Below are 57,671 nucleotides of genomic sequence, written 5' to 3'. Positions count from 1 at the left end.
GGCCTTTGGGCCGATCTGATGCTGATTGCCCCGGCAACGGCAAATACCCTTGCAAAGATTGCCTCAGGGCAATGTGACAACTTATTGCTGGCCTGTTATCGTTCGGCGAAATGCCCTGTTTTTTTTGCACCTGCAATGGATCTGGACATGTACAGGCACCCCTCTTCTGAGAAGACTTTTAAAACCCTGGAAAGTTATGGGAACCTGCATATTCCTGTGGGCGTGGGCGAACTGGCCAGCGGTCTGGATGGGGAAGGGAGGATGGCAGAACCTGAAGACATCGTTTCTTTCCTGGAAAGTCACCTCCGCAAAGGCCTGCCTTTTACAGGTAAAACGGTATTGATAACTGCAGGCCCCACTTATGAATCCATAGACCCCGTTCGTTTTATCGGGAACCACTCTTCCGGAAAAATGGGGTTTGCCCTGGCCGAAAAGGCGGCCGAAATGGGGGCTGAGGTTATTTTGATTACAGGACCAACCCATTTACAGGCCCAAAACGCTTCCATCAGCTGTTACAGGGTTCAAACAGCGCTTGAAATGCATGCAAAAACGCAGGAGCACTTTAAAGCTGCGGATGTCATTATCGGAGCCGCGGCTGTTTCAGATTATAGGCCCGTCTCTGTGTATGATGAAAAAATAAAGAAAAAAGGAGCGTCAATGGAGTTGCAACTTACAGAGAACCCGGATATCATCGCCAGTCTTGCCCAACAGAAAACCAAACAATACATTGTCGGGTTTGCGCTGGAGACTGAGAATGAAATGGAACATGCCCTGGATAAATTAAAAAAGAAGCGCCTGGACGCTATTGTGCTGAACTCCCTGAAAGACCCGGAAGCCGGATTTGGGGGAGAGCGCAATAAAGTTACCTTTATAGACAAGAATTCTGACATAATTCCGTTTGACTTAAAACAAAAGTCGGCAGTTGCCAGTGATATCCTCAATGAAATTCATAAGCGGATCAACCCTTAAAATAAGTTTCCTAGCAGTTTTGCTGTTGCTTTTCCAGGGCCTTATCGCCCAGGAACTCAATTGTACGGTAACCGTAAATGCAGACCAGGTCTCTCAGACCAATCAGCAGGTTTTTACCACCTTGGAACGGTCGCTTTCCGATTTTGTCAATAAAACCCGATGGACGCGAAGGCAGGTTAAGGAAAACGAGCGTCTGAATTGCCGTATTTTTATCACGGTTACCGCTTTCGAATCCAGCCGCTTTGAGGCTAATATTCAATTGCAATCTTCCCGGCCGGTTTTCAACACCTCTTACGAAACGCCGGTATTTAATTACAAAGACGACCAGTTCAATTTTCAATACATCGAATTTCAGCCGCTGGTTTTTAATGAGAATGTCTTCAATTCCAACCTGGTGGGAGTGATTTCCTATTATGTATATATCATGCTGGGTCTGGATGCCGACACCTTCCAGTTAGAAGGGGGTACAGACCATTTTAAAAAGGCCCAGGCCATAGTCACTCAGGCGCAGGGCAGCAGCTTTGCCGGCTGGGGACAGACGGCTTCCGATAACCGTACGCGTTTTCAGCTGGTAGACAACCTTTTGTCCAATACCTTCAGGGAATACCGGATTGCCATGTACAATTACCACCGAAAGGGGCTGGACGTGCTGGCAGATAACAACAGTACGGGAAAACAAATTATAGCCGGATCCTTACGCCTCTTTGAGACGCTCATCCAACGCAGGCCAAACGCCTTTTTGATTCAGACTTTTTTCGATGCCAAGGCCGAAGAAATACAGAATATCTTCTCGGATGGCCCCAAGGTGGATATCGTTCAGCTAAAAGAGACCCTGAACAAGGTGGCCCCATTCTACGCCAGTACCTGGAATCAAATTAAATACTGAGCCGCAATTTTTCACAGCAGATTCTTTTATCTTTACGGGATAAATTTGCAATTGCCGTGCTCGTACGATTGTCCATAAAAAATTACGCCCTCATTGAAGATCTTCAGGTCAGCTTTTCCAAAGGTTTTATTACGATAACCGGGGAAACCGGGGCTGGAAAATCCATTTTGCTGGACAGCCTGGCTTTGGTCCTCGGAAAACGGGCAGACCGCACAGCCTTAAGGGATTCGGATAAAAAATGTATCGTTGAGGCAGAATTTGCCGTATCGGCCTATCCCAACGTCAGGCAGTATTGCCAGGATAATGAACTGGATTATGAGGCCAACACCATCCTCAGACGTGAAATACTTCCCAGCGGAAAATCCCGGGCCTTTGTTAATGACAGCCCCGTAACCCTTGATATTCTAAGCGGCCTTGGCAGCCGGCTTATCGATATACATTCACAGCACCAGACTCTGGAACTGACCGAACAGGATTTTCAAATGCGCGTGCTGGACGCTCTGGCTGGAAATAAAATACTATTAAGCAACTATACCCAAAAGCGGGACGCATATCAAAAGGCGGTCAGGGAGCTCAAAAAGCTGGAAGAGGCCAGAGATAATGCTTTCCGGGAACAGGATTACAATGAATTTCTCCTGGGCGAATTGAATGCCGCCAATTTAAAACCGGGAATGCAGGAGGAACTGGAAACAACTTATTCGGAACTTTCCAATGTTGAACAAATTACCGAACTGCTGAGCGCTGCCCATCAGCTCTGTGCCGAGGAGGAATACGGGCTCTTGGCCTTGCAGTTAAAACTAAGGCAACTCACCGCCAAACTGGCTGGTTTCGGTTCCCGCTATTCCGATATCCATGAGCGGGTTCAGGCACTCTTTATTGAAGCCGATGATATTGCCCAGGAAATAGAGCAACTGGAAGAATCCCAGTTTGCTGACCCTCAGGAACTTGAAAGGGTCAATTCCCGCCTTCAAATACTCTATGACCTGCAGAAAAAACACGGGGTCCAAAGTGCTGAGGAGCTACTCGAAATACGAGACCAGCTCCAAAAGAAAGTGAATGACACTGCAGATATGGACACCCAGATAGAAGACTTGCAGACCAGGGTTGAGCAGGAGCGGGAAACGCTTATCAAAATTGCCGGTGAACTGAACGCAAAGCGAAAAGGGGTCTTGCCTGAATTCGTTTTGAAATTACAGGAACAATTGGCACAGCTGGGGATGCCCAATGCCTCCTTTCAATGGCATTTAAAACCCCTGCAGGACTTTGGACCCTTAGGAAGGGATCATCTGGAATTGCTTTTTACAGCAAACAAAGGGGGGCAGTATGGAAGTCTTAAGAAAACAGCATCCGGTGGGGAATTATCCAGAATTATGCTGGTGATCAAAGCCGTCCTGGCGGCCTATGAGGCGCTGCCAACCATGATGTTTGACGAGATAGATACGGGAGTTTCCGGAGACATCTCCAACAGAATGGGAGATATTATGAAACAAATGAGTGAGCATATGCAGATATTTGCCATAACGCATTTGCCACAGGTAGCCTCAAAGGGGAACCATCAATACAAAGTATTTAAGGAAGATAGTGCCTCTCATACACATACCCGGATGAAAGAGCTGAATCGTGAAGAACGGGTAGTGGAGCTCGCTCAGATGCTGGGGGGTAAGGATTCTTCGGAAACCGCCCTGACCCATGCCCGGGAATTGCTTAACTAAAGGCTTGTAAAACCCGGACAATCCTTCTGAAGTAGCCCGAAAAACGGGATGAATCTCGGCAAATTTAAATATCTTTGAATATTGTAACTAAAGTAAATTTAAATGGCACATCAATTGTTGAAAGGAAAGAAAGGAATCATTTTTGGGGCTTTGGACGAAAATTCCATAGCCTGGAAAACTGCTGAAAGGGTTCATGCCGAAGGCGGCACCTTTGTTTTGACCAATGCCCCTATCGCCATGAGGATGGGACAGATCAATAAGCTGGCAGAGCAAACCGGTTCAGAAATCATTCCTGCCGATGCCACAAGTGAATCAGACCTGGAACAATTGGTTGCCAAATCCATGGAAATTCTCGGAGGAAAACTGGATTTTGTACTACACTCCATCGGGATGTCTGTCAACGTTCGCAAGGGAAGGGCCTACACGGATGAGAACTACGACTTCACGGCCAAAGGATGGGATGTGTCCGCTCTGAGCTTCCATAAAGTAATGCAAACCCTTTACAAAGCAGATGCTATGAATGAATGGGGAAGTATCGTTGCCCTGACCTATATGGCGGCCCAACGAACTTTCCCTGATTATAACGATATGGCGGATAACAAAGCCTATCTTGAATCGGTGGCCAGGAGTTTTGGATATTTTTTCGGAAAAGAAAAAAAGGTTCGGGTAAATACCATTTCACAGTCGCCCACCCCTACTACTGCCGGACAGGGAGTAAAAGGATTTGACGGATTTATTTCCTATGCCGAGAAAATGTCTCCCCTTGGAAATGCTACAGCCCAGGATTGTGCAGACTACACGGTCAGCCTTTTTTCGGACCTCACCCGTAAAGTGACTATGCAAAACCTGTTTCACGATGGCGGTTTCTCCAATACGGGGGTCAGTCAGGAAATTATTGACACCTTTTCCAAGTAAATCACATCGCTTAAAAGTAACAGCCATCCTGTTGCGGATGGCTTTTTTGTAAAATAAAGGCATGCTTGAATTTTCATTTGTAGTCCCGGTATACAACAGGCCAGATGAAGTAGCAGAACTTCTGGCAAGCCTCTCCCGGCAAGATTATCCTGAACCCTTTGAAGTGGTTATTGTGGAGGATGGGTCCAGCCAGCCCTCTGAATCGGTTGTTCGTTCCTTTAAAGATCGGCTGAACATAAAATACTGGTTTAAACCCAATACCGGTCCGGGAGATTCCCGGAATTACGGGATGCAAAAGGCCAGCGGTAATTACTTCATTCTGGTCGATTCAGACTGTATCCTGCCGCCGGAATATCTGAGCGCAGTGGCCAGGGGGCTCACTGCGGACTATGTGGATTGTTTCGGAGGACCGGATGCGGCTCATCCCTCTTTTAACCCGCTTCAAAAGGCAATCAGTTTTTGCATGACCTCCGTACTGACTACCGGAGGGATCAGGGGTTCTGAAAAAGCTGCTGAGCATTTCCAGCCACGCAGCTTTAACATGGGCCTCTCAAAAAAGGCCTTTCAGGGAAGCGGTGGATTTGGTAGCATTCACCCTGGAGAAGACCCCGACCTCAGCCTCCGGTTGTTAAAGCTGGGCTTTCGCCTGAAATACCTGCCCGGGGCTGTCGTTTTTCATAAAAGGCGTATTAATTTCAGGTCATTCTACAAACAGGTGCACAAATTCGGGCTTACCAGGCCCATACTAAACCAATGGCATCCGGGTTCCGCCAGAATAACCTACTGGTTTCCCACGATTTTTTACCTGGGCTTAACCGTTTCGCTGCTGCTGCCTTTGATTTTAAGTACCCCCTGGGCGTGGCTCCCGCTGGGGGCCTATATTTTGTATCTGCTTGCAGTGGTCATAGCAGCAGCCGGTTCAACGGCCAGTCTGTATATTGGTTTACTGGCGGGTATTGCTGTGCTCGTTCAATTTGCAGGCTATGGCCTGGGCTTTTTAAAATCCTCACTCTTGCTTACCTTTAGTAAAAAGAAGCCGGCAGAGTTGTTTCCAAACTTATTTTTTAACAGTTAGAGTCTTGATCAAGAACCTAAAATCACGAATAAAACAACCCAGGGCACGGATGTTTCTGGTGTTTTTACTCTGTGCTTTTTTGGCCTGGTTGCTCAACAGACTTTCGGAAACCTACACGCATCAGGTTGTATTCAATCTGGAGTTCCAAAATCCTCCGGATAGTTTAATTTTCCTGAATCCGCCACAAAATACTATTCCCGTTAGTGTCAGGGCTAACGGATTCCAGTTGTTGCGCTATCAGCTGAACCCCAAACACCTTACAATTGACCTGGGGAGCCTGGAAAAAAGGAATAGCAGTTATTTTATTTCCCCAAGGGTATACAATGCACAGATAGAGCCACAAATGGTCGGCAACATCAATATTTTTGAGTTTCCCAATGACACCTTATATATGGATTTACACCCTGTGGTTACCCGCCAAATACCGGTACAACCAGAAACTGAAATTGAGTTGGCTCAGGGATATATGATGGACGGGCCCCTCCTGGTGGAACCGGCGCTTGTAGAAGTGCGGGGCCCTGCAGAAGAGATCGATACGCTATTGGCTATTCCAACAGTACCTCTGAAGCTCAAAGAAGTAACCGAGAATTTTGAGCGCACCCTGTTGCTTCAAAAGGCTGAATCCCTGACGCATACGAATTTTTCGACCGAGCAGGTAAGTGTAACGGGAAGCGTTTTTCGCTTTTCTGAATCGGTAATTGACCTGCCTGTAACGGTTTTAAACTTGCCGGAATCTTTTGAAATCAGGACTTTTCCCGCAACCGTAGGGGTATTATGCAAGGGTAGGATAGGAGACCTTAAAGAATTGAATCCTTCTGATTTTCAGCTGGCTGCAGATTTTACGAATCCTGACCCTGAGACAGGCCGCCTCAGCCTGGTTTTGACCGAACAACCGGAAAGCGTTTACAGTGCTACACTTTTGGAGTCTTCCGTGGAATTTATTGTGAAGCGGAAATGATGCGGGTAGGACTTACAGGGGGAATCGGCAGTGGAAAGAGCAGTATTGCCAGCGAATTTGCAAGGCTGGGTGTTCCGGTGTACAATTCGGACCTGCGGGCAAAAGAACTGATGCAATCGGATGAGGGCCTTCGCGCCAAAATTAAATCGTTGCTGGGCAGCCAAGCTTATACTGAGGATAAATTGGACCGTAGTTATGTTGCCTCCAGAGTATTCAGTAATTCCAGCCTGCTGCGGCGATTGAACTCCCTGGTACATCCCAGGGTCCGGGAAGACTTTGAGCAGTGGGCCACCCGGCAGCAATACCCATACGTGATTCAGGAGGCCGCAGTGCTTTTTGAAAACGGGGGGCACCAGAACTGCGATAAGATGATTTTGGTTGTGGCCCCGGAACAGGCACGCATAGAAAGGGTCATCCAAAGGGATAAAAGTTCCAGAAATGCTGTGGTCGAGCGAATGAAAAACCAGTGGCCGGATGATAAGAAAATACCACTGGCAGACTTTGTGATTGAAAATTCAGACTGGGACCTTACCCTGGAAAACATCGCTCAGATACATGCCGAACTCCTTGAAATAGCTGAAAATAATAGTGCTGGCTAGTGTTAAGGTTTGGTTAAACACCCCCATGGCTAAATGTTAAATTTTTATTTTTACCTGAACGATGAATAAGAGGTTATTTGTACTGCTGGTCATTCTTATGAGTCTTTCGCTGATAGGAATCATTGCAGTACAGTTATTTTGGATTAAAAGTTCGGTTGAGGACAAAGAGGAACAATTCTCCAATGTAGTAACGGAAATCCTCGCAAGGGTTGCCGATAAAATTGAAGAGCGGGAAATAAAAGATTATTCCGAAAAATTCCTCAGTCTCAAGGACAGTGTGGGAAACCTCAAAGAACCGCAGCTTATCAGCGATATCTTTTTCATCGACCGCGATATCAATTCCAATGAAATTCTGGTGTATTCCCATGGGATTTTAGAGGAAGATTACGATATCGCATCCACGTTCTTTGACAATGGCAACAATACGGACACTGCTACCATAAAAAATTACACCAGCCGCAGAACTAAAACTATTTTCCAGGAAGAATACGGGCTGGACGGGAAGGCTTATAAACTCAACCCCATTGAGAAGTGGGAAAAGCTTGGAGGTATCCCTGCTATGGAAAGGGCCATGTTCGATGATGTCTACAGGGTTTATGCAGACAAGGTGCCCATACATGAAAGGCTAAGCCGGGAAGAAATCGAATTACTGCTCGATCGGGAACTGGAAAACCGCAATTACGATATAGATTACGAATATGGCGTTTACAGCAGGGGACTTCCAACAAAAGTAAAATCCCGGAAATTTAAATTCGATAAGGAAAACCATTATAAGGCTCCTTTATTCCAGGACAGCGAAGGCAATACCAACTTTGCATTACTGCTTACCTTTCCCAAGAAGAAACGTTTTTTACTGGGATCCATCCTGAGTATGGCAGTGCTGTCGCTTTTGTTCACCTTTATCATTATGGTGGCCTATGCCAGCGCTATTTATCAGTTAATTCGCCAGAAGCAGATTTCCGAGATAAAATCGGATTTCATCAACAATATGACGCATGAGTTTAAAACTCCCATAGCCACTATAAATCTGGCTGTAGAGGCGATCAAAAACCCAAAAATCATGCAGGATCAGGAAAAAGTTAACCGCTACCTGCAGATGATTCGGGATGAAAATAAAAGAATGCATGCCCAGGTTGAAAATGTATTGCGTATCTCAAAGCTGGAGAAAAACCAGCTGGATATTCATAAGGAACGCACTGAACTCCATACCCTTATAGATTCAGCTATTTCGCATGTGGAGTTAATCGTGCAGGACCGGGGCGGATATATCAAGACCCACCTGCAGGCGGAAAGGGATGAAGTGCTGGCCAATGAAATGCATTTGGGAAATGTGTTGGTCAACATCCTGGACAATGCTGTAAAGTATTCTCCGGAGGCCCCTAAAATAGATGTGTTTACAGAGGTTGCCAAGAATTTTATTATTATAAAAATACAAGACCAGGGTGCCGGAATGTCAAAGGTAGTCCTGAAAAGAATATTTGAAAAATTTTACCGGGAACATACCGGCGATATACATAACGTAAAAGGGCACGGCCTAGGCCTGGCTTATGTTAAAAAAATAGTGGAAGATCATCAGGGAGAAGTTTATGCGGAGAGTGAGAAAGGAAAAGGAAGCACTTTTTATATAAAACTCCCCTTAATTTAATCATCATGGAAACAGCGAACAAGAAAATATTACTGGTTGAAGACGATCCCAATTTTGGAATTGTTTTAAAGGATTACCTCTCAATGAACGATTTTGATGTCACTTTGGCGAAAAATGGGATGGAGGGGTTTGAAAAATTTAAGAAGGATAATTTTGACGTTTGCATCCTGGACGTGATGATGCCTTACAAAGACGGGTTTACCCTGGCAAAGGAAATTCGCGAAAAGAATGAGAACGTCCCTATCGTTTTCCTCACGGCTAAAACCATGAAGGAAGACGTGCTTAAGGGTTACAAAGCCGGAGCCGATGACTACCTGAACAAGCCCTTTGATTCTGAAGTACTGCTGATGAAGCTTAAGGCAATTCTGCAACGCAAGGCTTCGAACAGTCTCGCAGACAGTAATCAGTTTGAATTTTCAATCGGCAACTTCCATTTGAATTCTAAACTTCGTTTCTTGAAATACAAAGACGAGGAACCCAATAAATTATCCCCCAAAGAGAATGAGCTGCTCAGATTGCTGGCCTTGCACGAAAACGACCTGATGCCCAGGGAGCTGGCTCTTACCAAAATATGGAGGGATGACAATTACTTCACTTCCAGAAGTATGGATGTTTATATTGCCAAACTGCGAAAGTATCTCAAGCGGGATGACAGTGTGGAAATCCTGAACATTCATGGTGAAGGTTTCCGCCTCGTGGTTAAAACGGATTCAGAGAATTCCATGTAAATTTCAAAATCAGACCTTGTCAGGGGCATTCATTACAAATCCGGCTGACTATTTCTGAAGGACTTAGCGTAACAGGAAGTTTTAAACCATAATTGGGAACCTCCAGTGTGTCCAGCTGTGATTGCAGCAGGGAGTCCGGCATAAAGTGGTCTTTCCGAGCCCTAAGCCTATCTCTCAGCAGCGCTTCACTGCCCTGAAGCAACACCCAGCAAACCGTACAGGAAATATCCTTAGAAAGCCACTGGCGGTACTTTTCTTTGAGTGCTGAACACGCGATAACCACCCCCTTCTCGGTATAAGACTGTGCCAGTTCATTTAAGCGCAGCAGCCAACCGTACCGGTCCTGATCATTCAGAGGGCTGCCACCGGCCATTTTTGCGATATTGGCTTCCGGGTGGAAATCGTCCCCATCCCTGAAATCCAGATGGAGCTGTTCGGCCAGCACCCGCCCAACGGTACTCTTTCCGCTTCCCGACACCCCTGTGATAAAATAAATCTTCGGTTTTCCCTGCATCTTCTAATGTTCAATTTGTGCATCGATATATGAAATGACTTCCTCTGTTGCTGCCTGGAAATCAAACCACTTAATATCGGCATTCTTCCTGAACCAGGTTCCCTGGCGTTTGGCGAATCTGCGACTATTTTTTTTAATCTCCTTTACAGCTTCCTCCAGGGAAATCTCACCATCAAAAAACCGAAATAATTCCTGATAGCCCACAGTTTGCAGAGCATTCAGATCTTTTAAGGGATAGAGTTCCCGGGCCTCTTCAAGCAATCCCTGCTCCATCATCCGGTCTACCCTCTCTTCTATCCGCTTATAAATAATTTCCCTGCTACCGGTTATTCCCAGTGGGATATTTTTAAAAAAATCAGAGGCTTTCCGTTTGCCGAGAAAGGAGCTATAGGGTTGACCACTCTGCAGGCAGACCTCCAGCGCCCTTAGCACGCGTTGCGGGTTGTTAAGGTCTGCCCTGCCGGCGTAAACAGGATCTTTTTCAACCAGCAATTGCTGCAGCGGGTTGAGCCCTTCGGTTTGCAGGCGTTCGCGCAATGAATCTCTGAGGGCCGGGTCTACTTCCGGGAATTCGTCCAGGCCTTTTGTCACGGCGTCCAGGTAAAGGCCGCTGCCCCCGGCCATAATGACAATGGAATGCTCACTAAAAAGTTCTTCGAGTTTTGAGAGGGCTTCCTTTTGATAATCACCCACAGTATAGGCTTCTTTTACGGTGCGGTGCTGAATAAAATAATGAGGTGCCGCCCGGAGTTCCTCTTTTGCAGGCACTGCAGTCCCTATTGTCATTTCCTTGTAGAACTGTCTGCTGTCTGCCGAAAGGATTACTGTGTTGTAATGCCTGGCCAGGAGTATGGCCCAGGACGTTTTGCCAATGCCCGTGGGGCCGCAAATAGTAATCAGCAAAGGTTTCATCTGAGCTTCTCTCCACAGTTAAAACAGTGGCGTGCGCCGTCTCTGTGTCCTTCTGCTGAACAGGTAGGACAGGACTGGGTATTGAGGTGTACCGCTACTTTTGGGTCCTCGCCCGGCTTCTTTTTGCTATACCTTGAGAATTCTACAGTAACAATCCCTGTTGGTACAGCTATAATCCCGTATCCCAAAATCATGATCACGGTAGCGATAAACTGGCCGATATTGGTCTGTGGGGCGATATCCCCATATCCAACAGTTGTAAGGGTCACAATGGTCCAGTAAATACTCCTTGGGATACTCGTAAAGCCTGCCTCGTCGCTTTCAATAAGGTACATGATGGTACCCATTATCACGGAGAGGATAAGCACTACGTAAATAAATACGGCAATTTTAGCCCTGCTCGCTTTCAGGGCCTGTTTTAGCTGAGAAGCCTCACCGATAAACTGCACCAGCTTAAGGATACGGAAAATCCGTATTAACCGGAACGCCCGCACCGCCAGGAACACCTGAGAACCTGCAATTATATAGGAGAGGTACAATGGGATGGTTGAAAGGAAATCAATAATCCCATAAAAACTCAGGATATATTTCCAGGGCTTACGGATACAGATAATACGCGCGATATATTCAATGCTAAAAAAGATGGTGATCACCCATTCCAGCGTAAGCAGGGTTTGATGGTATTTGGCATCAAACTCCTTAACGCTTTCCAGCATAACCAGGATAACGCTAACAATGATTACGGCAAAAAGGATAAGGTCAAACCACTTACCAGCCGGAGTATCCGCTTCATAAATGACCTCGTGAATCTTATCCTTCCAGTAAGGCATCTTTGTTTTTTCCTTCATGCTAGCGAATCAGAGTTCCAGCACCTTAAGCACCGATTTGTTCCTGAGGTATTCGTGTACGATCCCTGTACAGCCCGGAGTGGATTCTACAGGAGTTAACAGGGATTCTAAGATATGAATATTATTGATTTGATGGTTTAGCCCGAAAAAGCCCATGCCCTTCACCTGTGACTTCTGCAACCAGATAGCCGCCTTTTCCCCGGTATCACGCCCTTTATCAATGAGAAGCAAATCTGCATTTTTAAGTGGGTAAGGCCTCCCGTTGACGATGATTTCCTTAGCCGGAACTTCTATTGATACGGGTTTAGGGCCAAAAACCGGTTTGTTCTGAAGCAATTCTATATGGGCCTGCAAACGGGCATACAGTTCACTGCCCGTTTTTTCATAGCTTACCTGTCGGGTCTCCTTCCGAAGTTGCAGGGAATCCTTTCCGCTTCCAGTGAAATGGCTGTTGATCTGCTGTTTCATATTCGTGCTGCTGCTCAGGTAGATAATTTCACCCCTTTTGTTGAAGAGGTAATATACCCCGGTATCCGTAGGAACGGATTCGACCAGTTCCAGCTGCCGGTTGGAAAGTTCTCCTGCGGATGCTGACCGCATAACCTCGGCAACAATACTTTTACTGGTATCTTTTTGCAGTAAGACCTGAAATAGTTTAAGGGTAGCAAGGGCATCTCCGTTAGCCCGGTGACGGTTGTTTACGGCAATCCCCAGGGAACGGACCAATTTCCCTAAACTATGCGATTCGGCATCCGGGATCAGCCGCTTGGCCAGGTCTACCGTGCACAGGGATTTTCGCTGGAAATCATATCCGAGGCGCCGGAACTCCGTCCGCAGTATCCTGTAATCGAATTGGGCGTTATGCGCTACCAGCGTACTACCTTCTGTAATTTCCACAATTCTTTTGGCCACTTCGTGGAACTTGGGCGCTGTGCGCAGCATTTTTTCATTAATACCGGTCAGCTTTTGCACATACGGCTGTATACTCCGCTCCGGATTGATCAGGCTGATAAAGGTATCGGTAACCTCATGGCCATCAAAACGGTGAATGGCGATCTCGGTAATCCCTTCTTCATTAAACTTACCTCCTGTTGTTTCTATATCTAAAACGGCGTACATGCCCGGAAATTGATTTTAGTTTTAATGCGATTCTCTGGGGCCAAAGATACTACTTCCGATTCGTACCATGTTACTGCCTTCTTCTATGGCCAGCAGGTAGTCCCCGCTCATACCCATCGATAGTATATCGGCCTTTTCCAAAAATGCCGGTAATTGATCAAAGAGGCTTTTGAGGTATCTGAATTCTTTGCGAACCTGGTCTTCGTCCTCCGTAAATGTTGCCATTCCCATAAGGCCGCGGACACGGATGTTGGGCAGTCCAGCCAGGAATTCCTGATTCAGGACCTCCTGTAACTCCTGCTCGTCCAAACCAAATTTACTCGACTCTTCAGCGATGTGGACCTGTAACAGGCAATCGATTACCCGTCCGCTGGCAGCAGCCCGTTTATTTATTTCACGCAGCAGGCGGACACTATCAACCCCGTGAATCAGGCTTACAAATTCAGCTAGGTATTTAACCTTGTTTCGCTGCAGATGTCCGATCATATGCCACTGAATATCTTTGGGCAAAGCCTCCCATTTACGGCATAATTCCTGAACCTTATTCTCCCCGAAAATACGTTGCCCGGCATCATAAGCCTCCATGATTTCCACATTTTCCTTGGTTTTGGAAACCGCAACCAATACGACATTTTCCGGCAGGCTTTCTCTTATGTTTGAAAGGTTCTCTGAGATCTTTTTCATTTTGTTATGGATATTTAAAAAGCGTATATGGCCAGGCCACTTGGGAGTTTGGGCTGGATAAAAGTACTCTTGGGCGGCATGGTCTGTCCTGCATCGGCTATGGCCCGTATCTCCTCTATGGTAACCGGAACCATTCCAAAGCCCACTTTGTACTTCCCCTGGTCAATAAGCATTTTCATTTCTATTTCATTTTGCGGCCCACACCGGTAGTGAATCCGATCGTCATGCCTCAGGTCTTCAATACCGAATATAGGCTTCAGGATGGTTTCGTATAAAATCTGGCTGTCCAGGCAGGCTTTTGCATCGCTGAGTTCATAGGGTTTTTTTCGAAGGCTCAGCGCATAGAATACCCCCTCCAGATACATGGAAAAGGTGTGTTTTTCCTCGGGCCGGAAAGGCAAACTGCCCTTTTCGTGAATGCGATAAAAAGTATCCAGGCGAATCAGCAGCTCTTTGGTACTCAGGCCGTTCATTTCCGTAAGCAGGCGATTAAACCCCCTTATCTGAACCTGCGATTCGGGGATCAGGTAGCTCATAAAGTAATGGTAGGTTGCGTTCTGCTGTTTCCCGTTCGATTTTCTTTTCGCCAATAAATCTGAAGATGCAGAGCGGTGATGACCGTCGGCGATATAAAGAGCATCGATATCTCCAAATACACGGGTAAGCCTGGTAATGTGATCCGGCGAATTGATCACCCAGAGCTCGTGGGTTACCATGTCCGGACTGGTAAAATGGTATTCAGCCAACCCCTGCATCACCTCATTTAGCACCGTATCAATTTCCGGCTGGTCCGGGTAGGTCATCAAAACCGGTTCGGCATTAAAGCCTACCTGCTCCAGATAATCTGCAAAAAGCTCTTCCCTGCGTCTTAGGGTGTCTTCGTGTTTTTTGATCAGCCCCGAGCGGTAGTCATGGGTGCTGGTTGCACAAAAGATTCCGCAGTATTGCCTGTTTTCGAAACTGCGGCGATACAGGTACAGGGATGGGATCTCATCCTGGATAAGGATTTTTTCTTCCAGGAACTCCTCGTATCGGTTCCGGACCAGGGAATAACGCTTAGAACCTTTGTATTGCGTGTCAAACTTGAAACCTGGGTTCAGGATATGCAGGAAAGAGAAGGGGTTGTGCTGCATTACCAGCCTTCTTTCTTCAGAGCTGTAATCCTCATAGGACTTGGAAATCACAAAGGTGGCCTTGTCCCTGGCGGGACGTATAGCTTTAAATGGAAGGATTTCAGCCATTAGCACTGCCTGAATTGGGCCGAAACCACTTCAGCCTTTTTAGAACTGCTGTAGTCATAGAAACCCTCTCCCGATTTAACCCCGAATTTCCCGGCCGTAACCATTTGAACCAGCAGGGGACAGGGGGCGTATTTTGGTTGTCTGAATCCTTCGTAGAGGACTTCCAGAATCGAAAGGCAAACATCCAGGCCGATAAAGTCCGCAAGCTGCAAAGGCCCCATGGGGTGCCCCATACCCAGTTTCATCACTGTGTCTATTTCATGTACCCCGGCTACCCCGTGAAAAAGGCTTTCTACAGCTTCATTGATCATCGGCATCAGGATGCGGTTTGCTATAAAACCCGGATAGTCATTTACTTCGGTTGGTGTTTTACCCAGTTCTCTGGACAAGTCGAGGATGCGTTTGGTAACCGAATCACTGGTGCTATAGCCCCGGATCACCTCCACCAGTTTCATTATGGGGACCGGGTTCATAAAATGCATCCCGATCACCTTTTCGGGCCTTTTCGTAACCGCGGCGATTTCCGTGATGGAAATGGAGGAAGTATTCGTTGCCAGGATGGTATCCGGGCCACAATACCCATCCAGTTGTTTAAAGATTCCTTTTTTAAGCTCGCGATTCTCCGTGGCGGCTTCAACAACCAGATCGGCCTGCCCGGCTGCTTTTTTCAGATCGGTACTGCTTTGGATATTACTGATAGCTGTTCTGGCCGTTTGGGCGTCAATGGCACCCTTTTCCACCATGCGGTTCAAATTGCGCTCAATGGTTGCCAGCCCTTTGGCCAGACTCTCTTCCGAGATATCAACCAGGCTGACCTCAAAACCGTTTTGGGCAAAAACATGCGCTATACCATTTCCCATGGTTCCGGCTCCGATTACCGTTATCTTCTTCATATCTGCTACTTATGTTGGAGTTAATTTATTTATATGCTGGCCGGGGTTCCGAAGGCCTTTATCACTCTTAGCGCAATGTCCAGAGCCTGTGCACCCTGTCTTAAACTTACCACTGGTTCTGAGTCCTTTTCGATAGCCTGGGCGAAAGTCTCCAGCTCATCCAGAATGGCGTTATTCTGACCTATTTCAGGGTTTTCAAAATATATCTGTTTGCGATCGCCTTCTGCATTCTGTAAAACCATATCAAAGGCTCCTGGCTCTTCAGGGGCATCTTTCATCCTAACAACTTCTACCTTGCGCTCCAGAAAATCGACTGATATATAGGCATCCCTTTGAAAAAACCGGGACTTCCGCATGTTTTTAAGGGAAATCCGACTGGCGGTTAAATTCGCTACGCAGCCATTGCGAAAGGCTATCCGGGCATTGGCAATATCCGGAGAGGCGCTGATCACCGAAACCCCGCTTGCCTGTATGTCTGTTACTTCAGACTGCACCACACTCAGGATTATATCTATATCGTGTATCATCAGGTCCAGGACCACCGGGACGTCCGTTCCTCTGGGGTTAAATTCAGCCAGGCGGTGTGTTTCAATAAACATGGGCTGTTCTATCTGGTCTTTTACCGCACTAAAGGCGGGGTTAAAGCGCTCCACATGGCCAACCTGTCCTTTTACACCCTGTTTTTCGGCGAGCCGTATCAGCTCCTGAGCCTCTTCATAAGTGTGGGTAATGGGCTTTTCTATAAAGACGTGTTTGCCCTTCTCGATAGCCTTTTTAGCACAATCGAAATGGGAAAGGGTAGGGGTTACCACATCTACCATATCCACCGCATCCATCAGGGCGTTCATATTGTCGAAATACGCAACGCCTAATTCGTCTGAAACTCTTTTTCCCTGAATGGCGTCCGGATCGTAAAAACCTACCAGTTCATAACGGGCCGACTCCCGGAGCAAGCGCAGGTGAATTTTACCCAAATGCCCCGCTCCCAGTACTCCTGCTTTTAGCATGAAAATTGAATTTTGTCAAAAATAATCATAGTTTATGAGTTAAGGAGGGTGTGAACCGATTTGTTGGGAACATCAGCCTAAGCATATCCAAAAAAACCCTCCTATTTCACCTTTTGCAGCAGCCGCATTTGACGGAGTTTTTCTAACTTCGCCAAAAAGGGAATAATTGAGGGACACATTAAAACACCGGGGCAAACGCAATCAACTGGCCGATCTGGTCGCCTCAAAGGGGATAAAAGACACAGCCGTGCTGGAGGCCATCCGCAATGTTCCCAGGCACCTTTTTATGGACTCCGGTTTTGAAGATCACGCCTACCAGGACAAGGCTTTTCCAATAGCGGCAGATCAGACCATTTCCCAGCCCTATACAGTAGCTTACCAGACCGAGTTGCTCGGAGTTTCCCCCGGCGATAAAGTCCTCGAGATAGGCACCGGTAGCGGTTACCAGACAGCTATCTTGTTACAACTCAAGGCCAGGGTCTACACCATTGAAAGACAGCTCGAATTGTTTAAAAAGACAAATCTCTTTTTTAAAAAGATGGGCTATCGCCCTAAAAAGTTTGTTTTTGGGGATGGCTACAAGGGCCTGCCGGAAGAAGCCCCTTTTGACGGTATTATTGTAACTGCCGGGGCTCCCCAAATTCCGAGGGAGTTAATGGGACAATTGAAGATTGGGGGAAAAATGGTAATACCGGTGGGAGACAAGGAGCAGACCATGATGCTGATTACCCGGACCGGTGAAAAGGAATTTGAGCGAAGGGCTTATGGTTCTTTTCGCTTTGTACCCCTGCTGGAAGACAAAAATTAAATCCCTTCTGCCAAAGGTCAGGTATTGAACTCTTTTTTGATGCGGTCCAGCCTTCTTTTGGATTCGCGGTCCCGTATCGTTTCCCGCTTATCGTATTGTTTCTTACCCCTCGCCAGGGAGATTTTGAGTTTGGCCAGCCCCCTGTCATTTATAAAAAGGTTCAGTGGGATTATGGTGTTCCCCGAGGTTTTTACTTCCTTGTATAGCTTTCGCAATTCCTGGCGTTTGAGAAGGAGCTTTCGCTCAGCCTTGGGCATGTGGTTAAAATGCGAGCCATGGCTGTATTCATCTACCTGCATATTGATGACGAACAATTCCCCGTCCTCATTGAATTCACAGAAACTCTCCGCAATAGAGGCCTTGCCTTCCCGTATCGATTTTATTTCGGTTCCGGAAAGCACAATCCCTGCTACGTAGGTATCCAGAAGCTCGTAATCAAAACGCGCCCGTTTATTCTTTATGTTTATATTTTTCTGCACCGGGCAAAAATACTATAATTTCCCGGCCTTCCCAGCAAATGAACCCTTCCGTGTAAGGTTTCTAAAGAATTCCCCACCTTTGTAAGATAAAATGGAACCCAGATGCAAAGATTATTTTTGTTCTCCCTGATCGGATTGGTCATCGGCTGCAGGCAGTCCCCTAAACAGGAGGAGGCTCCTATAACCGCGCAACAGGTGGTAGACAGTGCCATAGCCTTCGCCGGGGGAGAATTGTACAGCCGTGCGAAAATAGAATTTGATTTCCGCGACTTCCATTACAGCAGTTACAGGGAAGATGGCAAACGGGTACTGACCCGTACGATCCCATCGGATTCTGGGCTTATTAGGGATGTGCGGAAGGGTCAATCCTTCACGCGTTATTTAAAGGAGCAGAAACTGCCGCTCCCGGATTCGACAGCTCAGCGGTATTCCAATTCGGTGAATTCAGTTCACTATTTTGCTTATCTGCCATATGGGCTGAATGACCGGGCCGTAAACAAGCGCATGCTCGATACGGTTACCCTGGGAGATCACCGCTATTATAAAATCCAGGTCACCTTTGATCAGCAAGGAGGGGGCGAGGACTTTGAAGACGTCTTTATATACTGGTTCAATACAAAATCGTTTCGCCCGGATTTTCTGGCATATGAATTTCAGGTTAACGGCGGGGGCATGCGCTTCCGGGAAGCCCAGAACCAAAGGGTTGTAGGCGGTATTGCCTTCTCAGACTACATCAACTATAAACCGTTAGCAGAGGTGCCACTAGCCGCGCTTGACAGCCTGTATGCCATACCCGGTGGCATGGAGAAACTTTCTGAAATCAAACTCAGGAATATCCGGGTTAGTCAGGACAATTACAATTAAATTGCAGACGTGTTACTGTACTGCGGCTTCCAACCTGCTGTACAATGAATAAACTGCCGTTATCCCGGTCATCCATAGACGGGTAGCGATCTTCCCCAATCATTTTATTCACCAGGGCCGGGGTACTGTTACTATGGCCAACCACTAATACATTTTTGCCGGTATTATCGCGTTTAAACTGTTCCACATCCAGGTTGTTCGGATCGTAAAATTGAATGGTTATATCCTGCTTTACGGCTGATGGGGCGGCTGTCATGGAGGTTCTTTCGTAATCGGTGGAATAAATAGCATCCAGAGATACATCCGACAGGATTTCGGCCCAGTGCATGGCCCTGCCCAGGCCTTTCTGGTTCAGTTCCGGGTCTACATTTTCCGGGTCGCTCCGGTCTTTCTCGGCATGACGGATCAGGTAGAAGGTCGATACTTCCGCAGCGATCTCATTTTCAGGCAACTGTGAATCTTCCTTGCACGAAAGCGACACCAGCAGCAGCAGGGTCGGAAACAGTATTTTATTAATTTTCATAATTAATTAGATTGTGTACATTTGAGATGGGTCCCTCGGCAGAAACCTTTGTCAATTAACAAATATAGTGTTTAGGAGGAATTCATTAGATCCAGTGGGATGAGAAATCAACTATTTATTTTTGCCTTTTTTGGAATTTTCGGGTGGGTCCGGGCGCAGAATCCTGAATTACCTCAGGATTTTCGTCAGCACAATCTCACTTATTTCAATGCAAGCCTGTTCAACCCGGTTTTTTCCATGGATCAGCGGGCAGGCCAGAGTCTGGCACTTTGGTCCCGATGGCAATGGCAGGACATTGATGCAGACCCGAGTACGCTGCTGGTCAACTTTAACCGCAGGTTGCCGAACGCGGCCATAGGCGCTGGTTTTATCCAGCATAATACCGGTTTGTTCACCCAAACAGGCGGCATCCTGAACGCGGCTTATCAGTTGAATTTTTCTAAAAATGTTGCTCTGAAAGTAGGGGTAAACCTGCTGGGGTATCAGCAGAAATTATCAGATGCAGTCCAGAGTCAAAATAACCCGCTTCTTTTTCCCGATCCAGACTTTAGTGAGTTTATCATCCAAATGGCCCCCGGGGCACAATTGCAATTGGGGAGCCTGGCCATAAGCGTTGCTTCGGATAATTTTTTTGACTACAATTTCACCAATAGCAGTACTGTTAGCGAGGGTACTGAGAAAATATTCACAGGCTCCGTGCATTATACCTTTCCGGTGGTGGCAGATTCGGGAACCGGAGCCACCACCCTGCGACCGCTGGTATACCTCAAAAGCGTCCCTGGTTTTGAAAATCAGGTGGGGGGAAATATTCTGGGTGCCGGACCCTGGTACTGGGTACAGGGGGGGTATGACACTTTTTACGGCGTTTCAGCCGGGTTGGGGGTAACAATCCTCAAGAAGTTCTCCATTGGGGGGCTGGTGGAATTCGGCTCCGGCAATGAGCCCGAAAGGCAGGACCCAACTTTTGAAATCCTCGCGGCCTGGTCCATGGGTGGTATGCTGGCCGAAAAGGAGCCCGAAATGGAAGAGGCATCCGAAGACGGGGCAGAACAACTGGAAGCGGCAGCCGCAAGAGAGGCAGAAATCCGTGAGGTGGAAGATGCCGCCCGCAGGCAAAGGGACTCCATCAATGCCGCTGTAAAGAGGCAGGAACTGGCCATGAAAAGGCGTGACTCTGTTGAAGCCCAAAGAGAGGCGGAACTATTAACGCAAAGACGTATCCAGGATTCCATCCAGAAAGCGAGGGACCAGCTGGCACTTAAAGAGGAAGTCAAACCAGAGGAAGGGGAAAAATACCAGGAGGTTTCCAGGGATGAAGGTCTTACCCCCGGGTTCTACCTTATTGCCAATGTCTTTGGAACCCAAAGGTACTTTGAAGCCTTTATGAAAAACCTGAAGGAAAAAGGACTGGAACCGCGTAGTTTCTACCGAAGCACTAACAGCTATAACTACGTCTACTTGCAGCGCTATAACAGTATCTCGGAAGCCAGGGAAGCCCGGGATAGTAAATTCTCCGGTCGCTATAGCGGCGATCTCTGGATTTTCCGCGTTAAGTAAGTGCTTATTTTTTGATTTCCTTACCTACCAGCAAGTCCAGATAGGTGAGGGTGTTAATCAGGTATTTGCGGTCTTGCATTAGGGTCGCCATGGCAATTGCGCCTTGTATCATGGTATAGAATTGTTTGGCAAATTGCAGTGGGCTGACGGGCAGTCTGATTTCCCCGGAGTTTATCCCTTCTTCCAGTACCAGCGCAATTTTTCCTTCGATTATACGAGCCGTTTCACGAACGGCAGCCGAAAGGATCCGATGGTTATAATTGGCATCGATCCCTATATTCAGAACAGGACACCCACCCATTTCCCGGGTGAAAATGTCGTAATCCCTGTAAAAAGAAGTAAGATTGTGCAATTTGTCCAGGGCATTGCCCGGTACGGAAAGCACTTCATCCAGAGCATTCAGCAGCTTACTGCTATTAAAATTGAAAGCAGCCAGGGCCAGGGCATCCTTGTTTTCGAAATTCCCGTATAAAGCCCCTTTGGTAAGACCAGTAGCCTCCGTGAGGTCACTCATGCTGGTGCCGATATATCCCTGCCTGTTAAAAATGGGCGCAACCGTCTCAATTATATAGGCAGTGGTTCGCTCGGCTTTAGTACTCATGTTAGATCGATTTTTTAACGAATATAAAAATAAGATACGGGATGGTATAAATGTAAATAAAAAAAAACCCGGACTTCAGTCCGGGTAGATCTTTTCGGGATCAAAGTAATTATTCCACCAGTTCAGACTGGTTTCTGAATACCAGTTCATCATCAAAGGCATCAATCAGGACGATGCTGTCTGTGTGGATGCTTCCCTTGAGGATTTCCTTTGACAGCTTATTGAGCACTTCCTTCTGTATGGTCCGTTTGATGGGTCTGGCCCCGTATTGGGGATCGTACCCGCGTTCGGCCAAAAAGGAAATAGCTTCCTCTGTAGCGTCTATCGTAATATGTTGTTTGTCCAGCATTTTTCGGAGTTGTTCCAGTTGAAGTTTCACAACTTCCCGAATGTCTTCCTTATTGAGCGGGGTAAACATAATTATATCGTCAATGCGGTTCAGGAACTCCGGCCGGATACTCTTGCGCAGCAGCCCAAGCACTTCAACCCGTGCTGCTTCCATTGCACTGTAAAGGTCTTTGACCGCCTCAAATTTCTCCTGAATGATATGGCTTCCCATATTGCTGGTCATGATGATGATGGCATTTTTAAAATCTGCCACCCGCCCTTTGTTATCTGTAAGCCGGCCTTCATCCAGTACCTGTAACAATAAATTAAAGGTGTCCGGATGGGCTTTTTCAATTTCATCCAGCAAGATTACAGAATACGGACGGCGCCTTACAGCTTCAGTAAGCTGTCCGCCCTCTTCATAACCAACATACCCGGGTGGTGCCCCTACCAGGCGGCTAACCGCATGGCGTTCCTGGTATTCACTCATATCGATCCGGGTAATGGCGTTCTCATCGTCGAATAGGAAGGCAGCAAGGGTCTTGGCCAATTCTGTTTTTCCCACTCCGGTTGTTCCCAGAAACAGGAAGGACCCAATTGGCTTCTTGGCATCCTGCAGGCCTGCGCGGCTCCGGCGAATGGCATCCGAAACAGCTTGTATAGCCTCATCCTGTCCGATAACCCGTTTGTGGAGTACCTCTTCAAGTTGCAAGAGTTTCTCGCGTTCGCTCTGCAGCATTTTGGATACCGGAATCCCGGTCCATTTGGCAACTACCTCGGCTATGTCTTCGTTGGTCACCTCTTCTTTGATCAGGGTGCCGGACTGTTGCTGCGTAGCCAGTTCCTGCTGTAATTCCTCGAGCCGCTGTTGTGCATCTTTAATTTTGCCATATCGGAGTTCAGCTACTTTTCCATAATCCCCATTACGTTCTGCTCGCTCGGCCTCCTGCTTAAATTCTTCAATATCCTGTTTGGTTTTCTGGATATTGTCTACCACTGTTTTTTCGCTCTCCCACTGGGCGAAAACTTCGTTGCGTTCTTCCTTCAGGTTGGCGAGGTCTATGTTCAGGGCTTTGAGTTTTGCGGCATCACTTTCCCTTTTGATGGCTTCTATCTCGATTTCCAATTGCATTATTTTCCGGTCGAGTACATCCAGTTCTTCCGGTTTGGAATTTATTTCCATTCTCAGCTTAGCCGCGGCCTCGTCCATCAGGTCAATGGCCTTATCGGGTAAAAAGCGGTTTGTAATATATCGCTGTGAAAGCTCCACGGCGGCAATAACGGCTTCATCCTTGATCCGTACTTTGTGGTGTGCCTCGTATTTTTCCTTAATCCCCCTGAGGATGGAAATGGCGCTTTCGGTATCGGGTTCATTTACGGTAACCTTCTGGAATCGCCTTTCCAGGGCCTTGTCTTTCTCGAAATACTTCTGGTATTCATCCAGGGTGGTGGCACCAATAGCCCGTAATTCCCCTCTTGCCAGTGCGGGTTTGAGGATGTTGGCTGCGTCCATGGCGCCCTGTCCGCCGCCGGCTCCCACCAGGGTATGGATTTCATCAATAAAGAGTACAATATTGCCATCTGCAGAGGTAACCTCCTTGATCACGGACTTCAGGCGCTCTTCAAATTCCCCTTTGTATTTCGCGCCTGCGATAAGAGCACCCATATCCAGGGAGTAGATAACCTTATCCTTGAGGTTTTCAGGTACATCTCCCTGTATGATCCTGTGGGCCAGGCCCTCTGCTATGGCTGTTTTCCCGGTTCCGGGTTCGCCTACCAGCATGGGGTTGTTCTTCGTCCTTCGCGAGAGGATCTGCAAAATTCGCCTGATCTCCTCGTCCCGCCCGATTACCGGATCCAGCTTGCCGCTATCGGCCAGTTCATTCAGGTTGCGGGCGTATTTGGAAAGGGCATTATAAGTGTCTTCTGCACTCTGGGAAGTCACTTTGCCGCCTTTTCGCAAAGCTTCTATAGCCGCTTCCATATCTTTCTGGGTAACCCCCTGATCTTTGAGGATTTGGGAGATTTTGCTTTTGGATTTCAAAAGGGCTAATACGAGATGCTCAATGGAGACAAATTCGTCTTCCATTTTTTTGGCTATGATACTGGCCTCATTCAGCATTTTCCCGGCCTCACCGGAGAAGATAAGTTGCCCTCCGCTGACTTTAGGGAATCGCTGTAGCTCCTTTTCCAGGATTTGGTTTACCAGGGCGGTATTGACCTGTAATTTTTTGAGCAGGAAGGGAAGTACGTGCTCATCGGCCTGTTGAATAGCCTTAAAGAGGTGTTCATTTTCAACCTGCTGGTGGCCTAACTCCTGGGCAAGCTGCTGAGCTCCCTGAATAGCCTCCTGTGATTTGATTGTGAAATTATTTATGTTCATTTTTGTGCTTTCATTACTTTATACCTAATCTATTCTGCTAGTGGCAAGAACCCTACCAAAGGATTTTACAGACAAAAAGGCAGTTAAATCCCTGTTTTGCAAGACATTTAGGCAGTAATTATTATAAAAAGCAATACTAAATATGAGTTTATTCAACCGCATTTTCAGCTCATCGGAAAAGGAAACAACTGCATTTCCATGGATCCCCTTACAGGACGCAGGGCAGCTCGAGGATTTGAAAATGGCGAGCAGGAGTCAACCCCAGATTGTATTCAAGCATTCTACTTCCTGTGGCCTGAGTTCGATGATTCTGAGGCGCTTTGAGCAATCACAATTGCAGGCGGGGGTTGCGGCAGACTATTATTATCTGGATCTTATTCGTTTTCGGGAGCTTTCCAATACGATTGCGGAAATGTTTGAAGTACGTCACCAATCCCCACAATTGTTAATTATTCGAGACGGCAAACTACGGGCCCACGCCTCCCACAGTGCCGTATTGGATCTGAGCACGGAGCAGGAATAAAAAAACCCGGCGGGAACCGGGTTTTGAAAAGTTTAGTTGAATTTGTGCCTGACGATAATATTTTTTAATCGGGCCTTGAGATCCTCTCCGGCATCATATACCATTTGTTCATCGGAAGGGAAGGGCACGGCGGCCAGGTTGAGCATTGCCACCAGGTCGTTGTCCAGGGCGCGCTTGTCCCCGTCGTAATTGGCATACACGTGCTCAAAGATAAACTGGCTCGAAAGCGGGTACGAATTCAGGGATTGTTTGGTCCTTAAATCGATGAAGTTTACATTTCCGTTTACCTGGGCAGTCTTTTGCTGGGTAAACTGGTAAAAATTACATCGAACGGTTCGCAATCGGTCTACTTCAATTTTATTCCCAAGGCTGTCCTTTACAACATTCCCTTCTTCATCCAGCAGGAATTGTTTGCCATCCTTTACCTGACGTTCCTTGATAATTTGCCTTTCGCTAACCTGTTCAGGAGAGATAAGTATATCCCTGAAGGCAACTTGCATCTCATAATCGTATTCGACTTCATTAAGTGGGTTAGCGTGGTACGCTGTCCACAAATCATCCAGACCATAGGTATTAAAATTCAGCAATTCGGATTCCAGCCGTTCCGGCACAATTTGCTGGGTATCGTTGATTACGGTCACTTTTACATAATCAAGGCCATTGCGATAAGCCTGTTCCATCATCTCTTTGGTATCTCCGTATCCTGGGTTGATCTCATCCAGGTAACGGAAATCTTCATATGCCTTGCGATAATCAAACTTGTTTGAGGCATTGCTGAGCAGTTCCGTGGCATTCTGATATAAGAACTCCGACAAATCTTCCTTTACAGCCAGGATATCCTGGTCGTAATTGCGAAAATCAAAGCGGGCATCCCGGTTTTCTTCATAAACAGGAAGGGGCAGTAGCGGACGGATCCGATTTTGTATGCTCTTCAGATTCTGATATTTTTTGAAGATAACCTCCAGGTTGGCCGGATTGCCATCTTGTTGTAAAAAGGAGATTTCTCTCATTTCCTGGTCCGAATACTTGCGGAACCCTTCTTCGAGCAACAGCACATAGGCCTGGTTGCCCTTCCGGGTTTTGTTATCTGCCAGATTTTTAATGGATTTATTTATGGCCTGAGCATAATTTCCGCTGTTCAGGGCTTCTTGCGTTCTTTTGACGCCCCCGCAGGCCATTAATACAATTGCTAAACCAAGAAGTACTACTTTTTTCATGACGGTTAATTTTGGGGTTTATAGGCTCCAATTCAAGCTTTGTGCCAAAACCAATCATGAGTAGAACGAAAATCGTTCAATTATCGTATAAAAGAGATAAAAGTAGTTGTGAAAGCCTAAATATTCTTCAGATCCAGCGCGGGCAACAATTTAGAAGAAACCTCTCCAAAGCCGATCCGCCGGCCATCTTTCTTACAATAACCCCGCATGATAACGGTATCCATGTCTTCTACAAAAGTACGGCTCTGCCCACCAGAAAGTTGAAGCGGTTTGCTTCCTCCCCAGGAGAGCTCCAGCAGGGACCCGAAGGAATCCGGACTGGGTCCGGAAATGGTACCACTTCCCATCATGTCCCCGCTGATAACATTACACCCGTTAATGGTATGGTGTGTGAGTTGCTGGGCCATGGACCAGTACATATATTTAAAGTTAGAACGACAGATCGTGTTAGCCGCTCCCTCCTCCGGGATCAGGTCTACTTCCAGCTGAATGTCAAAGCTCCCGGGGCCTTTCTGCCGGAGGTAGGGCAGGGGAAGGGGCTTTTGCTCAGGCCCTTTTACCCGGAAGGGTTCGAGGGCGTCAAGGGTTACAATCCAGGGAGAAATGGAAGAGGCAAAACTCTTTCCTAAAAAGGGCCCCAGGGGGACGTATTCCCATTTTTGTATATCACGGGCGCTCCAGTCATTAAACAGGACCAGCCCGAAAATATATTCTTCAGCTTCATCAATAGGGATGGGTTCTCCCAGTTTATTGGCATCTGTGGTGATAAAGGCCATCTCCAGTTCAAAGTCAACCCTTTTGGAAGGCCCGAAGACCGGTGTTTTGGAATCTTTTGGAAGCGTTTGTCCGTTTGGCCGGCGCACCGGGGTTCCGGACGGAATGATACTGGAACTCCTGCCATGGTAACCAACGGGAATATGCAACCAGTTAGGTAACAGGGCATTTTCTGGGTCCCGAAACATTTTACCCACATTTGTGGCGTGTTCCTTACTGGAATAAAAGTCTGTATAATCGCCTATTTGAACCGGGAGCTGCATTTCGATTTCATCCAGGGTAAAAAGGATGATCTTTTTATGCGCCTCGTTCTGCTGCAGTTCTTTGTTGTTCTTATCAAAAATTTCACTGATGCGGTTACGGACCAGCCTCCAGGTTTTCTTGCCGTCCGAAATAAAATCATTCAGGGTGTCCTGCAGGAAAATATCATCCGTAAGTGGGATATCGTTAAAATAGCCCAGTTGGTGCAAAGCCCCCAGGTCAATAGCCGTATCCCCGATTCGCGTTCCTATGGTGATAACATCATCCCGTGTCAAAAAAACGCCGAATGGGATGTTCTGAATGGGAAAATCCGAATTTGGGTGTACTGGTAGCCATGAAGTTCTGCTGGGGTCGTTCGCTTTAAGGGACATATTGTTAATTTGTGTTTGATAAATTCATAATCAAATATATCATTTTATCTGGTTTAACCCCCTCCAATTTGTACTTTTACCGCTCATTTAACAGCCCATAAAATATGCAGCGCGACAAGCAGATTTTTGATTTGATACAGGCGGAAAAAGACCGTCAGACTAACGGAATTGAGCTGATAGCTTCTGAAAACTTCACCAGCCCACAGGTGATGGAGGCGGCAGGATCCGTTTTGACCAATAAATACGCCGAAGGATATCCTGGGAAACGGTATTACGGAGGATGTGAAATAGTTGACCAGGTTGAAAATATTGCCATTGATCGCGCTAAAGAATTATTCGGAGCGGTTTACGCCAATGTACAACCACACTCCGGTTCCCAGGCTAATGCCGCAGTTTTTCAGGCCTGCCTGAGGCCAGGAGATACCATCCTCGGTTTTGATCTTTCACACGGGGGCCACCTTACACACGGATCACCGGTCAATTTTTCCGGAAAATTCTATCGCCCTGTCTTCTACGGGGTGGAAAAAGAAAGCGGCAGGCTTAATTACGACACAATTGCGGAAATAGCCAGTCGTGAAAAACCAAAGCTGATTATCGCGGGGGCTTCTGCCTATTCCAGGGATATGGATTTTGCCCGTTTCAGGGAAATCGCAGATAGTGTGGGAGCTCTCCTTCTCGCCGATATTGCCCATCCGGCAGGCCTGATCGCCAAGGGAATCCTGAATGACCCGGTACCGCACTGCCATTTCGTGACCACAACCACTCATAAAACACTCAGAGGCCCCAGGGGGGGGCTGATCCTGATGGGTGAAGACTTCGAAAATCCCTTTGGCCTGACCCTTAAAAGCGGCGCCTTGCGAAGCATGTCTTCCCTTATAGACCTGGCGGTATTCCCAGGAAACCAGGGAGGGCCCTTGGAGCATATTATTGCGGCCAAGGCTGTGGCGTTTGGGCAGGCGCTCACAGACGATTTTTTACATTATATGCTGCAGGTACAAAAAAATGCAAAGGCAATGGCCAAAGCATTTGTATCCCGTGATTACCATATCATCTCAGGCGGCACTGATAACCACATGATGCTCATCGATCTCAGAAATAAAGGAATTAGCGGAAAGGACGCTGAAAAAGTACTGGTAGAAGCCGATATCACCGCAAACAAAAACATGGTTCCCTTTGATGATAAATCCCCCTTTGTTACCTCCGGGATCCGGTTTGGGACAGCGGCCATCACAACCCGCGGGCTTAAAGAATCCGAAATGGAAACCATTGTGAGCCTTATAGACAGGGTGCTTTCCGATCCACAATCAGAAGATGTAATTGGCAAGGTCCGGCAGGAGGTAAATGCAATGATGGCAGACAGACCCCTTTTTGCCGGATAGGGACTCTTTTATTTTAGGTTTGGGGGAACCTAATTGATTATTGTATTCAATACAGATGTAAGGCCTGCCTCAGGGGTTTTCGATCTGAAGCGGATCAGACAGCAGTTTGCGTCCCTGCACATCATAGATCTTGGCATCCAGCTGGGATTCGTAATACAGACCCCAGAATTTATAATAGTCCTGAGCGGGATCCATAAATTGCCGGGATCCTAACTCCGCCTCTTCCATTACCGGGATATGAAATTCATAAGGGGTTTCTTCCAGGCCTTTTGAGGTATGTACGTAATGGGCGGCTAATTTGTGCAGCACCTGCTCCAGTTCCATAGCGATGCTTTTGGGCCCGATGCGCTTGATGATAATGGCGGTATCTTCCAATTGAAGGATAAACTCTTCAATATCGACCCGTTTACTGTTTTTAAATTCCAGATTTTCAAGATGTTCTATCATGGACCACTCCCTGCTCTGGTTTCCGGCAGCTTGTTCAAAACCTCCCCAGGTCCCTTCCTGCAGATGGTGCATCATTTCGAGAAGGGTCATATTGCATTTCAGGGAAACTACCAGGCTTTCCTCTATAAATTCGGAAGAGCATACCTTTATGGAAACTTCTGCAAAAAATACACGTTCCATATAATTCTTAAAATCCTCTCCACAACAGATACAGGGATTATTGTCAATCTTTAGTGAAAGACTGTGCTGAATTTTAGCCTGTTCGATTCGCTTCATAATAAGAATATACACCTCATACTCAAATGTAGTTCTAAATACGCGCACCGGATTATGCGAAAACCATAATATTTCTATGGGTTTTCTTTGTAAATAACAGGGTTTTAAAGCGGTATTTCAGATAAAGCCTCGTTTTCTGGATTCGGAAATAAGGGCCTGGTCGTTTTGCTTTTCCACTCCAAAAAGGGCCTTAATCTGACGTTTGCGGTTTTCTATAGAAGGCAGGGAAAGTGAAATATGGTTAACCATATCCTTGGTTTTGGTCCCTATGGATAAATGATACAGGATTTTCTTGTCGTTTTCATCCAGGTTAATATCATTGGCCATTTTCTTCCGTATGGCAACAAGTGCCTTCTGGGTATAGTAAGGAGGGGTATTCAGAACGGTTTCTACCATGGTTTGCAGGGACTTCTGATCAATTTCAGATTTAACCATATAGCCCTCTGGATCAACAGATTGCATCACGCTGTTAATTCGGTAGTTGTCACTAAAGGAAGACATAAAGACAATTTTGGCCTCCGGACAAACTTTCCGGGCATAAATCCCGATGTCTTCTCCGCTTTCCGCCGGACCTTCAGAACCCTGGGACAGCTGAATGTCCAGCAGCAAGATCTGGTAGGGGAGGCCTTTTACGGACTGATCCAGTTTTTGTATTGCTTCCCTGTAGGTTTTGGCTGTATCCATGCGTACCTCATACCCATCGAACTTAGTGTCTTCCAGGATAAATTTATATCCCAAAGTGGTCATTTCGTGGTCGTCTACTGCTAAAATCCGTACTACTTCCATGTTTGCTGCTTATTCTTCTATCACCATTTCTTCCCTTACTTCTATCTCCTTCTCAGGGCCGTAAGGAATTTCAATTTGGATTTCGGTCCCGTTCCCGGGGCTGCTTATCAGTTTCCATTTTCCTTTCAGGCTTTCAACCCTTGAGCTGATGTTTTTCTGCCCGATACCTTTTTTCTTTATTTCTTTGCGGAATCCGACCCCGTCGTCTTTTACACAGATGCAAAGATAGTCCTGCCGTTGCTCCATGGTAATCGTAACCAGGGAGGCTTTGGCATGTTTGATTACATTCTGAAGGCATTCCTGCAGGATACGGTACAGATTGATCTTTACTTCCCCACCAAGGCCGTCCCAGTCCGTGTCGTTGTCGTATTCAAAATGGTACTTCAGTCCTGCCGGATCGCAGACCTCCCTCACCATTTCCTCTATGGAAATTACAAAATTATGAAATTGCTGGTATGCGGCATCGCTCAGTTGATGGCTGATAGTCCGGATTTCCTCCTGTACGTTTTTCAGTTTTTCCAGGGCTTCAGCCCTCATTTTGATGGATGCTTCGTCTTCGCGTCCATTGAGCCCCAGTAAAACCATTCGGATTCCGTTCATGGCCCCCAGCACCCCGTCGTGCAATTCTTCTGATATTTGTTTTTGTACGGCACTTTTCCCTTCCTCGATTTTTTCATTCTGGGATAAAAGCAGTGTAAAGATTTCCTGGTTGGTGGCCTGTTGCTGCTGTTCAAAGCGGAGTTTCTGGTTGCGGATGCGCTGGTAAATGATCACAATTAAGGAGATACCCAGCAGCATAACGCCCAGTGCGACCCCGGCATACAATTGTTGCCGTTCCGTTAACAGTTGGGCCTGGTCTTTATACTCCTGTGTCTGGAAACGGATCCGTCCGAATTTATTGCGCTGTTGTCGTTCATCCTTCATAATTTTTTCAGACAGCTCTGCATAGGCCTGCATGTATTCTGTGGCCTGATCAGGGTGGATGCGGGCGGCAAGGGTATAAAGTTCCAGTAAGCGGTCATTGTCTCCTCCTTGCTGCGCATAGCTAAGGCCATCATCCAGATAGGCTGCTGCCCTGGCGGTATCCTTTTGGGCCAACCAGTATTCGGCCAGGTAATAGCTAACGGATGCCAGGGAGACTACTTTCCCTTGTTGCTTTCGAAGTTCAAGAGCTTCCGTATACCTGGTGAGGGCATCTTCCATATCCCCCTGTTCAAATAATACCTTACCTAAATTGGTAAGCGTACGGGCATAAGAATCCGGGTTGTTTTCTTTTAATACCCCATCAGAAAGGGAGCTTTCAAAATACTTTTGGGCACTGCGATAATCGCCAATTTCCCGATATACGTTCCCGCGATTATTAGCCAATATGTTTCTTTTTGTTCCCGGATCTACAAGCTTATCTAGATAATTCTCTGCCCTGTCGTAATAATCTAAAGCCTGTTCGTAATCCCCCATATCCTTGGCGATGATTCCAAGTTGGTTAAAGCCATGGAACAGATTTATTGTATCCTGGATTTTTTCAAAATCCCGGACCCCTCCCAGGGCACTGGTTTCGGCTCCAATATGATCTTTCGCCCAGTTTTGTTGCTTGGCCATAGCCTGGTGCATACGGCCGGATCCATACCAGTCTCCGAGGGCCTGGAAATAATCCCGGGATTCGGCAAAATAATAGAAGGCGCTATCCCTTAGGTTCCGATCCTCCATAAAAATCCCTAAGTCCCAGGCGGTATTGGCCAGGAGTAGGGTGTCTTTTTCTGCAAATCCACGGGCGCGAACCCCGTTATTAATCCTTCTGAAAATGGCAGAATCCAGTTGTTTCATTGATATATAGGACAATTCCGTTAGGAATTCAGAACGCACGGAAGGGTTGCTGATAGTGTCCGAATACTGCAGGGTTCGAAGCGCAAGCCTGGCTTTGGTCTCCTTAGACACTTCTTCATTTTTTAGGCTGTCCAGCTGTGCCTGCAGCCCCGGATAATCCTGTACCGAGGGTACTACCTCTTTCAGGTTGTTGGCAAGAAGGATAAAAAGAAGAAGGGCCAGGTATTTCATTATGGATACAATGCGATTCTAGAATCAAAATAACAAAAAAGCCCTGAATACATTATCCAGGGCTGCTTTATTTTTAATAAAGTCTGTTCTGTTTAATTCCCTCCTTTATCTGTACTAGCACTTTCATCATCATCATTGGCCTGCAGTTCTATATCATAAAGGGCTTCTGTCTCATCCAGAGAAGTTTCTGCCTCACAGGAAGCCATTCCAAGTACCATCAAACAAATTGCTGCAAAACTTACTACTTTTTTCATAGTTGTATTATTTAGGAGTTAGATTATATTTTCTGTCACCAAAATACTACAGCCCTGAGCTTGGTCGTATAGAAAACAGGCTCCTTTTAGCAGATGGCTGCTTTCTGAGAGTAAATGGCCGGGTTTTGAGAGAATTCGGTTATTTGCCCGAATGCAGGGAATTTTGGCTGAGCTTTTGCTTTAGGGTATCCACCACAGGTTTGTAGGAACGGGAGAAGGGGATTTCGGTTTTTACAATCCGCAGGCTCAGTCGATTTTTGCCATAATTGATGCGGGAGATATAATCCTGGTTCAGGATATAGCTCTGGTGGATGCGGACGAAATTTTCGGGTAGTTTTTCCTCGAAACATTTCAGGGTTTTGTAGGCGCTGATGCGGCTGCCGTCTTTCATAATGAAGTCGGTAGTATTATTATCTGCCTTGAGATAGAGAATATCGTTGGTATTCAGGTACTGGTAATCTTTGTAAGACTGCAGGCAGAGGGTAGGGGTAGCAGTAGTTTTTGGAAAGCGTTTCTTGAGCTTTAGGAGGGTTTTACGGATGTCGAATTCATTAAAAGGCATCAGCCAGTAATCAAAGAACTGATTTTTCAGGGCCTCGTAGGCATAATCCGTGCAGGCGGCAATCCCGATCACCAGGGGTTGTTCTTCCAGGTACTGGTACAAATCCCGCACCATTTCAAAACAGTGCCGTGCCTGTTGTTCCAGGTTGAGGATTACCAGGTCTGGCTTGAATTTTAGGATGCTGTTGAGGCCGTCATCAACAGATGCATCCTGGGACACACACATAAAATCCCCATACTCCTCAAGAAAGTGCTGCAATTGCAAATTTGAGGTAGCGCTGGAATCGATTATGCTATAGGTATATTCCACCCAATATGATTTCTACAGCAAATTAGTCATAGTTAGATAGTTAGCATTATGTAAAAACCATAGTTCTTCTATGGTTTGACATAAAATACAAGGATTTTTTACAATCTAATAGGAAAAATAAACAGAAAGTGTAAGAAAAATAATATAATAATTAAAAACCCGCATAATAGTCTGTTTTTCAGACATAAAAAAGCTGTTCCATTTTATCCGGCATCCTTGCGGGTTTCAGGCTGTTGCTATTTAGCAGGCACCATACCGTTTCACAACTGGCAACAGGCTTGTTGTTTTCAGACAGGGCAAATTCCACGATACGTTTAGATAGGGCTCCCCTGGCCTCTGTTACATAGGTGGTGATTTGCAGTTTCTCTCCCTTCAGGGCGGGCCTGAAATATTCGATGTGGTGGCTTCGGACTACCCAGAAAAAAGTGTCTTTCCAGGCACCTGCGGAAAGCAACTCCCAATGCGTTTCAGAAATTTCCTGTACCCATTTGAGGTAGCGGATATTGTTGACGTGTTCCAGCGCGTCCAAATCTTCTGCCTGTACCTCCACAGTTTTTTGAAAGCGCTTCATCAGTTTTTCTTTTCAATTCGGACTTCGAATAGCTTATCCCATCGCTTGCCCGTTACAAAGAAGGTTTTACGTTCAGGGTGGTAGGCCACCCCATTTAGGACATCCAGCTCCGGATGCTGGGTAACCTTGTTTTTAAGGCCTGCAAAATTAACAACACCTTCAATGGCACCACTGGCAGCATCTATGATCATCATACTTTCCCGCTGCCAGACATTGGCATAAATTTTTCCATCCACGTATTCCAGTTCGTTTGCCTTGTTGAAAACAGAGCTGTTTGTAACCGTTTCGATATGCCCGGTTTCACTATAGGTCTGCGGGTCCAGTATCCAGATCTTCTGGCTGCCATCGCTTTTGTAAATCCGTGTCCCATCATGACATAACCCCCATCCCTCTTTGCTTTCCCCATAGGCAAAACTACCCAGTCTTTCGAGGGTTTTGCGGTTGTAGATAAACCCCGTTTTACTTTTCCAGGTGAGCATCAGGATCCGGTCATCCAAAATAGTTATCCCTTCCCCGAAATACTGTTTTTCCAGATCTGCCTGTTGCAGAATTTTCCCTGTTCTGAAATCTACTTTGCGCAGGCTGGAAGCGCCGTTTTGGCCAGTGCTTTCGTACAGGGTGTCCTGGTAGAATTCGAGGCCCTGTGTAAAGGCCTTGCGGTCATGCGGGAAGGTATTTATAATTTTAAAGGTATATAGCTCCGGGGCCTTGCTTGCAAGCAGGATAATTTCCCTTGAAATTTCAATGGTTTCCCCCTCGCAGAAAATTTTGGCGCTCAGGGTTTTTTCTCCTAGGGTTTGGGCAGTCAGGGAGAGGCGTCCCTGATCTTCCTTCAGTGGAATTTGATCCAGAAAATAAGCCACCGAGTCAATTTCCTTTTCAGAGCTGTTGCGTATGCTAACCCCCGTGCTTTCCCCGTTCTGGAAAGATTTTCCGGAGGTGTCGAATTTGATGGCAAATTGCCGGGAGGGATCCTCATCTCCGCATGCCAGAAAAAGCAGTATAAACAGCAGGGAGGAACCGATCTTCCAAAAACTCATGTTTCCCGTTCTTTTAGATATTAAAACAAACCCAGATTGCAGCTATAATTTTAGCGGGCAGCGCTAAATTAAGCATGTAAATCCATTGGCCCAAAATTAAAAAGAATGTATATTTGCATTCGGCAAGTCCTACACGACCAGCTCCTGCAGAATCCCCCAGGGCGGGAACGCAGCAAGGGTATGCGGTCGTAGCGGTGCGATGTAGGTAGCTTGCCGTTTTTTTATGCCCAATAATGAGCCTTTATCATTGAATTCGGGCAGGTAAATCCGACTAAGAAAGCCGTGTTTTTTGTTTCTTTGCAGCTATGGAATCTCAAAAGGTAGTTTTGATAACCGGAGGGTCTTCCGGTTTGGGTAAGACAACGGGTATTTATCTGGCAAACAAAGGTTTTAGGGTGTACGGTACCAGCAGGAAGCCCTCCAGCTATCCTGATTTTAATCACTTCCCCTTACTGGAAATGGATGTTCGCAAATCCGATTCCATTGCGAGTGCTTTGAATTCCCTGATTGCGGCTGAAGGACGGATTGATGTTCTGATCAACAACGCAGGGGTAGGGATTACAGGGCCTCTGGAAGAAACCCCGGAAGAAGCCATTGCGGACAATTTTGAAGTCAATTTCTACGGTCCGTTACGCGTAATCCGGGAAACCCTGCCAAAGATGCGGGCAATGAATTCTGGCTTTATCATCAACATCACTTCTATAGCCGCCTATATGGGATTGCCCTACAGGGGTATTTATTCAGCAAGTAAAAGCGCTCTGGAGATCAGTACAGAGGCTTATCGAATGGAACTGAAAGGGAGCGGCATTCATATGTGTACCCTGGCCCCTGGCGATTATGCCACCAATATTGCTTCAGGACGCTACCACACCCCGGTTAAGGTGGGTTCTCCTTATGCAGAATCTTACGGAAAAACACTGGATTTGATAAATGCCCATGTAGACTCTGGCAAAAACCCGGAAGAGGTGGCAGAAAAGATATACAGCATCCTTATGAAAAGCAATCCATCTGTGCACTACACGGTAGGAAGCCCCATGCAGCGTTTCTCCCTGATCCTCAAGCGGATTATGCCGGATAAACTCTATGAACGTCTCTTGTTAAACCATTATAAATTGTAGTTTTGTAGCAGGGCAGTAGTTGCCCCCTAAAAACTCAAATTCAAATAGCATTTATGAAATTTTTTATCGATACGGCCAATCTGGATCAAATTCGCGAGGCACAGGAACTCGGCGTCTTAGACGGGGTTACCACCAACCCTTCCCTGATGGCCAAAGAAGGAATCACAGGAAGGAACAATATCCTGAAACACTACGTAGATATTTGTGAAATTGTAAGCGGAGATGTTTCTGCGGAAGTCATAGCAACTACGTTTAAGGAAATGGTCAAGGAAGGTGAGGAACTTGCCGAATTACATGAACAGATTGTTGTAAAGGTGCCCATGATACGGGATGGGGTAAAGGCCCTGAAGTACTTTTCCGACCACGGCATACGCACGAACTGTACCCTGGTATTCTCACCCGGGCAGGCATTATTGGCCGCAAAAGCCGGAGCCACCTATGTGTCTCCTTTTCTCGGAAGGCTTGATGATATCTCAACAGACGGGCTTAATCTGATTGCAGAAATCAGGCACATCTATGATAATTACGACTTTGAAACGCAAATCCTTGCCGCTTCTATAAGACATACCATGCACGTAATTGATTGTGCTAAACTGGGCGCAGATGTCATGACTGGTCCGCTCTCATCGATCGAAGGGCTATTGAATCACCCGCTTACCGATATCGGACTCGAAAAATTCCTTGCAGACTACCGCAAAGGCAATAATTGAGATTCGGAAGTATTTGATGAAGCCCGGTTTCCTGTCAGGGGGATCGGGTTTTTTTATGGGCTGTAGTTCTTAAAAGGAAGTATTCAGGTTTGCGAAACCATCAACTATACGCCCGTTCCGGACAATGATCACCTTATAGGGGTTGTTAACCACCAGGCGGTGGGTGAGCGTATTGTAGTCTTTTGCCCAGAACTGGTTTTCAGGATTCAGGCCATAGGATTTTAATTGGGTTTCCCACTGTTCCTTTCCTGTGCGAATACAAATTCCGACAAAGCGGTGGTCTTTGTGAATTTTTTCCAGGTCCCGAACCCGTTTTGTAATATTTTTCAGGTGTCTGGGTTGGGGCCCTGTCCAGAAGTAGAAAACCACCTCTTCGTTCTTACTAATATCCTTTAAAGAAATTTCCTCTCCAAGTGAATTGTAAAGATTCAGATCGGGCAACTCGTTATCAGGTCGTAAGCTGCGTATTCCTTCGCTAAGATCATTGATTTCCTGCAAGTGCCGGTTGTTGCCGGATAGGCTGTGAAAATCCTCCATAAAAAGGGCGTAATTCTCATCCGAGTCGTTTTTCAGCAGGTAGTCAAAAGCGACAGTGCGAAAAAGGTTATCCCTCAGGGTTTCCTGTTTTACAAGGCTGTCAATAAGTTTTAATTGGTGCCTGTTAAAATGCAACTGGTTTGAAATAGTCCCCTGCATATCGGAACAGCTTTTCCGGCATCCCATATATGCCAGGTTTCCGATATGATACTTCATAAACTCGTAATACGGACGTAAATAGGTAAGCTGCGGATTGTTGTAAGAAATGCTATTGCGATAGTCATAAAAATCTTCGGGCAGGCTGTGAAGCGTTTTATCGGCCGACTCCTTCTTATGCCAGAACGGATAGCTTTCACGGTAAAAATAAGATCGGTAAAGAATACTGGCCTTTACCATTTCATAGGCCGGTTCAGAAACAGCGTTTTCATCCTGAAGCTGGTTCAGCTCATTTAATTGTTTGTCAACCAGCGAATCCATCTTATTAGCGAACAACTCTGGTTCCAATTGGATAAATGAACTTTTGATGACATCATCCTCCCTTTCGCGCTCCAGGTAGAGGTTAATCATAAAGTTGTTTACAACCTCGCCGGTGCCCGAATAGGTAAGGGATTCGTCAAAGGCCATTGTATTCAATCGTAGTTGGATACTATCCCCCTTTTCTAGATATACGTATTGGTATTCAGGATCGTGGGAAAAATTGTAGAGTCCGTCTTCAAGGGAATCCAATCGGAATTCAAAACGGTTTTGTGCATTCAGGGGAACGGAATCTATAACTTCCTCGCCTTTGAACAGTTTTACGTGCCGGGCCGTAGGATTAACGATTTCCCCTGCCAGGTAAGTGGCCGACCTTGGCTCTTCCCTGTTTTCACAGGCGCAAAACGTAATAATGAGGATAGCGAGTAAAAGTCTATACATATATTCTTAACTGCATGAACGCTGAACAAAGCTAAATAAAGGTGGGAATGCACCCTGTTAACGCCTAGTTAAAAAACCCTTAAAGCCTCCCGAAAACCCCTGTATTTAACGTCTTCTTTTGATAGTGACAACGTTTTATTTTGTTTACTTTTGCAAAAATTTAAAAATCAGTACATGTTATCTGTTTCCAATTTATCTGTCCAATTCGGTAAAAGAGTCCTTTTTGATGAAGTACAGGTTACCTTTACCTCAGGAAATTGCTATGGCGTAATAGGGGCTAACGGTGCCGGAAAATCAACTTTCTTAAAAATCCTATCCGGTGAAATGGATCCAACCTCCGGGCAGGTGCACCTGGAGCCGGGGAAACGGATGTCTGTTCTGCAGCAGGATCACAACGCCCACGATTCCCATACCGTGCTGGAGACAGTGCTCAGGGGAAATAAACCGCTGTTTGATATCAAAACAGAGATGGATGCCCTCTATGCAGATTACGATGACGCCAATGCTGATCGTATTGGAGAACTGCAGGTTGCTTTTGAAGAAATGGATGGCTGGAATGCTGACAGCGACGCGGCAGCGCTGCTCTCAAACCTCGGGATTTCAGAAGATCTGCACTATACCCTCATGTCTGAAATGGAGGCCAAATTAAAGGTCCGCGTTTTGCTTGCCCAGGCCCTGTTTGGAAATCCGGATGTACTGGTAATGGACGAGCCTACCAACGATTTGGATTATGATACCATACAATGGCTTGAAAATTTCCTCGCAGACTACGAGAATCTTGTAATTGTGGTTTCGCACGACCGTCATTTCCTCGATGCGGTATGTACCCATATTGCCGATATCGATTTTGGCAAACTCAACCTCTACAGTGGAAACTATTCTTTTTGGTATGAAAGCAGTCAGCTTGCTGCACGGCAGCGGGCCCAACAGAACCGAAAGGCAGAGGAAAAGGCCAAAGAACTTCAGGAGTTTATACAGCGTTTTAGCGCCAACGTAGCCAAGAGCAAGCAGGCCACCTCACGTAAAAAAATGCTTGAAAAATTAAAGGTGGAGGATATCAAACCCTCAAGCAGGAGGTACCCTGCCATAATTTTTGAAAGGGAGCGGGAGGCCGGCGATCAGATCCTGAATCTGGAAAGCCTGGGTGCGCGCAGCGAAGACGGAGACTGGTTGTTTCGCAAGGGCAACCTGAATCTGGCAAAAGGGGATAAGGTAGCGCTGATTTCCAGGGATTCCCGTGCCACTACTGCTTTTTACGAAATAATCAGTGGCAACCGAAAGCCCGATGAAGGCTCCTTCCAATGGGGGGTAACAACCTCAACTTCTTATCTGCCATCAGATAACAGTTCGTTTTTTGAAGAGGATATAAATCTGGTAGACTGGTTGCGGCAATGGGCCAAAACACAGGAAGAAAAGGAAGAAGTAAACCTGAGAGGGTTTTTGGGAAAAATGTTATTTAGCGGCGAAGAGGCCCTCAAAAAATGTACAGTACTTTCCGGAGGTGAAAAAGTCCGTTGCATGCTCAGTCGTATGATGCTGCTGCGGGCCAATGTTTTGTTGCTCGATGAACCCACGAACCACCTGGACCTGGAGAGTATTACGGCTTTCAACAATTCCTTAAAGCAATTCAAGGGGACAGTTATTTTCACAACCCATGACCATCAGTTTGCTCAAACTGTCGCCAACAGAATAGTGGAACTAACCCCCAGCTATACCATTGACCGCTATCTGAGCTTTGACGATTATATGTCTGATTCCGCCATACGCGAACAACGGGATAAGTGTTATAGCGTAACAGTCTGAGGGTATTGTTTTAAAACATTCGTGCAGGGTGCTTCCACTGCAGGGATCCCAGAAGCAGCCTCATTTTTGCAATGAGAGGCTCTTTAGAGATTCAGGCATTAAAATATTTGCTGTTCCATATGGCCGGATTAAAATTCTTGCCCATGGCAAATCCATAATAAATCACAACGGCTGCAATGGATTTGAACATAAAGAAGAAAATAATCCAGAATTCCGTACCGCTGTTGTTCTTTGAGAACAGGCCGGAGGGAACCAGAAAGGTGGCCAGCAGGCTTACAAAAAGCACCAGTAAACTTAGATTGATGATGTTTTTGAACGGCCAGACCAGCAATTTTCTAAGTGGATGCAGGTCATTTCCCCATTTGTGTACCAGGTAGAAATAGTCATTTCCCATGGGCACGAATAATAAGGGATCATCTTTATCTGCCAATTTAAAGAGCTTCGAAGGGGCGATGATTTTAAAATTTTCCAGCTGGGTTTCATGCACTGCTTCTATTTCAGCAATGGCCTGATGCGCTTCCTCTGGTAGCTCCGGCTTAAAATATTTCAGGTCAAGGAAACGCAGTCTGTAGTCAATACATATCTGTCGGATATGCCTCATATGATAAATACGGGAAGTATCCAGCTGGTCGAAGTCAAAACTGTTTACAGGGACTGATTTCTCGGCTGCCTGCACAGCGCCGGCTTCCGTTTCTGTAAGCGAGGCCTCCTTAATGGCATGGGCTTGCAGCAATTCCTGAAGGGCTACTTCCTGGAATTTAGTCTCTTGCAAAGCAGACAGTCTTTGCTCAATATCGGTTCTTTTCAACATTAATTTCTTTTTTAGCAATGTTCAAAAATAAAGAATGAGTGCCCTCAAGTCAACTCTCTGGCGGAACTTATGAATGTTAAATAAAAGTTAATATTCATTTCATGGTTTATCTAAAGATCTGATAATAGTCCAAATTGCGTATATTGTCGATGAAAGTTTGCCGTTTATCGATAGTTGCTTTCAACCCCAAAGTGAATTTACCTATGAAATTATCAGGCTTATTATGCTTGGTGACGTCCATTTTTGTCGTCTCATTCAGCAGCGCACAGGCTTCCAGCCAGCCGGCCTTGGATTTAGTTCAAACCGCTTCCTTCCAGAACACAAAACAGTCTGCAACCTACAGGAACTTATTTAATATTGCAGCAGCAACAGACATAATGGAAATGCTCAAAGACAAAGGGAGCTTTACTGTATTTGCGCCTTCAGACGAGGCTTTTGGACGACTTAATCCCTCACAGATCCGGGAGCTATTAAAGCCAGAGAATAAGAAAACCCTGAAATCACTGTTATCCTATCATATAGTAGCGGGGGAGCTCACTGCCTCAAGAATTCTGAAAGCCATGTGCCGGGGCGGGGGAGTGGCCAGGCTAACTACCATACAGGGAGAAGAATTGCTGGCCAGCATGCAGGGAACGGATATAGTGCTTTGGGACTGCTCTGGAAATACCGCAAGGATTATAAATGCCGATTCCAACAGGGACAACCTGATCTTCCATCAGATAGATAGCCTTGTTATGCCACAGGCGGTGAGTTTACCTTAATTCTGCACCCAATTCTTTTTCAAATTGCTTTTGCAGCCTGTTCATGACGGCATCGATCTGCTTGTCGGTAAGCGTCTTTTTACGGTCCAGTAAACTAAAGCTCACCGCATAGGATTTCTTCCCATCCGGCAGGGAACTTCCGGTATAAACATCAAATAACTGTACGTCTTGCAGGAATTTACGTTCCGCTTTCAGAGCCAGTTTGTGTATGGCTTCAAAGGAAATATGATCGTCCAGCAACAGGGCGAAATCCCTTTTTACTTCAGGATATTTTGGGATTTCGGTAAAGGTAAATTCAGCGCTACCTGCCAGGGTTATCAATTCATCCCAGTTGAGCGAGGCAAATAAAACAGCTTGTTTAATATCGAAGGCTTTGCATATGCCCGTTTTCACCAAACCGAATTCTGCCACATTTTTTCCACCATAGACCAGGCTAAGGGCTTCAGAAAAGCGATCATCTGTTAGCGGGATTTCATTGCATTCGGTCAGCCCAAGCCGATGCAGGATGGAAATCACCACAGATTTCAGGTAAAAGAAGCCCATGGGAAGGCCTTTGGCAGTCCAGTGGTCCCTGTGTGTATTACCACTGATGAGCAGGGAAAGCCTGTTTTCTTCAATACGATTATTTTCCCGGTAATGGTATACTTTGCCGAATTCGAAAAAACGTAAATCCTGCTGCTTTCGGTTCAGGTTATGGGCAACGGCCTCCAGGCCGTTGCTCAGCATATCCATCCGCATAGCCGATAATTCCTGACTGAGCGGGTTCAGCAACCGGATCTCTTCACTCCCTTCTTTCGACAGCAATTGATGATAAGCCGGGTTTGTAAGACTATTGCCCAAAATTTCATAAAAACCCTGTGCCGCCAGTTGGTCTCCTATTTTATCCTGTATCCTGTGGTTTTCAGGTTTCAGGGGAGGGGCAATAGAAGCAGTAAACTTATCATTATTGGGGATGTTGTTGTAGCCATAAACCCTTAAAATCTCTTCGATTACATCAACTTCCCGCTGAACGTCTACACGGTAAAATGGAATTTCCAGACCCAGGCCGGATTCCGTGACGCTTTTCACACGGATATCCAGGGAAGCGAGTATGGATTTAATAGTATCCCTGGGGATTTCCTGACCAATAAGGCCATTTATTTTATCAAATGTCAGGAACACATTATGGTCCTGCATCTTGTTGGGGTATAAATCCACGATGTCCGAACAGATATCCCCGCCGGCAATATCCCGGATAAGCAGGGCTGCCCTAACCAGCGCGTATTCAACATTATTTATATCGATTCCCCTTTCAAAGCGAAAGGAAGCATCTGTATTGAGCCCGTGCCTTTTTGCTGTTTTCCGAATGCTTACAGGGTCGAAATAGGCGCTTTCAAGAAAGATGGAACGCGTATTTTCGGTAACCCCCGTATTAATACCACCGAAAACCCCGGCTATACACATCGGCTTTTCACCGTCGCAAATCATGAGGTCTTCTTCGTGAAGGCTGCGTTCTTCCCCGTCAAGGGTCATGAACTTAGTACCCGCTGCAACGGTTTTGACAATGATCTTTTTTCCGAAGATCCTGTCTGCATCAAAAGCATGTAAGGGCTGCCCCAACTCGTGTAATACATAGTTGGTGGCATCCACTATGTTATTGATGGGTTTTAAGCCAATGGCCCGGAGCCGGTTTTTAAGCCAGTCAGGAGAGGGTTGTACAATTAAATTACCAATGGTTATCCCGCAGTAGCGTGGAGCCAGGTCTGTACGTTCCACATCAACATCAATACGCAGAGAACGGTTGTCTACATTAAAACTGCTAATGGATGGAGTGATGAGTTCTTTGGAAATTTCTCGTTGTTTCAGGCCTGCTCTTAAATCTCTTGCCACCCCAAAATGACTCATTGCGTCGGCCCGGTTAGGGGTAAGCCCAATTTCAAATACTTCGTCCGCTTCTACTTCAAATATTTCACTGCAGGGAGTCCCTGCCGGGATATTGTTATCCAGGACCATTATTCCGTCGTGACTTTCGCCCAGGCCTAATTCATCTTCTGCACAAATCATGCCCTGGCTGAGCTCTCCCCGGATTTTACCTTTTTTAATCTTCCATGGATTTCCCTCGGCATCGTAAAGGGTGGTGCCAATGGTTGCTACAGGCACCTTCTGGCCTTTTGCCACATTGGGGGCACCACAGACAATCTGGACGGTTTCAGAATCGGACAGGGCTACCTCACAAAGCTTGAGCTTATCTGCATTCGGATGCTTAATGCATTTGGTTACCTCGCCAACTACAACTCCCTGCAAACCTCCTTTAACTGATTCAAAGTGGCTGATCCCTTCTACCTCCAATCCCAGATCGGTAAGCAGTTCAGCGGTTTGCTTTGCATCCCAGTCTATTTCTAAAAATTGCCGAAGCCAGTTATAGGAGATTTTCATTCCTCTGATTTAAGCCACCAAAGATAAGCGTTTGTATTAAGATTTCCATAAGGCGCCATACTTGCATGGAAGTATAAAAAACCCCCGAAATGCTTCCGGGGGTTCTCCAGGGTAATTCAAAAGCGGGAATTAAATGATCGTTGATTTTCCCAGCCCGATATTTTCTTTATTCAGGCCCCTGTAATCGTCCTCATCGGAAATATGACTGGCGATAAAATGCCCTACATCGTCAGTTCCATATTTGCTTTTTGGATTCAAATCTGGCGTGACCAACCCCTTCTTAAGCGCCTTGTTTACGGCATTAACCACTGCAATGGCTTCTTCCTTCAGGTTAAAGTGATCCAGCAACATGGCGGCCGATAATATGGATGCGATCGGATTGGCGATATTTTTACCGGTTGCCTGCGGATAGGAGCCGTGGATGGGCTCAAACATGGCATTTTCCGTTCCTACTGAGGCCGAGGGCAAAAGACCTATTGATCCGCCAATAACACTGCCTTCATCCGAAAGAATGTCCCCAAACATGTTTTCGGTAAGAATCACGTCGAACTGGCTGGGGTTCAAAATAAGCTGCATGGCCGCATTGTCCACAAATAGATAATTGAGGGTTACCTCCGGATAGCTTTCCGATATTTTAGTGACTACTTTCCTCCACAACCTGGAAGATTCCAATACATTGGCCTTGTCTACAAGGGTTAGCTTTTGCCTGCGGCTTTTAGCTGCTTTAAAGGCCAGGTGAGCAATCCGGCTAATTTCGGACTCATGGTATTCACAGAGATCCGAAGCGGTAGTTCCGTCTTCACTCCATTTCTTTTCGCCGAAATAAATACCTCCAGTCAATTCGCGATAAATAACAAAATCGGTACCACTGACAATTTCTTTTCGAAGGGGTGATTTATCGAGAAGGGTAGGGAATACTTTTACGGGACGTATGTTGCTGAACAGCCCCAGTTCTTTTCGAAGCCTCAACAGTCCCTGCTCCGGACGGACCTTAGCTCCAGGATCATTATCGTATTTGGGATCCCCTATGGCGCCGAATAAAACGGCATCAGCACGCTTACAAAGGTTCAGGGTTGTTTCGGGTAAAGGATCTCCGGTTTTTTCAATGGCAATAGCTCCGACCAATGCCTCACTAAAGGTAAAGGTATGGCCGAAGTGTTCTTCTACGGCCTGAAGGCAGGCAACTGCCTGTGCTGCAACTTCCGGCCCGATTCCATCGCCGGGCAATAAGGCTATTTTTAATTTCATTAAGCGAGACTTTCTATGTTTATATCTGCGGCAACCACGATGGCGTGAATATCCTCGTCCACAATTTCCTTTTTGCGATCTGCAAACTTGAGGAATTCATCATATACCGTATCCAACTGGAGTTTGGTAAGTTCGTATCCTACTTTTTTTGCACGGTAAGCAAGCGCTGCTCTCCCGCTACGGGCCGTAAGGACAATGGAGGATTCAGTAACCCCTACGTCTTCCGGATTGATTATTTCATAAGTCTCACGCTTTTTGATAACCCCGTCCTGGTGTATTCCGGAACTGTGGGCAAAAGCATTGGAGCCAACAATGGCTTTATTGGGCTGCACAGGCATTCCCATCTTGCTGGAGACCATTTGGCTGGTGTCATAAAGCAGTTTACTATTGATATCTGTATCCAGGTTCAGATAAGGATGCTGCCTCAGGATCATGACCACTTCTTCCAGGGAGGTATTTCCGGCTCTTTCGCCTATCCCGTTAATGGTACATTCTATCTGCCGGGCGCCGTTTATAACCCCGGCTATGGAATTTGCAGTAGCGAGGCCCAGGTCATTATGGCAATGACAGGAGAGAATGGCCTTATCAATTCCGGTAACGTTTTCACGCAGGTATTTCATTTTTGCGCCGTATTCCTCGGGCAGGCAATACCCCGTAGTGTCGGGTATATTCAGAACCGTGGCTCCGGCCTTTATAACCGCTTCACAAACCCTGGCCAAAAACTCATTATCGGTCCTTCCCGCATCCTCTGCGTAGAATTCCACATCTTCAACAAATGATTTGGCGTATTTAACGGCTTCTACGGCCCTTTCCAGGACTTGCTCCTGCGTGGCTTTGAACTTGTATTTTATATGAGACTCAGAAGTACCGATCCCTGTATGGATCCTGGGGCGTTTGGCATGCTTGATCGCTTCCGCAGCTACTTCAATATCCTTGCGAACGGCCCGGGTCAAACCACAGACTGTTGCGTTTTTGACAATTTCGGCAATTTCAGAAACAGATTTAAAATCACCAGGGCTTGAAATCGGGAACCCAGCCTCAATCACATCCACTCCCAGCTGGTCCAGGCGTTCAGCAATAACCAGCTTCTGCTCAGTGTCCAGTTTACAGCCCGGAACCTGTTCTCCATCCCTCAGGGTAGTGTCAAATATATATACCTTGTCTTTACTCATTATAATTACTTACTTTTATTCACCCGTACGAATATAAAGGGAGCCGCACAAAAGCCTGCGGCCTAAAAGGAGCATTTACAACGTTTACGAGGTTTTCGACATCTTTAAGTGATTGATTGCCAGGTTTATAATACTATTTTTTTACGATGACTAGCACCCATAAAGATGCGTTGTTTGTATTGGTCAAATCACTCTCCAAATCCGAGAAAAGACAATTTAAGCTTTACGTAGGCCGGTTGGGGGTTAATGTGGATGCCAAATTTCTGGCACTTTTCAACCTGATGGATAAGCTTAAGGGCTATGACGAAGAGGCCATTCTGCAGAGCGGGATTGTAAAAAAATCACAGCTTTCAAATCTGAAAGCCCATTTATACAAGCAAATCCTTATTAGCCTGAGGCTTAACCCCGTTAACCAAAACATAAGGGTTCAGATTCGGGAACAACTCGATTTTGCAACTATTTTATATCAAAAGGGACTGTACAAACAAAGCCTGAAGATCCTGGATAAGGTGAAATACCTTGCCATTGAGAATGAAGAAAAAAATATTGCCTATGAGATTGTGGAGCTCGAGAAAATTATTGAAACCCAGTACATAACCAGGAGCATCCCGGACCGCGCCAGTGAACTTACCTCCCAATCCGAAAGGCTGTCGGAGCAAAATGCCATCACCAGTAAACTCTCAAACCTTTCCCTGCAGCTTTACAGCATGATGCTAAAAATGGGCTATGTCCGCAACGATGAGGATTTCCGAAAGGTCACGGATTATTTTGACAGTCATTTGCCGGAGATCCCGATGAAATTAATGGGTTTCAGGGAAAAACTGTGGCTGTACAAAGCACATTTATGGTATAGTTTTCTGACGCAGGATTTTCTCTCCTCCTATAAATATTCCAGCAAATGGGTAGATCTGTTCAACGAGCAGCCCGACATGATTCTGCTCAACCCTGTCTTTTACCTTAAAGGGAACAACTACTTGCTGGAATCCTTGTTTTATGTAAAGTACGCCAGTCAGTTTCGCGCTACCCTGGACCGGCTGGAAGCCGTGGTTTCCGGAAAAGACTTTCCGCGCAATGACAATCTTGCCTCTCTTGCATTCCTGTATGTCAATACCAATAAACTCAACCTTCATTTTCTGGAGGGGACTTTTGAGAAAGGCCTCTATCTCGTAAAGATTGTAGAGTTCGGGATTAACAAACACAGGTCCAGGCTAGACGAGCATCACATAATGATCTTTTATTACAAAATCGCCTGTTTGTATTTCGGGGTTGGCGACCACAAAATGTGTATACAGTATCTGAAAAAAATCATTCAGAACAGAAACCTGAAAATGCGCGAAGACCTGATGTGTTTTGCACGGGTGCTGAGTCTGGTAGCCCATTTTGAGGCGGGAATGGACTACCATCTGGAAGTACAGCTAAAAAGCACTTATAAATTCCTGCTCAAGATGAATGAACTGCACGGTGTACAGCGAGAAATGATCACCTTCCTGCGCAAAATTGGTTCCATCTACCCCAATGAGCTTAAGGCAGCTTTTCAGGAACTCTATGAACGCCTGAAGGCCTTTGAGGACCACCCATACGAAAAAAGGGCTTTTCTTTACCTGGATATTCTCTCCTGGCTGGAGAGCCATCTGCAATCCAGGCCCGTAGCCGAGATCATTCGGGAAAAGGCACAGGCCATCAGGCGCTGAAGAAAATTGATTAATCTGTGGAACAGGCATTCCAGAGTGCCTCCTCGGGTAAAGGGGCGATCACTTCCACCGGGCTTTTACTGACCGGATGTATAAAGGAAAGCTTTCGCGAGTGCAGGTGAATCCCTCCATCTGCATTGGAGCGTGAAAAACCGTATTTAAGGTCTCCTTTTATGGGAAGGCCAATGGCGGCCAGCTGCGAGCGGATCTGATGATGCCTCCCAGTTTCCAATTGTATTTCCAGCAAATAGTAATTATCCAGTTGCTGTATCAAACGATAGTTAAGGATGGCTTTTTTTCGCGATTTGCCTTCTGTATCAAAGGCATAGGACTTATTTTGCTTCGGGTTGCGCTCCATGTAATGTACCAGGCGGTCTGCCTCCATGGGCGGTTTTTCCGAGACCAGCGCCCAGTAGGTTTTCTCTACCTCTTTGGTCGCAAACAAGCGGTTCATACGGCTTAGGGCTTTGGAAGTTTTTGCAAAAAGGACTGCCCCGCTGGTAGGCCGGTCAAGACGGTGTATCACCCCCAGATAGGCATCTCCCGGCTTATTGTATTTCTCTTTGAGGAATTCCTTGACCACTTCGGATAAGGGCAGGTCTCCGGTTTTGTCTCCCTGCACGATATCCCCAACCCTTTTGTTGACCGCGATCAGGTGGTTGTCTTCGTAAAGGACCTGCAGGTTATCTGGCCGGCTGTGCTCAATTCTCGTTTTCAAACGCTGGGATTAATACTGCTCAGAGGTGCTTGGAAAATCCCTGGATTTGACATCCGCAACATACTGCCCTATGGCATTTCCCATATCTTCATAGAGGTTCATATACCGCCTGAGGAAGCGGGGGTTAAACTCATGTGTCATTCCCAGCAGGTCATGGATAACGAGCACCTGCCCGTCTGCATCCACTCCGGCGCCAATCCCGATAGTAGGGATGGTAAGCTCTTCAGAAACATTGCGCGTGAGCGCAGCAGGTATTTTCTCCAGGACCAGTGCAAAACACCCCAGCCTTTCAAGCAAAAGGGCATCTTCCAGGAGTTTTTCGGCTTCCTCCTCCTCCCGGGCACGGACTGTGTAGGTTCCGAATTTATAGATGCTTTGCGGGGTTAGTCCGAGGTGGCCCATTACGGGAATCCCCGCATTCAGTATCCGTTTGACAGATTCTTTTATTTCCACTCCTCCTTCCATCTTCACGGCATGTGCCCCGCTTTCTTTCATAATGCGGATAGCGGAACGCAATGCTTCCTTTGGGTCGCTCTGATAACTGCCGAAGGGGAGGTCTACTACAACCAGGGCCCGGCTTACCGCACGAATTACAGAGGAAGCATGGTAAATCATCTGATCCAGAGTGATTGGCAGGGTGGTTTCGTGCCCGGCCATGGTATTGCTGGCAGAATCCCCAACGAGGATAACGTCTATCATGGCGGCATCCACAATTTTGGCCATGGAATAATCGTAGGCAGTGAGCATGGATATTTTCTCACCCTGTTGCTTCATTTCGATCAGGGATTTAACCGTGACGCGTTTGTATTGTTTCTTTGCGGTAGACATTTAGCCGAAATTTTATACCTCCAAATGTAAGCATTTTTCACAGCCTTTTTTTGTGGGAAATGCCATATGCCTCAGCATGAGCAGCCGCTGTTTTTTCAATTGGGTAAAATTGAATTACATTTAGTAAGACCAAAAAAGGCATTATGAAAAAATACTTTGCAGCCTGTAGCCTTGTTGTATTCTGCCTGTTCCCCGGGAAAACCCTCGCCCAGTCCGGAGCGGATTACGAAGCAGTGAAGGCAGTTATAGACCAGTTTTTTGAAGGTTTTCACAAAAGGGATACCGCTATGATGCGATCCGTACTTGCTGAAAAAGTTCTTTTGCAGACTATCGGGAAATCCCCGGATGGAGCCACACAGCTCAGGACTGAAAATATGAATGCATTTGTTCAGTCCATAGGTTCAATCCCGGATTCCGTGCAGATCGAGGAAAAATTACTCGATTATTCAATTCATTCTGATGGTCTGATGGCCAATGCCTGGACTCCCTACGAATTCTATCTGAGGGGTACCTTCAGCCATTGCGGGGTTAATTCATTTCAATTGTATCACGACGGGAATGCCTGGAAAATTATCTACCTGGTAGATACGCGCAAACGAAAAGGATGTGATTTAAACTAAATAGCAGGCAGTCTTAACAATCGCTGAGGTTTACCCCAACTGCCAGGCCTCCTTCTGAGGTTTCCTTATACTTGGAGTTCATGTCTTTGGCCGTTTCCCACATGGTTTGTACTACCTTGTCAAAAGGCACTTTGGCACTGCCCGCATCCGAATCCATTGCGAGCTCGGCAGCATTGATGGCCTTTATAGCACCCATGGAGTTCCTTTCAATACAGGGTACCTGCACCAGGCCACCAATAGGATCACAGGTAAGCCCCAAATGATGCTCCATTGCTATTTCGGCAGCCATGAGCACCTGTTCCGGACTTCCCCCCATCAATTCCGTGAGGGCACCGGCAGCCATAGCAGAAGATACGCCTATTTCTGCCTGGCACCCTCCCATGGCGGCAGATATAGTAGCCCCTTTCTTAAACAGGCTTCCGATCTCAGAAGCCACCAACAAAAACCTGCGGATTTCATCGAAACGAGCCTCGTGGTTCTCAATGACCAGGTAATACATAAGCACTGCCGGGATAACTCCTGCGCTGCCATTGGTGGGAGCCGTAACGATACGGCCCAGGGAAGCGTTAACCTCGTTTACACTCAGGGCAAAACAACTCACCCATTTCAGGATTTGCCGGAACTTCACCTCTGTCTGACGAATGGATTTCAGCCAGTCTTCCTGTCCGTTGTAAGGCAGTTCCCCTTTGAGGTTTTCGTACATGTCGGGCGCCCTCCTTTTCACCTGCAAGCCTCCGGGCAGGGTTCCGCGCGTATGACACCCTATATAGATGCTTTCCAGCATGGTATCCCAAATACGTTGTATCCCCGCATCGATCTCTTCAGAACTCCTGAGTGACAACTCGTTATCCAGAACGATACTGGAGATGGGTTTGCCTTCCTGCTGGCAGTAGTGCAGCAATTCTTTCCCGCTATGGGCCGGGTATGGAAAAGCGTTAAAGGCCCTGGTTTTCTTTTTGGAATTGACCCTTTCTTTCTGTACCACAAAACCTCCCCCAATGGAATAAAAGGTTTCACTGAGGTCTTTATCATCTGTAAATTGCGCTTCAAAAGTAAGCCCGTTGGCATGGAAGGAAAGGAACTTCCTTCTGAAAAGTAAATCTTCCGCCGGGTCAAAGGGGATGCTTATACGGCCTCCTAAGAGTAATTTTTTCTGTTCCTGAATCTTACGGATGGTCTGCGGAACGTTTTCTACAGGGATGGTTTCGGGGTCTGCCCCGCTCAGCCCCATCAATATGGCCAGATCGGTGGCGTGCCCTTTTCCTGTCAGGGAGAGTGATCCGTAGACCTTCACTTTTAGTTGTTTTACGGATTCCAGTCTCCCGCTGCGCTCCAGGAGTGCTACAAACTTTTCGGCGGCCCGCCAGGGACCCAGGGTGTGGGAACTGGAGGGACCCACTCCAATTTTAAGCATGTCGAAAACACTGATACATTCCATAGTTCGCAAACGGAAATTTAATTAGGGCTAAGGTACAATTCCAGCCAGGGATTCCCACTATCAAATTTAAAATATACAGGTATAAATCCATTCCTTTTCCCTTACCGCCAAACACTTTTAATGAAAAATTAATGACACTATGTCAGGTTTCAGGCAATGGCATATTGTTTGACATTAGGTAACCGATTGAAATCGAACACTAACAATAATTCAAACATAATGAGTAAAATAATTGGAATAGACTTAGGAACCACGAACTCCTGCGTTTCCGTTATGGAAGGAAACGAGCCAGTGGTTATTCCTAATGCCGAAGGGAAACGAACTACTCCTTCTGTTATCGCCTTTGTTGAAGGGGGTGAGATTAAGGTAGGAGACCCTGCCAAACGACAGGCGGTTACCAACCCGAATAAGACCATTTACTCCATTAAGCGATTTATGGGGAATAAATATTCTGAATCCAAAACTGAGGCAGAACGTGTTCCTTATAAGGTTGTAAAGGGAGATAACGATACCCCGAGGGTAGATATTGACGGGCGTTTGTATACTCCACAGGAATTATCGGCCATGATCCTTCAGAAAATGAAGAAAACAGCTGAGGATTACCTGGGACAAACCGTTAGCAGTGCTGTAATTACGGTTCCTGCTTACTTTAACGACTCCCAGCGTCAGGCTACCAAGGAAGCAGGTGAAATTGCCGGCCTCAAGGTAGAGCGTATCATCAACGAACCAACTGCTGCCTCTCTGGCATACGGTTTGGACAAGAAAAGCACAGATCAGAAGATTGTGGTTTTTGACTTTGGTGGTGGTACTCATGACGTCTCTATTCTTGAATTGGGTGACGGGGTCTTTGAAGTACTTTCAACCGATGGAGATACACACCTTGGAGGAGATGATGTAGACCAGAAAATCATTGACTGGCTTGCAGCAGAATTCAATAAGGATGAGGGGATAGACCTCAGGAAAGATGCCATGGCGCTGCAACGCCTGCGGGAAGCTGCTGAAAAAGCCAAAATTGAGCTTTCTTCATCTTCCACCACGGAGATCAACCTCCCCTATGTTACGGCAACAGCTTCAGGACCCAAGCACCTGGTGCGCAGCCTGTCGCGATCCAAATTCGAACAACTGATTGAGGATCTGGTTAAGCGTACCATTGAACCTTGTTCTGCAGCGCTAAAGGCGGCCGGGCTTTCAAAAAGCGATATAGACGAAATCATACTGGTAGGTGGTTCTACCCGGATTCCTGCTGTACAGGAGGCTGTGGAGAAATTCTTTGGTAAAAAACCCTCAAAAGGAGTGAACCCGGATGAAGTGGTAGCTATTGGTGCAGCCATTCAGGGAGGGGTACTAACCGGAGATGTAAAAGATGTTCTCTTGCTGGATGTAACTCCCCTGTCCCTCGGTATAGAAACCATGGGAGGAGTGATGACCAAGTTGATAGATTCCAACACTACTATCCCTACCAAGAAATCACAGATATTTTCAACGGCTGCGGACAACCAGCCATCCGTTGAAATCCATGTGCTTCAGGGAGAAAGGCCGATGGCGGCAGATAACAAGACCATTGGAAGGTTCCACCTGGATGGAATCCCACCTGCCCCAAGAGGAACGCCTCAGATTGAGGTAACCTTTGATATAGATGCAAACGGTATCATTAAAGTTTCTGCAACGGACAAAGCCACTGGAAAATCACAGGATATCCGTATAGAAGCTTCTTCAGGGCTTACTGAAGAAGAAATCAAGCGGATGAAAGCAGAGGCCGAAGCAAATGCAGAGGCAGACAAACAGGCCAAAGAACAGGCAGACAAGCTCAATGAGGCAGACAGCATGATCTTTCAGACTGAGAAACAACTCAGTGAATTCGGAGATAAATTGTCCGAAGACAAAAAGAAGCCTATTGAGGATGCCCTTGAAGAACTTAAAAAGGCCTATGAAGGAAAAGACCTTGCTGTTATACAGCCGGCCCTTGATAAGATCAATGAAGCCTGGAAAGTGGCTTCAGAAGAGATGTACAAGGCACAGGCAGAAGCCCAGCAGGGCGGTCCGCAGAATGGCCAGGATACTGCCTCTTCAGGAGAGCCCAAAGAAGGCGACAATGTTGAAGATGTAGATTTCGAGGAAGTTAAATAAGTAAACCGTTACGTTTCGGTTAAGCAAAAAGGGGTGGAATAATTCCACCCCTTTTTATTTTGGTACACCTTTTGTTTCCGACCTAAGGGCAGATCGTTTAATTTTACAATATGAAACATAAGTACGTGTTCCTTTTATTGGTTTGCTTGCTTCCCTATAGCCCTTTAAAGGCACAATTACCGGAATCATTCACACTTTCGGATTTTGAACTCAGGGGGCCTGTAAAAAAATGTGTTGTGCAAACCGCCTATGGGGAGGAGACTTTTGAATTCGACAAGAAAGGTCGTCTGCAAAAATCGCTGACCCGTTACAATGAGGGGGATTACGATATAACCTATTATCGCTTTCAGGACGGATTTTTAAAGGAGCGCCGCGATGAGGTATATCGCAATGGCGAATTTGAAGACCAGACATCCATAGCCCATATTTACGAGCGGGATACTTCTGAAAATAAAAGGCTGACAGAAAAAATCATTTCGTATGACAAGGCCTTTCAGGAACGTATCGATTATTTTTTTGGTGCAGCCGGCAAACTACAGCGGATTGTTCGCAGTCGGGAGGAAGGCACTGATGAGACCACGCTTACCTATGAAATATATAAAGACGAGGAGACCACCAGTTATTTTCAAAACGGGCAGCTGCAAAAATCAATAAGGGTATCGGTCAAACCCAAAAACGGCAAAAGCGAGAAAATAGAATTACAAAAGGAATACGATGCCGGACAACCCGTAAAGGCCCAGGAAAGCCGTCTGGATTCAGGGGGACGTCTGCTCAGTCGGGTATATTTTGAATTCGATTCCCTTAAAAATGCCTTCAAACCCCTTAAAACCCTATCCATTAGTTACAATACGGAAGGTCTTACTGAAACGGAAACAACTACCTTCGCTTCAGAGGAAGGTTCCAAACCAGAGAAGCGGGAAGCAGAAGTTCGGAAATTTATTTACCAGATGGATGGGCAGGAAACTCCGAACTGGATCCGAAAGATTATCCAGCCTGAAAATAGCGTGGAAAGGCGTAAAATAGAATATTTCCAAAAAGAGGAACCTGAACCTGAACCGCCAAAGAATTAAGAAAAGGCAGCCCTGAGGCATTATCAGGAGATCAGTTCGGCCAACATTTCCCTGCTTATTTCATGGCCCCCGCTAAAGTTTTTAATTTGCAGGCGCTCTCCGAATAAAAGGTGCAGATGCTTTTTTAGTTTTTCTGTGTCGAGGCCAGCTATATACGGATCATTTTCACCATAAACATACTGTACTTTTACCCCTTCAGGAAGGTAACTAAATGCATCCGGGTTTAATTCTTCCGGAACCCTGCCGGCCCATAATATCAACTGGCTGCAGCGAATTTTACGGGAAACCATCCATCGGCTTAAAATTGAGACCCCTTGTGAATACCCCATTAAAATGAGTTCAGGGGTTTGCGCAAGCCCTTCCTGCTCCCAGAGCTGGTCCAGGTAATGGAGCAGGTTTTGCATTTGCAATTGCGTCTGTTCCCGCGTAAGCCAGCAAGCCCCAACGTGTTTATAGGAATCATTCAGGTAATACAGGGAAGGGGCCTGGGGAGCCAGAATGAAGTTTTCGGCCGGGGGGAGGTCCCTGAAATATTTTAAAAAATATCGCGAGAGATATCCGATTCCATGGAAAACCACCCAGGTGCGCAGCGTTTGGTCTGTACGCTCGTTGAGGACTGAATAGCTATTTGTTGTTTTATAAGTCAGTTGCTTTTCCATAGGACAGGGCGCTTAGGTCTCCGCAGCAGAAACGCTATTGTTTGATTACCTTTGCAAAAATCTTAAATGCATGGAGCAATACAAAGAAAAAATACTGGAGGTTTGCAACAAGGCCTGCGAAAATACCCTGATGCAAACCCTGGACATAGAGTTCACGGATGTTGGTGAAAATTTCCTTACTGCGCGTATGCCGGTCACTCCTAAAGTACACCAGCCCGATGGCGTGCTCCATGGCGGGGCTACAGTAGCCCTGGCAGAAAGCGTGGCCAGCGCAGCCTCTTATATTTTTCTCGATGGCCAGAAATTCTTTGTACGCGGAATTGAAATAGCTGCTAACCACGTAAAAAGCATTAGTGAAGGATATGTGTTTGCAAAGGCCCTAATCATTCATAAAGGCCGTACTACACAACTCTGGGAAATTCGCGTGACCAATGCAGAGGATCAACTCATTTCACTATGTAAATTAACTACCATTGCCCTTCCCAAAACCTAAAGAATACACCGAGCTGCGAAAATTGGTTGCCGCTCAGTTAAGTGCGGAATTGCCTTTAGTTCTCTATCGGAAACCCGGGGAAAATACAGTCCATGCGCTGATGCAGACCAGCCCGGAATTATTGGGTTTTCCGGAGAACCGCTCGGGAGGATTTGTCTTTGTACCCTTCCCTGTTTCTGACAGCCCGGCCGTGTTTATCCGTGCAGACCGTTATTACGTATCGGATTCCCCTGACAATACCACCTACGATTACTTACCGGATGCAGAACCGCAGAACGGCGGACGGCAAAGGCATGTGGAGATGCTGCAAACAGCTCTGGCCAGCCTTCGCGCCGGGAACCTGGAGAAAGTAGTGCTGGGCAGGATGCTTACGGTTCCCATGGAGGCAGACCTGACAGACAGCTATGAAATGCTGCTGTCAAAATATTCACAGGCTTTTTGTTACCTCTGGTATCACCCCCTGTCAGGCACCTGGATGGGGGCAAGCCCGGAGTTGCTGCTCGGGTATGCAAATGGAGAGATCAAAACCTCTGCTCTTGCAGGCACATACGCTGCTAAAGGTGGTGCTGAGCCGGTTTGGACTGCCAAAGAGAAGCGGGAACAGCAAATTGTGACAGATTACATCGCAAACCGTGTCCGGCAAAGTGGAGGAACCCCCGTTATAGGGAAAACCACTGATTTCCGGGCCGGAAACTTATGGCACCTATATACACCCATTAAGGCAGAATTATCTGAGGCATATGCTTTTGAATTGTTATCTGTCCTTCACCCGACCCCTGCCGTCTGCGGAATCCCAAAAGAGGAGGCCCTTAGATTTATTGAGAAACACGAGGGGTTTGACAGGCAATATTACACCGGGTATTTAGGCGAAATGGGCCTGGAAAAAAGTGAGGCTTTTCAATGTTATGTGAACCTGAGGTGTATGCAGATCCGCGATGGGAAGGCACATATTTATGTGGGGGGCGGAATAACGGAAGAATCCCGTCCTGAAGACGAGTATGAGGAGACCCGGGCAAAGAGCCGGACCATGCTCGCAATACTAAAGAATTCAGGATGAAAATTGGGGTAAGCCACAGCTGCTTTGTACCTTTGCAGCGCTTATGAAATACTCCAGTATACCGCTAGCCCAGACAGTGGTTTTGATGTGCAAATCCGCCGGGATAAACAAAATTATAATCTCGCCCGGTTCACGCAATGCCCCGCTTATAAAGGGTTTTACTGCTGATCCGTTTTTTGAATGCCTGAGCATTGTAGACGAACGAAGTGCGGCTTTCTTCGCGCTGGGAATGAGCCAGCAGTCTGGCGTTCCGGCTGCGCTGGTTTGTACCTCAGGCAGTGCACTGCTCAATTATTACCCCGCCATTGCCGAGGCGTATTACAGCAGGATTCCATTGGTGGTCCTATCCGCAGACCGGCCTCTCTATAAAATTGACATAGGTGACGGGCAAACCATTCGGCAGGCCGG

General features: G+C 46.5%; 55 protein-coding genes and 1 other RNA gene (2 of these 56 running past the window's edge). 26 read left to right on the top strand and 30 right to left on the bottom strand.

What is annotated here, in order from left to right; all coding sequences use genetic code 11:
- The 9 genes from coaBC to ACT6NU_RS14435 form a co-directional block, all read left to right on the top strand.
- On the top strand, positions 1–969 hold the 3' portion of the coding sequence (gene coaBC / locus ACT6NU_RS14475) for a bifunctional phosphopantothenoylcysteine decarboxylase/phosphopantothenate--cysteine ligase CoaBC (RefSeq protein WP_445382390.1). It extends 237 nt beyond the left edge of the window; the window shows 969 of its 1,206 coding nt (coding positions 238–1,206); its start codon lies beyond the left edge, outside the window; the stop codon is at positions 967–969.
- The gene (gene porD, locus ACT6NU_RS14470) at positions 941–1,855 is read left to right on the top strand and encodes a type IX secretion system protein PorD (RefSeq protein ID WP_445382389.1); all 915 of its coding nucleotides are present in this window, start codon (positions 941–943) and stop codon (positions 1,853–1,855) included. The genes coaBC and porD overlap by 29 nt, the downstream gene beginning before the upstream one ends.
- A 56-nt stretch (positions 1,856–1,911) precedes the next feature.
- A complete protein-coding gene (gene recN, locus ACT6NU_RS14465; protein ID WP_445382388.1) occupies positions 1,912–3,567 on the top strand; it encodes a DNA repair protein RecN in 1,656 nt (551 codons plus the stop codon).
- 102 nt (positions 3,568–3,669) lie between these two features.
- Positions 3,670–4,482, top strand: a complete 813-nt coding sequence (locus ACT6NU_RS14460) for an enoyl-ACP reductase FabI (protein WP_445382387.1) — start codon at positions 3,670–3,672, stop codon at positions 4,480–4,482.
- 61 nt (positions 4,483–4,543) lie between these two features.
- Positions 4,544–5,557 (top strand): glycosyltransferase, encoded by a 1,014-nt coding sequence (locus tag ACT6NU_RS14455; RefSeq protein WP_445382386.1) that lies wholly within the window; start codon positions 4,544–4,546, stop codon positions 5,555–5,557.
- 4 nt (positions 5,558–5,561) lie between these two features.
- Complete coding sequence (locus ACT6NU_RS14450; protein ID WP_445382385.1) at positions 5,562–6,515, top strand: CdaR family protein; 954 nt, start codon at positions 5,562–5,564, stop codon at positions 6,513–6,515.
- Positions 6,512–7,114, top strand: a complete 603-nt coding sequence (coaE, locus tag ACT6NU_RS14445; RefSeq protein WP_445382384.1) for a dephospho-CoA kinase — start codon at positions 6,512–6,514, stop codon at positions 7,112–7,114. The genes ACT6NU_RS14450 and coaE overlap by 4 nt, the downstream gene beginning before the upstream one ends.
- A 61-nt stretch (positions 7,115–7,175) precedes the next feature.
- A complete protein-coding gene (locus tag ACT6NU_RS14440) occupies positions 7,176–8,759 on the top strand; it encodes a sensor histidine kinase (protein WP_445382383.1) in 1,584 nt (527 codons plus the stop codon).
- A 5-nt stretch (positions 8,760–8,764) separates the two neighbouring features.
- Positions 8,765–9,487: a response regulator transcription factor gene (locus ACT6NU_RS14435; protein ID WP_445382382.1), complete on the top strand. Its 723-nt coding sequence runs from the start codon at positions 8,765–8,767 to the stop codon at positions 9,485–9,487.
- Positions 9,488–9,506: 19 nt separating this feature from the next.
- On the opposite strand, the gene ACT6NU_RS14430 is transcribed toward ACT6NU_RS14435, so the two are convergent.
- Genes ACT6NU_RS14430 through ACT6NU_RS14395 form a run of 8 tightly spaced genes read right to left on the bottom strand, consistent with a single transcriptional unit; the run spans position 9,507 to position 16,705 of the window.
- A complete protein-coding gene (locus ACT6NU_RS14430; protein ID WP_445382381.1) occupies positions 9,507–10,001 on the bottom strand; it encodes a gluconokinase in 495 nt (164 codons plus the stop codon).
- A 3-nt stretch (positions 10,002–10,004) separates the two neighbouring features.
- On the bottom strand, positions 10,005–10,913 hold the full coding sequence (gene miaA, locus ACT6NU_RS14425; RefSeq protein ID WP_445382380.1) for a tRNA (adenosine(37)-N6)-dimethylallyltransferase MiaA: 909 nt from the start codon (positions 10,911–10,913) through the stop codon (positions 10,005–10,007).
- The gene (locus ACT6NU_RS14420) at positions 10,910–11,761 is read right to left on the bottom strand and encodes an ion transporter (protein ID WP_445382379.1); all 852 of its coding nucleotides are present in this window, start codon (positions 11,759–11,761) and stop codon (positions 10,910–10,912) included. The genes miaA and ACT6NU_RS14420 overlap by 4 nt, the downstream gene beginning before the upstream one ends.
- A 9-nt stretch (positions 11,762–11,770) precedes the next feature.
- Positions 11,771–12,880 carry an exonuclease domain-containing protein gene (locus tag ACT6NU_RS14415; protein ID WP_445382378.1) on the bottom strand — a complete coding sequence of 370 codons (1,110 nt, stop codon included), beginning with the start codon at positions 12,878–12,880 and terminating at the stop codon, positions 11,771–11,773.
- Positions 12,881–12,901: 21 nt separating this feature from the next.
- Complete coding sequence (locus ACT6NU_RS14410; protein WP_445382377.1) at positions 12,902–13,564, bottom strand: YggS family pyridoxal phosphate-dependent enzyme; 663 nt, start codon at positions 13,562–13,564, stop codon at positions 12,902–12,904.
- Between the two features lie 14 nt (positions 13,565–13,578).
- Positions 13,579–14,805: a DUF1015 domain-containing protein gene (locus ACT6NU_RS14405; protein ID WP_445382376.1), complete on the bottom strand. Its 1,227-nt coding sequence runs from the start codon at positions 14,803–14,805 to the stop codon at positions 13,579–13,581.
- Positions 14,805–15,698 carry a 3-hydroxyacyl-CoA dehydrogenase family protein gene (locus ACT6NU_RS14400; protein WP_445382375.1) on the bottom strand — a complete coding sequence of 298 codons (894 nt, stop codon included), beginning with the start codon at positions 15,696–15,698 and terminating at the stop codon, positions 14,805–14,807. Before ACT6NU_RS14400 ends, ACT6NU_RS14405 begins: the two co-directional genes overlap by 1 nt.
- A gap of 29 nt (positions 15,699–15,727) precedes the next feature.
- Complete coding sequence (locus tag ACT6NU_RS14395) at positions 15,728–16,705, bottom strand: Gfo/Idh/MocA family protein (RefSeq protein ID WP_445382374.1); 978 nt, start codon at positions 16,703–16,705, stop codon at positions 15,728–15,730.
- A gap of 166 nt (positions 16,706–16,871) precedes the next feature.
- Between ACT6NU_RS14395 and ACT6NU_RS14390 the strand changes: the two genes are divergently transcribed.
- Positions 16,872–17,513 (top strand): protein-L-isoaspartate(D-aspartate) O-methyltransferase, encoded by a 642-nt coding sequence (locus ACT6NU_RS14390; RefSeq protein ID WP_445382373.1) that lies wholly within the window; start codon positions 16,872–16,874, stop codon positions 17,511–17,513.
- Between the two features lie 17 nt (positions 17,514–17,530).
- Here the strand turns inward: ACT6NU_RS14390 and smpB are convergent, their stop codons facing one another.
- A complete protein-coding gene (gene smpB, locus ACT6NU_RS14385; protein ID WP_445382372.1) occupies positions 17,531–17,992 on the bottom strand; it encodes an SsrA-binding protein SmpB in 462 nt (153 codons plus the stop codon).
- A gap of 102 nt (positions 17,993–18,094) precedes the next feature.
- Here smpB and ACT6NU_RS14380 point away from each other — a divergent pair, with 102 nt between their 5' ends.
- On the top strand, positions 18,095–18,856 hold the full coding sequence (locus ACT6NU_RS14380; RefSeq protein WP_445382371.1) for a DUF6503 family protein: 762 nt from the start codon (positions 18,095–18,097) through the stop codon (positions 18,854–18,856).
- Here ACT6NU_RS14380 and ACT6NU_RS14375 read toward each other — a convergent pair.
- Positions 18,834–19,379 carry a SixA phosphatase family protein gene (locus tag ACT6NU_RS14375; protein WP_445382370.1) on the bottom strand — a complete coding sequence of 182 codons (546 nt, stop codon included), beginning with the start codon at positions 19,377–19,379 and terminating at the stop codon, positions 18,834–18,836. The two genes, ACT6NU_RS14380 and ACT6NU_RS14375, sit on opposite strands and share 23 nt — an antisense overlap.
- 99 nt (positions 19,380–19,478) lie before the next feature.
- Between ACT6NU_RS14375 and ACT6NU_RS14370 the strand changes: the two genes are divergently transcribed.
- A complete protein-coding gene (locus tag ACT6NU_RS14370; protein WP_445382369.1) occupies positions 19,479–20,936 on the top strand; it encodes a PorP/SprF family type IX secretion system membrane protein in 1,458 nt (485 codons plus the stop codon).
- Positions 20,937–20,940: 4 nt separating this feature from the next.
- Here ACT6NU_RS14370 and ACT6NU_RS14365 read toward each other — a convergent pair whose 3' ends face one another.
- Together ACT6NU_RS14365 and clpB are read right to left on the bottom strand one after the other, a co-directional pair.
- Positions 20,941–21,537 carry a TetR/AcrR family transcriptional regulator gene (locus tag ACT6NU_RS14365; protein ID WP_445382368.1) on the bottom strand — a complete coding sequence of 199 codons (597 nt, stop codon included), beginning with the start codon at positions 21,535–21,537 and terminating at the stop codon, positions 20,941–20,943.
- A 109-nt stretch (positions 21,538–21,646) separates the two neighbouring features.
- Positions 21,647–24,247 carry an ATP-dependent chaperone ClpB gene (clpB, locus tag ACT6NU_RS14360; protein WP_445382367.1) on the bottom strand — a complete coding sequence of 867 codons (2,601 nt, stop codon included), beginning with the start codon at positions 24,245–24,247 and terminating at the stop codon, positions 21,647–21,649.
- Positions 24,248–24,389: 142 nt separating this feature from the next.
- Here clpB and ytxJ point away from each other — a divergent pair, with 142 nt between their 5' ends.
- Positions 24,390–24,770 carry a bacillithiol system redox-active protein YtxJ gene (ytxJ, locus tag ACT6NU_RS14355; RefSeq protein ID WP_445382366.1) on the top strand — a complete coding sequence of 127 codons (381 nt, stop codon included), beginning with the start codon at positions 24,390–24,392 and terminating at the stop codon, positions 24,768–24,770.
- A gap of 32 nt (positions 24,771–24,802) precedes the next feature.
- Here the strand turns inward: ytxJ and ACT6NU_RS14350 are convergent, their stop codons facing one another.
- On the bottom strand, positions 24,803–25,987 hold the full coding sequence (locus ACT6NU_RS14350) for a hypothetical protein (RefSeq protein ID WP_445382365.1): 1,185 nt from the start codon (positions 25,985–25,987) through the stop codon (positions 24,803–24,805).
- Positions 25,988–26,103: 116 nt separating this feature from the next.
- Positions 26,104–27,393, bottom strand: a complete 1,290-nt coding sequence (gene fahA, locus ACT6NU_RS14345) for a fumarylacetoacetase (RefSeq protein WP_445382364.1) — start codon at positions 27,391–27,393, stop codon at positions 26,104–26,106.
- A 104-nt stretch (positions 27,394–27,497) separates the two neighbouring features.
- Between fahA and glyA the strand changes: the two genes are divergently transcribed.
- Positions 27,498–28,772, top strand: coding sequence for a serine hydroxymethyltransferase (gene glyA, locus ACT6NU_RS14340; protein WP_445382363.1), 1,275 nt, complete (start codon positions 27,498–27,500; stop codon positions 28,770–28,772).
- A gap of 69 nt (positions 28,773–28,841) precedes the next feature.
- On the opposite strand, the gene ACT6NU_RS14335 is transcribed toward glyA, so the two are convergent.
- From ACT6NU_RS14335 to ACT6NU_RS14305, 7 genes are all read right to left on the bottom strand, one after another.
- A complete protein-coding gene (locus ACT6NU_RS14335) occupies positions 28,842–29,495 on the bottom strand; it encodes a hypothetical protein (protein ID WP_445382362.1) in 654 nt (217 codons plus the stop codon).
- Positions 29,496–29,612: 117 nt separating this feature from the next.
- The gene (locus tag ACT6NU_RS14330) at positions 29,613–30,281 is read right to left on the bottom strand and encodes a histidine kinase (RefSeq protein WP_445382361.1); all 669 of its coding nucleotides are present in this window, start codon (positions 30,279–30,281) and stop codon (positions 29,613–29,615) included.
- A gap of 9 nt (positions 30,282–30,290) precedes the next feature.
- Entirely contained in the window at positions 30,291–32,336 is a 2,046-nt protein-coding gene (locus ACT6NU_RS14325; RefSeq protein ID WP_445382360.1) for a tetratricopeptide repeat-containing sensor histidine kinase, read from the bottom strand.
- 92 nt (positions 32,337–32,428) lie between these two features.
- Complete coding sequence (locus tag ACT6NU_RS14320; protein ID WP_445382359.1) at positions 32,429–32,590, bottom strand: hypothetical protein; 162 nt, start codon at positions 32,588–32,590, stop codon at positions 32,429–32,431.
- Between the two features lie 139 nt (positions 32,591–32,729).
- Complete coding sequence (locus ACT6NU_RS14315; protein WP_445382358.1) at positions 32,730–33,461, bottom strand: LytR/AlgR family response regulator transcription factor; 732 nt, start codon at positions 33,459–33,461, stop codon at positions 32,730–32,732.
- A gap of 178 nt (positions 33,462–33,639) precedes the next feature.
- Complete coding sequence (locus ACT6NU_RS14310; protein ID WP_445382357.1) at positions 33,640–34,032, bottom strand: acyl-CoA thioesterase; 393 nt, start codon at positions 34,030–34,032, stop codon at positions 33,640–33,642.
- On the bottom strand, positions 34,032–35,072 hold the full coding sequence (locus ACT6NU_RS14305; RefSeq protein ID WP_445382356.1) for a glutaminyl-peptide cyclotransferase: 1,041 nt from the start codon (positions 35,070–35,072) through the stop codon (positions 34,032–34,034). Before ACT6NU_RS14305 ends, ACT6NU_RS14310 begins: the two co-directional genes overlap by 1 nt.
- A gap of 120 nt (positions 35,073–35,192) precedes the next feature.
- Between ACT6NU_RS14305 and ffs the strand changes: the two genes are divergently transcribed.
- From ffs to fsa, 3 genes are all read left to right on the top strand, one after another.
- An RNA gene (gene ffs, locus ACT6NU_RS14300) (signal recognition particle sRNA small type) lies at positions 35,193–35,291 on the top strand.
- Positions 35,292–35,377: 86 nt separating this feature from the next.
- Complete coding sequence (locus tag ACT6NU_RS14295) at positions 35,378–36,190, top strand: SDR family oxidoreductase (protein ID WP_445382355.1); 813 nt, start codon at positions 35,378–35,380, stop codon at positions 36,188–36,190.
- 53 nt (positions 36,191–36,243) lie between these two features.
- Positions 36,244–36,900 (top strand): fructose-6-phosphate aldolase, encoded by a 657-nt coding sequence (gene fsa, locus ACT6NU_RS14290; RefSeq protein WP_445382354.1) that lies wholly within the window; start codon positions 36,244–36,246, stop codon positions 36,898–36,900.
- Between the two features lie 69 nt (positions 36,901–36,969).
- Here the strand turns inward: fsa and ACT6NU_RS14285 are convergent, their stop codons facing one another.
- The gene (locus tag ACT6NU_RS14285; protein ID WP_445382353.1) at positions 36,970–38,352 is read right to left on the bottom strand and encodes a TlpA family protein disulfide reductase; all 1,383 of its coding nucleotides are present in this window, start codon (positions 38,350–38,352) and stop codon (positions 36,970–36,972) included.
- 174 nt (positions 38,353–38,526) lie between these two features.
- On the opposite strand from ACT6NU_RS14285, the gene ACT6NU_RS14280 reads away from it, so the two are divergent.
- Positions 38,527–40,155 carry an ABC-F family ATP-binding cassette domain-containing protein gene (locus ACT6NU_RS14280; RefSeq protein WP_445382352.1) on the top strand — a complete coding sequence of 543 codons (1,629 nt, stop codon included), beginning with the start codon at positions 38,527–38,529 and terminating at the stop codon, positions 40,153–40,155.
- 91 nt (positions 40,156–40,246) lie between these two features.
- Here ACT6NU_RS14280 and ACT6NU_RS14275 read toward each other — a convergent pair whose 3' ends face one another.
- Positions 40,247–40,966, bottom strand: a complete 720-nt coding sequence (locus ACT6NU_RS14275; RefSeq protein WP_445382351.1) for a hypothetical protein — start codon at positions 40,964–40,966, stop codon at positions 40,247–40,249.
- A gap of 287 nt (positions 40,967–41,253) precedes the next feature.
- On the opposite strand from ACT6NU_RS14275, the gene ACT6NU_RS14270 reads away from it, so the two are divergent.
- Complete coding sequence (locus ACT6NU_RS14270; RefSeq protein ID WP_445382350.1) at positions 41,254–41,727, top strand: fasciclin domain-containing protein; 474 nt, start codon at positions 41,254–41,256, stop codon at positions 41,725–41,727.
- Here the strand turns inward: ACT6NU_RS14270 and pheT are convergent.
- From pheT to ACT6NU_RS14255, 3 genes are all read right to left on the bottom strand, one after another.
- Entirely contained in the window at positions 41,719–44,142 is a 2,424-nt protein-coding gene (gene pheT, locus ACT6NU_RS14265) for a phenylalanine--tRNA ligase subunit beta (RefSeq protein WP_445382349.1), read from the bottom strand. The genes ACT6NU_RS14270 and pheT overlap by 9 nt on opposite strands.
- A 129-nt stretch (positions 44,143–44,271) precedes the next feature.
- Positions 44,272–45,390 (bottom strand): 3-isopropylmalate dehydrogenase, encoded by a 1,119-nt coding sequence (gene leuB, locus ACT6NU_RS14260; RefSeq protein ID WP_445382348.1) that lies wholly within the window; start codon positions 45,388–45,390, stop codon positions 44,272–44,274.
- The gene (locus tag ACT6NU_RS14255) at positions 45,390–46,562 is read right to left on the bottom strand and encodes a 2-isopropylmalate synthase (protein ID WP_445382347.1); all 1,173 of its coding nucleotides are present in this window, start codon (positions 46,560–46,562) and stop codon (positions 45,390–45,392) included. Before ACT6NU_RS14255 ends, leuB begins: the two co-directional genes overlap by 1 nt.
- A 146-nt stretch (positions 46,563–46,708) precedes the next feature.
- Between ACT6NU_RS14255 and ACT6NU_RS14250 the strand changes: the two genes are divergently transcribed.
- A complete protein-coding gene (locus ACT6NU_RS14250; RefSeq protein WP_445382346.1) occupies positions 46,709–48,253 on the top strand; it encodes a hypothetical protein in 1,545 nt (514 codons plus the stop codon).
- A gap of 10 nt (positions 48,254–48,263) precedes the next feature.
- Here the strand turns inward: ACT6NU_RS14250 and ACT6NU_RS14245 are convergent, their stop codons facing one another.
- Positions 48,264–48,971 carry an RluA family pseudouridine synthase gene (locus ACT6NU_RS14245; RefSeq protein ID WP_445382345.1) on the bottom strand — a complete coding sequence of 236 codons (708 nt, stop codon included), beginning with the start codon at positions 48,969–48,971 and terminating at the stop codon, positions 48,264–48,266.
- Positions 48,972–48,980: 9 nt separating this feature from the next.
- Complete coding sequence (panB, locus tag ACT6NU_RS14240) at positions 48,981–49,799, bottom strand: 3-methyl-2-oxobutanoate hydroxymethyltransferase (protein WP_445382344.1); 819 nt, start codon at positions 49,797–49,799, stop codon at positions 48,981–48,983.
- Between the two features lie 143 nt (positions 49,800–49,942).
- On the opposite strand from panB, the gene ACT6NU_RS14235 reads away from it, so the two are divergent.
- Positions 49,943–50,419 carry a nuclear transport factor 2 family protein gene (locus tag ACT6NU_RS14235; protein ID WP_445382343.1) on the top strand — a complete coding sequence of 159 codons (477 nt, stop codon included), beginning with the start codon at positions 49,943–49,945 and terminating at the stop codon, positions 50,417–50,419.
- A gap of 13 nt (positions 50,420–50,432) precedes the next feature.
- Here the strand turns inward: ACT6NU_RS14235 and ACT6NU_RS14230 are convergent, their stop codons facing one another.
- Complete coding sequence (locus tag ACT6NU_RS14230) at positions 50,433–51,857, bottom strand: L-serine ammonia-lyase (RefSeq protein ID WP_445382342.1); 1,425 nt, start codon at positions 51,855–51,857, stop codon at positions 50,433–50,435.
- A gap of 219 nt (positions 51,858–52,076) precedes the next feature.
- Here ACT6NU_RS14230 and dnaK point away from each other — a divergent pair, with 219 nt between their 5' ends.
- Positions 52,077–53,984 (top strand): molecular chaperone DnaK, encoded by a 1,908-nt coding sequence (gene dnaK, locus ACT6NU_RS14225; protein ID WP_445382341.1) that lies wholly within the window; start codon positions 52,077–52,079, stop codon positions 53,982–53,984.
- Positions 53,985–54,094: 110 nt separating this feature from the next.
- Positions 54,095–55,054 carry a hypothetical protein gene (locus ACT6NU_RS14220; protein WP_445382340.1) on the top strand — a complete coding sequence of 320 codons (960 nt, stop codon included), beginning with the start codon at positions 54,095–54,097 and terminating at the stop codon, positions 55,052–55,054.
- Positions 55,055–55,077: 23 nt separating this feature from the next.
- Here ACT6NU_RS14220 and ACT6NU_RS14215 read toward each other — a convergent pair whose 3' ends face one another.
- Positions 55,078–55,713, bottom strand: a complete 636-nt coding sequence (locus ACT6NU_RS14215; RefSeq protein ID WP_445382339.1) for an alpha/beta hydrolase — start codon at positions 55,711–55,713, stop codon at positions 55,078–55,080.
- Positions 55,714–55,783: 70 nt separating this feature from the next.
- Between ACT6NU_RS14215 and ACT6NU_RS14210 the strand changes: the two genes are divergently transcribed.
- The 3 genes in view from ACT6NU_RS14210 to menD are tightly spaced (at most 43 nt apart) and all read left to right on the top strand, a layout consistent with a single transcriptional unit that may run on beyond the window.
- The gene (locus ACT6NU_RS14210) at positions 55,784–56,206 is read left to right on the top strand and encodes a PaaI family thioesterase (protein ID WP_445382338.1); all 423 of its coding nucleotides are present in this window, start codon (positions 55,784–55,786) and stop codon (positions 56,204–56,206) included.
- Positions 56,187–57,263 carry a chorismate-binding protein gene (locus tag ACT6NU_RS14205; RefSeq protein WP_445382337.1) on the top strand — a complete coding sequence of 359 codons (1,077 nt, stop codon included), beginning with the start codon at positions 56,187–56,189 and terminating at the stop codon, positions 57,261–57,263. Before ACT6NU_RS14210 ends, ACT6NU_RS14205 begins: the two co-directional genes overlap by 20 nt.
- Positions 57,264–57,306: 43 nt before the next feature.
- On the top strand, positions 57,307–57,671 hold the beginning of the coding sequence (gene menD / locus ACT6NU_RS14200; protein ID WP_445382336.1) for a 2-succinyl-5-enolpyruvyl-6-hydroxy-3-cyclohexene-1-carboxylic-acid synthase. Its footprint extends 1,390 nt past the window's final position; 365 of the gene's 1,755 nt are visible here — the first part of the coding sequence; its start codon is at positions 57,307–57,309; its stop codon lies off the right edge, out of view.

This window comes from Robiginitalea rubriflava (assembly GCF_052540725.1).
Note: the sequence above shows the minus strand (reverse complement) of the source record. Positions and strands in the feature narration are given on the sequence as shown.

Bases quoted from the DNA above. Each gene is read 5' to 3' on its own strand.
- porD (WP_445382389.1), top strand. From the start codon at position 941: ATGAAATTCATAAGCGGATCAACCCTTAAAATAAGTTTCCTAGCAGTT.
- ACT6NU_RS14460 (WP_445382387.1), top strand. From the start codon at position 3,670: ATGGCACATCAATTGTTGAAAGGAAAGAAAGGAATCATTTTTGGGGCT.
- ACT6NU_RS14455 (WP_445382386.1), top strand. From the start codon at position 4,544: ATGCTTGAATTTTCATTTGTAGTCCCGGTATACAACAGGCCAGATGAA.
- coaE (WP_445382384.1), top strand. From the start codon at position 6,512: ATGATGCGGGTAGGACTTACAGGGGGAATCGGCAGTGGAAAGAGCAGT.
- ACT6NU_RS14440 (WP_445382383.1), top strand. From the start codon at position 7,176: ATGAATAAGAGGTTATTTGTACTGCTGGTCATTCTTATGAGTCTTTCG.
- ACT6NU_RS14435 (WP_445382382.1), top strand. From the start codon at position 8,765: ATGGAAACAGCGAACAAGAAAATATTACTGGTTGAAGACGATCCCAAT.
- ACT6NU_RS14430 (WP_445382381.1), bottom strand. From the start codon at position 10,001: ATGCAGGGAAAACCGAAGATTTATTTTATCACAGGGGTGTCGGGAAGC.
- miaA (WP_445382380.1), bottom strand. From the start codon at position 10,913: ATGAAACCTTTGCTGATTACTATTTGCGGCCCCACGGGCATTGGCAAA.
- ACT6NU_RS14420 (WP_445382379.1), bottom strand. From the start codon at position 11,761: ATGAAGGAAAAAACAAAGATGCCTTACTGGAAGGATAAGATTCACGAG.
- ACT6NU_RS14415 (WP_445382378.1), bottom strand. From the start codon at position 12,880: ATGTACGCCGTTTTAGATATAGAAACAACAGGAGGTAAGTTTAATGAA.
- ACT6NU_RS14410 (WP_445382377.1), bottom strand. From the start codon at position 13,564: ATGAAAAAGATCTCAGAGAACCTTTCAAACATAAGAGAAAGCCTGCCG.
- ACT6NU_RS14405 (WP_445382376.1), bottom strand. From the start codon at position 14,805: ATGGCTGAAATCCTTCCATTTAAAGCTATACGTCCCGCCAGGGACAAG.
- ACT6NU_RS14400 (WP_445382375.1), bottom strand. From the start codon at position 15,698: ATGAAGAAGATAACGGTAATCGGAGCCGGAACCATGGGAAATGGTATA.
- ACT6NU_RS14395 (WP_445382374.1), bottom strand. From the start codon at position 16,705: ATGCTAAAAGCAGGAGTACTGGGAGCGGGGCATTTGGGTAAAATTCAC.
- ACT6NU_RS14380 (WP_445382371.1), top strand. From the start codon at position 18,095: ATGCAAAGATTATTTTTGTTCTCCCTGATCGGATTGGTCATCGGCTGC.
- ACT6NU_RS14375 (WP_445382370.1), bottom strand. From the start codon at position 19,379: ATGAAAATTAATAAAATACTGTTTCCGACCCTGCTGCTGCTGGTGTCG.
- ACT6NU_RS14370 (WP_445382369.1), top strand. From the start codon at position 19,479: ATGAGAAATCAACTATTTATTTTTGCCTTTTTTGGAATTTTCGGGTGG.
- ACT6NU_RS14365 (WP_445382368.1), bottom strand. From the start codon at position 21,537: ATGAGTACTAAAGCCGAGCGAACCACTGCCTATATAATTGAGACGGTT.
- clpB (WP_445382367.1), bottom strand. From the start codon at position 24,247: ATGAACATAAATAATTTCACAATCAAATCACAGGAGGCTATTCAGGGA.
- ytxJ (WP_445382366.1), top strand. From the start codon at position 24,390: ATGAGTTTATTCAACCGCATTTTCAGCTCATCGGAAAAGGAAACAACT.
- ACT6NU_RS14350 (WP_445382365.1), bottom strand. From the start codon at position 25,987: ATGAAAAAAGTAGTACTTCTTGGTTTAGCAATTGTATTAATGGCCTGC.
- fahA (WP_445382364.1), bottom strand. From the start codon at position 27,393: ATGTCCCTTAAAGCGAACGACCCCAGCAGAACTTCATGGCTACCAGTA.
- glyA (WP_445382363.1), top strand. From the start codon at position 27,498: ATGCAGCGCGACAAGCAGATTTTTGATTTGATACAGGCGGAAAAAGAC.
- ACT6NU_RS14335 (WP_445382362.1), bottom strand. From the start codon at position 29,495: ATGAAGCGAATCGAACAGGCTAAAATTCAGCACAGTCTTTCACTAAAG.
- ACT6NU_RS14330 (WP_445382361.1), bottom strand. From the start codon at position 30,281: ATGGAAGTAGTACGGATTTTAGCAGTAGACGACCACGAAATGACCACT.
- ACT6NU_RS14325 (WP_445382360.1), bottom strand. From the start codon at position 32,336: ATGAAATACCTGGCCCTTCTTCTTTTTATCCTTCTTGCCAACAACCTG.
- ACT6NU_RS14320 (WP_445382359.1), bottom strand. From the start codon at position 32,590: ATGAAAAAAGTAGTAAGTTTTGCAGCAATTTGTTTGATGGTACTTGGA.
- ACT6NU_RS14310 (WP_445382357.1), bottom strand. From the start codon at position 34,032: ATGAAGCGCTTTCAAAAAACTGTGGAGGTACAGGCAGAAGATTTGGAC.
- ACT6NU_RS14305 (WP_445382356.1), bottom strand. From the start codon at position 35,072: ATGAGTTTTTGGAAGATCGGTTCCTCCCTGCTGTTTATACTGCTTTTT.
- ACT6NU_RS14295 (WP_445382355.1), top strand. From the start codon at position 35,378: ATGGAATCTCAAAAGGTAGTTTTGATAACCGGAGGGTCTTCCGGTTTG.
- fsa (WP_445382354.1), top strand. From the start codon at position 36,244: ATGAAATTTTTTATCGATACGGCCAATCTGGATCAAATTCGCGAGGCA.
- ACT6NU_RS14285 (WP_445382353.1), bottom strand. From the start codon at position 38,352: ATGTATAGACTTTTACTCGCTATCCTCATTATTACGTTTTGCGCCTGT.
- ACT6NU_RS14280 (WP_445382352.1), top strand. From the start codon at position 38,527: ATGTTATCTGTTTCCAATTTATCTGTCCAATTCGGTAAAAGAGTCCTT.
- ACT6NU_RS14275 (WP_445382351.1), bottom strand. From the start codon at position 40,966: ATGTTGAAAAGAACCGATATTGAGCAAAGACTGTCTGCTTTGCAAGAG.
- pheT (WP_445382349.1), bottom strand. From the start codon at position 44,142: ATGAAAATCTCCTATAACTGGCTTCGGCAATTTTTAGAAATAGACTGG.
- leuB (WP_445382348.1), bottom strand. From the start codon at position 45,390: ATGAAATTAAAAATAGCCTTATTGCCCGGCGATGGAATCGGGCCGGAA.
- ACT6NU_RS14255 (WP_445382347.1), bottom strand. From the start codon at position 46,562: ATGAGTAAAGACAAGGTATATATATTTGACACTACCCTGAGGGATGGA.
- ACT6NU_RS14250 (WP_445382346.1), top strand. From the start codon at position 46,709: ATGACTAGCACCCATAAAGATGCGTTGTTTGTATTGGTCAAATCACTC.
- panB (WP_445382344.1), bottom strand. From the start codon at position 49,799: ATGTCTACCGCAAAGAAACAATACAAACGCGTCACGGTTAAATCCCTG.
- ACT6NU_RS14235 (WP_445382343.1), top strand. From the start codon at position 49,943: ATGAAAAAATACTTTGCAGCCTGTAGCCTTGTTGTATTCTGCCTGTTC.
- ACT6NU_RS14230 (WP_445382342.1), bottom strand. From the start codon at position 51,857: ATGGAATGTATCAGTGTTTTCGACATGCTTAAAATTGGAGTGGGTCCC.
- dnaK (WP_445382341.1), top strand. From the start codon at position 52,077: ATGAGTAAAATAATTGGAATAGACTTAGGAACCACGAACTCCTGCGTT.
- ACT6NU_RS14220 (WP_445382340.1), top strand. From the start codon at position 54,095: ATGAAACATAAGTACGTGTTCCTTTTATTGGTTTGCTTGCTTCCCTAT.
- ACT6NU_RS14215 (WP_445382339.1), bottom strand. From the start codon at position 55,713: ATGGAAAAGCAACTGACTTATAAAACAACAAATAGCTATTCAGTCCTC.
- ACT6NU_RS14210 (WP_445382338.1), top strand. From the start codon at position 55,784: ATGGAGCAATACAAAGAAAAAATACTGGAGGTTTGCAACAAGGCCTGC.